We start from the raw sequence: 50530 nt of genomic DNA, 5'->3' as shown, positions 1-50530 counted from the left end.
CCCCCCCCCGGCCCCCCCCCCCCCCCCCCCCCGCCCGGCCGGGCGGCGCCGCCCGGCCGGGGCGCCGGGCGGACGCCGGCCGCCCGGGCCTCGGCGACGAAGCGGGCGACGAGCGGGTTGCGGTCGCCTCGCCGGTGGACGAGTCCGACGACGGTCCGGGCGCCGTCGGGGGTGATCGGCCGGAAGGCCACACCCCGCATCCGTACCCGGCGCACGCCCGCCGGGGCGAGGGACACCCCCAGCCCCGCGCCCACCAGCGCGGCGACCGTCTGCCACTCCACCGCCCGCTGGGCGACCCGCGGCTCGAACCCGGCCGCCCGGCACACCCCGACGATCCGGTCGTGCACCGTCGGCCCGCACTCGCGCGGAAGCAGGACGAACGGCTCCTCCGCCAGCCCGGCCACCGGGACGGCCCGCCGGCCCGCCAGCCGGTGCCCGGCCGGGAGGACGGCGACGAACCCCTCCGACCAGAGCGGCTCCACCACCAGGTCCGGGTCCTGCGGGGGCTCGCGCATCAGCCCCACGTCGAGGGTGTGCTCGTGCAGTGCCGCGACCTGCGGAGCCGTCGTCATCTCGCGGATCTCCAGCTCCACACCGGGCCGGTGCTCGCGGAAGGTGCGCAGCAGGTCCGGCAGCACGGTCGGTGCCAGCGAGGCCGCGAACCCGATCCGCAGCCGGCCCGCCCCGCCCGTGGCGACCCGCCGGGCCGCCGCCAGCCCGGACGCGACCTCGTCGAGGGCCCGGCGCGCCGCCGGCAGCAGCTCCTCGCCCGCCGCGGTCAGCGACACCCGCCCCGGCCGGCGCTCGAACAGCGGATGGCCGACCCGCTCCTCCAACCGCCGGATCTGCTGACTCAGCGGCGGCTGCGCCACGCCCAACCGCTCGGCGGCACGGCCGAAGTGCAGTTCCTCGGCCAGCACGGCGAAGGCGTGCAGCTGGTGCAGGGCGAGCTCGGGACGGTCCTCCATATCTCCCGGGATATCACAGCCGCACTCGCAAGGTATTGGACGTATCACGGTGGCCGCGCCTACCGTCCCTGCCATGGGAGAACGCCGGACGATCCTCAGCGGATCGCTCTTCGAGGAACGGATCGGGTACGCCCGGGCGGTGGTGGACGGGGACCGGGTACACGTCTCCGGCACGACCGGCTTCGACTACGCCGCCATGACCATCGCCGAGGACGTGGTGGCACAGGCCGAACAGTGCCTGCGCAACATCACCGCCGCACTCGCCGAGGCCGGCTGCACCCTCGCCGACGTCGTCCGGGTGCGCTACCTGCTGCCCGACCGCGAGGACTTCGAGCCCTGCTGGCCCGTGCTGCGCCGCGCGTTCGGCGAGGTCCGCCCGGCCGCCACCATGATGGTCTGCGGCCTCGCCGACCCGCGGATGAGGATCGAGATCGAGGTGGACGCACGACGGCCCGTCACCGGCTGACCGGTGACGGGCCGTCGGGAGCAGTCTGCCGGGAGCAGTCCGCCGGGACCGCGGGAGCGCCGCGGCCGCCGTCCGCCGCGGCGGCTCACACCGAGAAGCGGAGACGGCCGGCGGTGCGGCGGCGCAGCAGCCGCAGCAGTGGAGCCGGCCGGCCGGCGGGCGGTTCACCCCCGCCCCGGGCCAGGCTGGCGAGCCGGTCGGCCTCGTGACCGCGCACCGCGACGGGCGCGCCGATACCGAGGTCGCGCTCGCCGGACAGCTCGACGAGGGCGGCAACGAGTACGGAGTAGTCGCTCATTCTGAGTTCCTTTCGACTGATTACCTCTGACCTCAAGGATGACGGCCCGTCATGACAGCAGGTTTGCAGGCGGGTCTCGCTCTCATGGCGGATCGGGGACCGGAGGTTACGTCCCGGTGACCCGCCACCGGACGGTGGTGCGGACCGCTTCCCCCGGCCGCCCCTGGTCGGCCGTCGTGACCGCCCCCGGTCCGTCGGGAATCACCGGACACCCCGGCACGTTCTGCCGGGCATGACGCTTCCACCCGGTACCGAGGTCCTGCGCTACGCCGCCTTCACCGCCGACCCGGCCGGCGGCAACCCGGCCGGAGTGGTGCCCGACGCCACCGGGCTCGACGACGACACGCAACTCGCCGTCGCCGCCGAACTCGGCTACTCCGAGACGGCCTTCCTCACCGCCCGGGGCCCGCGGACCTTCGCGGCGCGGTACTTCAGCCCGCTCGCCGAGGTGCCGTTCTGCGGCCACGCCACCATCGCCTCCGCCGTCGCCCTCGCCGAGCGGATCGGCCCCGGCCCGCTGCTCTTCGAGACCAAGGCCGGCCCGGTGCCGGTCGAGGTCGCCGCCGACGCCGAGGGCCGGCCGGTCGCCACCCTGACCAGCGTCGAGCCCGCCGTCGAACCCGTCTCCGACGCGGACGTCGCCGAGGCACTGGCCGCCCTCGACTGGAGTGCCGACGACCTCGACGAGACCCTGCCGCCGCGGATCGCCTACGCCGGCGCCCGCCACCTGGTGCTGGCCGCCGCCACCCGCAAGCGGCTCTCCGAGCTCGCCTACGACTTCGACCGGCTGGCCCGGCTGATGACCCGGCTCGACCTGACCACCCTGCAGCTGGTCCACCGGATCTCCGACACCGTCTTCCACGTCCGCGACCCCTTCCCGGTCGGCGGGGTCGTCGAGGACCCGGCCACCGGCGCCGCCGCGGCCGCCTTCGGCGCCTACCTGAGTGAGCTGGAGGGCCTCGGGCAGGCCGTCCTCACCCTCCACCAGGGGGAGGACATGGGCCGGCCCGGCGTCCTCCGCGTGGAGCTGCGGGAGGGGGAGCGGCGGGTGCGGGTGAGCGGCGCCGCCGTCCGCATCCCCGACCCGCAGGGCTGACCGGATCCCCGACCGGATGCCTGATCGGCAGGGCTGACCGGATCCCCGACCGGATGCCTGATCGGCAGGGCTGACCGGATCCCCGACCGGATGCCCGATCGGCAGGGCTGACCGGATGCCTGACCGGACGCCTGATCGGCAGGGCCGACCGGATACCCGATCGGCAGGGTCGGCCGGGTGCCGGGGGCGCCCTGCCGGGCCGGCGCCACGCGGCGGGGACGGGTGGGCGCGCGTACTCCAGGGGGAGTAGGCGCGCCCACCCCGGCAGGCTGACGCCGCGGTGGCCGGACGGCGACTAGCCTTCCCGGCATGACCGACGAACCGCCGCCCTGGCAGCCGCCGTGGGTCCGTGCCGCGAAGGCGGGCTGGCCGGTCGCCTCCTCGGTGCTGGTCGCGGTCGCGCAGCTGGCCGGGACGGGCGCGGCCGCCCGCCACCAGGGCGGACGCCTCCCGCTGGACGCCCTCGGCTACCTGCTGCTCCTGCTCGGCCCTGTGCTGCTCCTGTTCCGGCAGCGCCGCCCGGTCGCCGTGGTGGTCGGCACGACGGTCGTCACCGTGGCCTACCTGCTGGCCGGCTACCCGTACGGACCGGTGTTCCTCAGCCTGGTGGTGGCCTTCTGCGCGGCCGTGAAACGCGGCCACCGCCGCGCCGCCTGGGCCTGCGCGGGCGCCTTCTACGCCGCCCACCTGCTGATCTCCTTCGCGGTGCCGCAGGACTGGCTGCGCGGTCCGGCCGCACGGCCCAACGGCTGGCAGGAGCTCGGCATCGCCGCCTGGCTGCTGCTGGTGATGGCCGTCGCCGAGATCCTGCGGTTCCGCGCGGAACGGATGGAGGCCGTCCGGGCCGCCGCCGAGCAGGCCCGGCGGCGCAGGGCCGACGAGGAACGGCTGCGGATGGCCCGCGAGTTGCACGACATCCTCGCCCACAGCATCTCGCTGATCCACGTCCAGGCCGGCGTCGCCCTCGAACTCCTCGACACCCGGCCCGAGCAGGCCAGGACGGCCCTCACCACGATCAAGGCCGCCAGCAAGGAGGCGCTCGGCGAGGTGCGGCAGGTGCTGGGCACGCTGCGCGGCCCGGACGCCGCGGCCCCGCGCAGCCCCGCCCCCGGCCTCGACCGGCTGGACGAGCTCGCCGAGCAGGCCCGCCAGGCCGGGCTCGCGGTCTCGGTGCAGAGCCGCGGTCGGGCCCGCAGCCTGCCGGCCGGGCTCGACCTGACCGCCTTCCGGATCGTCCAGGAGGCCCTGACCAACGTCATCCGGCACTCGGCGGCCCGCAGTGCCGACGTCCTGCTCGACTGGTCGGGGGAGGGGCTGGCCGTCCGGATCGACGACCCGGGTCCGGCCGGGGCGGGCGAGCCGGGCGGCTCCGGCAGCGGTCTCATCGGCATGCGGGAGCGGGTCGCGGCGGCCGGCGGCACGCTGGAGGCGGGGCCGCGGCCCGGCGGCGGATTCCGGGTCCTCGCCCGGTTGCCGACCCACGGCGGCGGCCCGCAGGATTCGACGGGAGGCGGACCCAGGTGATCAGGGTGCTGCTCGCGGACGACCAGGTGCTCGTCCGGGCGGGCTTCCGTGCACTGCTCGACGCGCAGCCCGACCTCGAGGTGGTCGGCGAGGCCGACGACGGCGAGCAGGCCGTCGCCCTCGCCGCCGAACTGCGGCCCGACGTCGTCCTGATGGACATCCGGATGCCCCGGCTGGACGGACTCGCCGCGACCCGCAGGATCGGCGAGGACCCGGCGCTCGACGGCGTCCGGGTGGTCGTCCTCACCACCTTCGAACTCGACGAGTACGTCTTCGAGGCGCTGCGGGCCGGCGCGGCCGGCTTCCTCGTCAAGGACACCGAACCGGCCGAACTGCTGCGCGCCGTCCGGGTGGCCGCCGCGGGCGACGCCCTGCTCTCGCCCGGTGTGACCCGGCGGCTGATCGGCGAGTTCGCCGCCCGCTCCAAGGCGCCGGCGGCGGGAGGCCCGACCGTGCTCGCCGCACTCACCGACCGCGAGCGCGAGGTCCTGGCGCTGGTCGGCCTCGGCCTCTCCAACGAGGACATCGCCCGCCGACTGGTGGTCAGCCCGCTCACCGCCAAGACCCACGTCAGCCGGGCCATGGTGAAGCTCGGCGCCCGCGACCGCGCCCAACTGGTCGTCCTCGCCTACGAGTCGGGGCTCGTCCGGCCCGGCTGGCTGGGCTAGCGCCGGGCCGTCGGACCGGTGCACCGGCGCCGGGGGTGGTGCTGGTTTCAGGATCCGACCTGCACCGGGGTGCAGGTCGGATCGGGATACCAGGGGGATGGTGGCGGCTGCGGCGGCGGAGAAGACTTCACCGCATGCGAACCCTGATGCGCACCGTGGTGCATACCCTCGTCCCCTTCCTCCTCCTGGCGGCCGCCGCGACCACCGCCCGTGCCGCCGGCCCGCCCTGGGTCCGCCACCTCCGCGCGGGCCGCGACGGCGCCCCGCCCGGCCCCGGTACTACGCCGGGAGTACCGCAGGTGCCGCTGGTGGGACGACGCGCGGCCGGGGCCCGTAGCGAGAGGCTCGGTGCAGTCCCCACAACAGGCATGCACCGAGGAGATGGACACCATGGACACCCTGCTCGCCCACGCGGACGGCCACTGGCCCGGCCCGTGGATCCTGCTGATCCCGTTCTTCTGGGCAGCCGTGATCCTCCTCGTCGTGCTGATCCTGCGGCGCACCGTCCGGCGCCGCGGCTACGGCCCCGGCGGCTGGCACCACGGCGGCGGCCCGCTCGCCACGCTCGGCGACCGCTACGCCCGCGGTGAGATCGACGAGGACGAGTACCGCGCCAAGCGCGCCGTGCTCACCGAGCGCACCGACCGGACCGACCGTCCCGGCGGTGCGAAATGACCGTCGTCCAGCTGCACCCCGCCGCCGCGGTCGCCGACGCGGTCAAGGTGTACGGAATCGGCGCCACCCAGGTCCGGGCACTCGACCACGTCACGGTCGAGTTCCCGGCCAGGCGGTTCACCGCGATCATGGGTCCGTCCGGCTCCGGCAAGTCCACGCTGATGCACTGCGCCGCCGGCCTCGACACGCTCACCGCGGGCAGCGCCCACATCGGCGGCACCGAGCTCGGCACCCTGAACGACCGCCGGCTCACCGAACTCCGCCGCGAGCGCATCGGCTTCGTCTTCCAGGCCTTCAACCTGGTGCCCACGCTCACCGTCCGGGAGAACATCACCCTGCCGCTCGACCTCGCCGGGAAGGCACCCGACGCGGCCTGGGTGGACGCCCTCGTCGACGTGGTGGGACTCGGCGACCGGCTGCACCACCGGCCCGCCGAGCTCTCCGGCGGCCAGCAGCAGCGGGTCGCCGTGGCCCGCGCCCTCGCCGGCCGCCCCCAGGTCGTCTTCGCGGACGAGCCGACGGGCAACCTCGACTCCCGCTCCGGCGCCGAGGTGCTCGGCCTGCTCCGGCAGGCCGTCGACACCATGGGCCAGGCGGTGGTGATGGTCACCCACGACCCCACCGCCGCGGGCTACGCCGACCGGGCCCTGTTCCTGGCGGACGGCCGACTGGTCGACAGCATGGACGCGCCCACCGCCGACCTCGTCCTCGACCGGATGAAGGCCTTCGACACCCCGGCCGGCTCCACCCGCGCCACCGCCCTCACCGCCGCCGTCAGCGCCGCCCACACCGCCGCTGACCCGGCCACCACCGAGCCGACCGCCGCGGCCCCGACCGCTGCCACCCCGACCATCAGCGCCCCGACCACCGTCCCGACCGCGGCCACCGGCCCACGGGGGAGTGACCGACGATGAACACCGCCCTGCGGATCGGACTCCGCTCGGCCCGCGCCCACCAACGCCGCCTGGTCGGCACCGTCCTCGCCGTCCTGCTCGGCGTCGCGTTCCTGACCGGCACGATGGTGCTGGGCGACACCCTGCGGGCCAACTTCGACACCCTGTTCGCCGACGCCAACGCGGGCACCGGCGCCGTCGTCCGAAGCGCCGACGTCCTGCCCGCGCAGAACGTCCCCGGCGGCGTCCGGGCACCGGTCGACACCGCACTCGCCGACCGGCTGCGCACCGTCCCCGGGGTGAGCGCGGCCGAGCCGTCCGTCCAGGGCGCCGGCCAGCTGGTCGGCCGGAACGGCGAGCCGATCGGCGGCAAGGGCCCGCCGACCCTCGCCGGGAACTGGCTCACCGACGGCACGCTCAACCCCTACCGGCTCGCCGAGGGCCGGGCACCCGCCGCGCCCGGCGAGGCCGTCATCAACCGCGGCGCGGCCGAGGCCGGCGACCTCCGGATCGGCGACACCACCGTGCTGCGCACCCCCGACCCGGTGCGGATCACCGTCGTCGGCATCGCCACCTTCGGTGCCGACGCGGACGGCATGGGCCCCTCCACCTTCACCGGGCTGAGCCTCGCCGACGCCGAGCGCCACCTCACCCCCAAGGGCGAGGGCCAGGCCAGTGCGATCCGGCTCCGCTCCGACACCCTGACGCAGCAGCAGCTCGTCGACCGGGTCAAGCCGTTGCTGCCCACCGGCGTGGAGGCGCTGACCGGGCACGCCGCGACCGCCGAGTCCACCGCCGACGTCTCCGGCCGGTTCCTGACCATGTTCACCACCCTGCTGCTGGTCTTCGCCGGGATCGCGCTGCTCGTCGCCACCTTCACCATCCACAACACCTTCGCCATCGTGGTCGCCCAGCGCACCCGGGAGAACGCGCTGCTCCGCGCGCTCGGCGCGCACCGGCGGCAAGTCCTCGGCTCCACCCTCGCCGAGGCGGCCGTCGTGGCCGTGGTCGCCTCCGCGGCCGGCCTGGTCGGCGGCATCGGGGTGGCGGCCGGGCTCAGCGCGCTCTTCTCCGCGCTCGGCTTCTCGCTGCCGACCGGCGGGATGGTCGTCGCGACCGCCTCCGTGGTGCTGCCGCTGGCCGTCGGCATCCTGGTCACCCTGGGCTCGGCCCTGCTGCCCGCCGTCCGGGCCGGTCGCACCGCACCGCTCGCCGCACTGCGCGAGAGCGCGGTGGACGACGCGGCGACCGGCCGCACCGGCCGGGTCCGGGCCGCCCTCGGCGCGGCCCTGCTGGCCGGCGGGGCGGTGCTCACGGTGCGCGGTGCGACCGACGGGCCCTCGGTGGTGCTGACCACCGCGGGCGCGGTCACGGCGCTGGCCGGCACCGTGGTGCTCGGCCCGGTCGCCGCGGCGCTGGCCGTCCGGGTGCTTGGCGCCCCGCTGCCGCGGCTGCGCGGCGTCAGCGGTGCGCTGGCCCGCCGCAACGCCGCCCGCAACCCGTCCCGGACGGCGGCCACCGCCACCGCGCTGATGGTGGGTGTCGCCGTGGTGACCCTGTTCACCGTGTTCGCCGCGTCGATCAGGGCCACCCTGGACGACACCGTCGACCGCTCGTTCGCCGGCGACCTCGCCGTCACCGCACCCGCGTTCGGCGCGGGTGGCAGCGGGGTCAGCCCGAAGCTCGCCGAGGCCGTCCGGCAGTTGCCGCAGGTCGAGCAGGCCGTTGGCCTCGGCCGCGGGGTCGCCCGGATCGACGGGCACGGCCGCGAGCTGGACATCACCGACCCGGCCCGGCTGCCCGGCGTGGTCGATCTCGGACGGGTCGACGGCAGTCTCACCGCCCTCGGCACCGACGGCCTCGCCGTCTCCCGCAGCGAGGCGGCCGCCCGCGGCTGGCACATCGGTTCCACGGTCTCCGTCGCCTTCACCGACGGCGCGGAGCCGTTCACCGTCCGGGCGCTGTACGAAGGCGGCGGCGTGGCGGGCGACTACCTGATGACCCGTGAGGCCTGGGCCCCGCACCGTGTCCAGGACAGCGACAGCATGGTGGCGGTCGCGCTGCGGCCGGGCGTCTCCCTCACCGAGGGCAAGACCGCCGTTCAGCACGTCGCGGACGGCTACGGCAATCCGCAGGTGCAGGACCGCGACGAGTACGCGGCGAGCGCCGCCGGCGGTGTGGACACCATGCTCTCCGTGGTCTACGCCCTGCTCGCGCTGGCGGTGCTGATCGCCCTGCTCGGCATCGCCAACACGCTGACGCTGGCCGTGCACGAGCGCACCCGTGAACTCGGCCTGCTGCGGGCGGTCGGACAGACCAGGGGCCAGCTGCGGTCGATGGTCCGCTGGGAGTCGGTGCTCGTCGCGGCCTTCGGCACGGTCGGCGGCCTGGGGCTCGGCGCCTTCCTCGGATGGGCGCTGGTCCGGGCCTCCGACAGCGCCGGCACCGGGTCCTTCGCCCTGCCGACCGCGCGGCTCGCGGTGGTGCTGCTGGCCGGGCTGGTCGCCGGCGCCGTCGCGGGCCTCCGCCCGGCCGGCCGCGCGGCCAGGCTGGACGTCCTGCGGGCGATCGCCGCGGAGTGAGTGCCGTCCCGCCGGGTGCCCGGGGCCGCCCGCCCGGGCACCCGGCGGGCGACGTTCGACGGGCGTTCGGCGGGCCGTCCGCCCAGGTCGGCGGCTCGCTGCGGGGCTGCACGGGGGCTGCACGGGGGCTGCGCGACGTGGCGCCCGGTCTCACCGCTCTGCTGCCCGATAAGGGTTCGCTGGAGATGCCGTAACAGTCACTTATCGTAGTCGCCTGTTACGCTTGGTGGAGGTGACGTCGTCAGGACAACGCCAGGACAAGGAGGCTCGCGATGGCGCTGCACACCGTGGACGTGGATCGCTCCGACCCGGAGTACCGGGCCTGGCTGAAGGAGGCGGTGCGCAAGGTCCAGGCGGACGCCAACCGGTCCGCCGACACGCACCTGCTGCGCTTCCCGCTCCCGGAGGAGTGGGGCATCGACCTCTACCTGAAGGACGAGTCCACCCACCCGACCGGCAGCCTCAAGCACCGGCTGGCCCGCTCGCTCTTCCTCTACGGCCTCTGCAACGGCTGGATCAGACCCGGCAAGCCGGTCATCGAGGCGTCCAGCGGTTCGACCGCCGTCTCGGAGGCGTACTTCGCCAAGCTGATCGGCGTGCCCTTCATCGCCGTGATGTCCCGCACGACCAGCCGGGCCAAGATCGAGCTGATCGAGTTCCACGGCGGCCGATGTCACCTCGTCGACGACCCCTGCGAGGTCTACGACGTGTCCGCGCGGCTCGCCGAGGAGACCGGCGGCCACTACATGGACCAGTTCACCTACGCGGAGCGCGCCACCGACTGGCGCGGCAACAACAACATCGCCGAGTCCGTGTTCGCCCAGCTGGAGCTGGAGCCGCACCCCGAGCCGGCCTGGATCGTCGCCACCGCCGGCACCGGCGGCACCTCCGCGACCATCGCCCGCTACGTGCACTACATGCAGTTCGACACCCGGATATGCGTGGCCGACCCGGAGAACTCCTGCTTCTTCGACGGCTGGGTCAACAGCGACCCCGACGCCACCTGCCCCAGCGGCTCCCGGATCGAGGGCATCGGCCGTCCCCGGATGGAGCCCAGCTTCGTCCCGGGCGCCCTCGACCGGATGATGAAGGTGCCCGACGCCGCGTCCATCGCGGCCGTCCGCATCCTGGAGGACGCGCTCGGCAAGAAGGCCGGCGCCTCCACCGGCACCGGACTGTGGGGCGCCCTGCGGATCGTCGCCGAGATGCGCGCGGCCGGGCAGGCCGGCAGCGTCGTGACCCTCATCTGCGACCCGGGCGACCGCTACCTCGACAAGTACTACTCCGACGCCTGGCTCGCCGAGCACGGCATCGACATCGACCCGTACGTCGCCGAGCTCGAGGAGTTCCTCGCCGGGACGTCCATCGGCCTGGGCTGAGCCCTTGCCGCGGGGCGGCGTCCGCCGCCCCGCCCGGTCGGCCCATCCGGTCGACCGCCATGACGACCCACCCTGATGAACCACCCTGATGACCCACCATGACGGCCCGGGGAGTGCGCCACGTACTCCCCGGGCCGACGTGTGCGGTGACCCTCGCACCGCAGCCGCGCCGCGGCCACTCCCACACCGGGCCGAAGCGCCCACCGGCCGGACGCCAGTCACGGACCCGCCGGGCGGCAGAATCGTAAACCAGGGCGAGAGTTTCGGCCAGACCCCACGGATGGATTGGCGGGCAATGGCTGGGGTCGCCACCCCGGCAGTGGGCCGGCCGCTCCGATGGCACTCCATGAGTGGACGTCAACCCGGCGGAAATACCTCCGTGCACGGGGATTGACCGTCCAAAATTCGGGCCGCTAGCGTGCCTGAAACTTGCGTAGTCAACTACGAAAAGTTTCGAGAATCGTCACCGTGTGATCGTGAAAGGGACCTCCGTGATCCGAGCGACCCGCACCGCCCTCGTGGCGGCCACCACCGCAGCCCTGGCCGTCACCGCGCTCGTCCTCCCCACCGCCTCCGCCGCCACCGGCAGCACCGCCACCGCGGGCGGCACCGGCGCGTCCGGCGACGCCCGGGCGGCCGCCGCCCCGGCGAAGGACCCGGCGAAGGACCCGGCCGCCCGCACCCTCGGCGAGCTCGGCCGCCGCGCCGGCGTGCGCATCGGCACGGCCGTGGACATGTCCGCCCTCGCCGCCGACGCCCCGTACCGGGAGAAGGCCGCGACCGAGTTCAGCTCCGTCACCCCGGAGAACGTGATGAAGTGGGAGGCCGTCGAAGCCGTCCGCGGCACCTACACCTGGGGCCCCGCCGACGACCTCGTCGACTTCGCGCGGGACAACCACCAGCTGGTCCGCGGCCACACCCTGGTCTGGCACAGCCAGCTGCCCGGATGGCTCACCTCCGGCAGCTTCACCGCGGACGAGCTCCGCGACATCCTGCACCGTCACATCACCGACGAGGTCAAGCACTTCAAGGGCCACATCTGGCAGTGGGACGTCGTCAACGAGGCCTTCAACGACGACGGCACCCTGCGCGACTCCGTCTGGCTGCGCAACCTCGGCCCGGGCTACATCGCCGACGCCTTCCGCTGGGCCCACGAGGCCGACCCCAAGGCCGAGCTGTACATCAACGACTACAACATCGAGGGCGTCAACCCCAAGAGCACCGCACTGCTCGCCCTGGTCACCGAGCTGAAGGCGCAGCACGTCCCGATCGACGGCGTCGGTGTCCAGGGCCACCTCGCCGTCCAGTACCCCGCCCCGCACGACATCGCCGACAACCTGGCGCGCTTCGACGCCCTCGGACTGGACACCGCGATCACCGAGGCCGACGTCCGGATGGTGATGCCCGCGGACGCCACCAAGACCGAGGCGCAGGCCGAGGGGTACAGCGTGCTGCTGCAGGGCTGCCTGCTCACCGAGCACTGCACCGACTTCACGGTCTGGGGCTTCACCGACAAGTACTCCTGGGTCCCGAACACCTTCTCCGGCCAGGGCTCGGCCAACCTGCTCACCGAGGACTACCGCCCGAAGCCGGCGTACACCGCGCTGCGCCAGGACCTCACCCTCGCCGGCCGGCACTGACCGACACCTCCGGCGGACCGGCCGCTCGGATGGTCGGTTCAGGGGCGCGGGGGAGGTGCCCCCCGTGAGCCCCTGCACCGACCACCCGACCCGCCGGGCACCCTTCGCGGCCGGTCCGTACGAGCCCGCTGCGCCCGCCGGGTGACCGTCGGCGCGCCGCCCACCACCGCACCGCCCGCGGGGACAGGCTGGCCGCACGGGCCGGCCCGCCGCCCGTCCCCGCAGGAGGCGACGATGCACGACGGCCCGCTGTTCTTCCCGGTGACCCCGTTCGGCCCGGACGGCGAGATCGACACCGCGGTGTACGCCGCGCACCTGGAGGCCGGGATCGCCGCCGGTCCCGGCGCGGTCTTCGCCGCCTGCGGCACCGGCGAGTTCCACGCCCTGGACCCCGCCGAGCACGCCCGGCTGGTCCGGACGGCCGGCCGGGTCGCCGCCGGCCGGCTGCCGGTCTACGCCGGTGCCGGCGGACCGCTGCCCACCGCCCGCGCCCTCGCCCGGTCCGCCGCGGAGGCCGGCGCGGACGGCCTGCTGCTCATGCCGCCCTACCTCGTCCGGCCCCCGCGGTCCGGCCTGGTGGCCTACACCCGCCAGGTCGCCGAGGCCGGCGGGCTGCCGCTCATCGCGTACCACCGCGACACCGCCCGGCTCGACGTCGGCACGGCCGTCGAGATCGCCCGGCTCCCGCAGGTGGTCGGCATCAAGGACGGCTGCGGCGACCTCGAACTCCTCGCCCGGATGATCACGGCCGTCGAGACGGCACTGCGCCCCTCCGGGAAGCGGTTCCGGTTCTTCAACGGCCTGCCCACCGCCGAGGTGACCGCGCCCGCCTACCGCGGCCTCGGCGTCCGGCGGTACTCCTCCGCCTCGTTCGCCTTCGTCCCGGAGATCGCCCTCGCCTTCCACCGCGCCCTCGCCACCGGGGACGAGTCCTCCGTCGGCCGCCTGCTGGCCGCCTTCTACCTGCCCCTGGTGGAACTGCGCGCCGAAGTGCCCGGCTACGCCGTCTCCCTGGTGAAGGCGGGGGTGCGGCAGCGCGGCCTGGCCGTGGGCGGCGTCCGGCCCCCGCTGACCGACCCCGCACCCGAGCACCTCGACCGGCTGCGCGCCCTCACCGACGCCGGACTGGCCGCCCTCGCCGGCCTCCCGGAAAGCACCGACCGTTGACCGCCGCACGGCCCGACCCCGCGCACCCGTCCGAGTCGCGGCACCCGTCCGAGTCGCCGAACCCGCCCGGCCCGCCGGAGCTGCGGATCACCGCGGTCACCGTCACCCCCGTCGCCTTCCACGAGCCGCCGCTGCTCAACGCGGTGGGCGTGCACGAGCCGTACGCCCTGCGGGCTGTCGTCGAGGTCGCCACCGACCAGGGACTGACCGGCCTCGGCGAGACCACCGCCGACGAGGGCCACCTCGACCGGCTGCACACCGCCGCCGCGGCGGTGACCGGCCTGCCGGTGCACGCCCTCGGCCGGCTGCGCGCCCGGGTCGCCGCCGCGCTCGGCGGCCGGACGGGCTCCGACCGGCACGGCCTGACCGGGCCGATCACCGCGGCCTCCATGGTGGACCGGGTCTTCTCGCCGCTGGAGGTGGCCTGCCTCGACATCCAGGGCCGCGCCGCCGGACGGCCCGTCAGCGACCTGCTCGGCGGCCGGGTCCGCGACGCCGTCCCGTACAGCGCCTACCTCTTCCACAAGTGGGCCGGCCACCCCGGCGGGCCGCCGGACGACTGGGGCGAGGCGGTGGACACCGCCGGCATCCTCGCCCAGGCCCGGCGCCTGGTCGACACGTACGGCTTCACCGCGCTGAAGCTCAAGGGCGGGGTCCGTCCGCCGCACGAGGAGGTCGAGACCGTCCTCGCCCTGCACGAGGCCTTCCCCGGACTGCCGCTGCGCCTGGACCCGAACGCGGCCTGGACGGTGGACACCGCGCTCGACACCGCACGCCGGCTGGAGGGCGTCCTCGAGTACCTGGAGGACCCGACCCCGGGCCTGGACGGCATGGCGGAGGTGGCCGGGGGGACGGCGATCCCGCTCGCCACCAACATGTGTGTCACGGCCTTCGAGCACCTGCCGCTAGCGGTCGCCCGCAGGTCGGCGCGGATCGTGCTCGCCGACCACCACTACTGGGGCGGCCTGCACCGCTCCCGGCTGCTCGCCGGGATCTGCGACACCTTCGGGCTCGGGCTGTCCATGCACTCCAACGCGCACCTCGGCATCAGCCTCGCCGCGATGACCCACCTCGCCGCCGCCTCGCCCGAGCTCACCCACGCCTGCGACACCCACTGGCCGTGGCGGAGCGAGGACGTGATCGAGCCCGGTGCGCTCACCCTCGCCGACGGCGCCGTCCGGGTGCCCACCGGGCCGGGCCTCGGCGTCGAGCTCGACCGCGACGCCCTGGCCCGGCTGCACGAGCAGTATCTCACCTGCGGTCTGCGCACCCGCGACGACACCGGCTACCGGCGCCGGACCGACCCCTCCTACCGGCGGCGCATCCCGCGCTGGTGACGGCTCCGGCTACCGCTCCACGGCACCACCACGGACGGGAGTTCGGCGGCCACCGCCTCCGTCCGGGCCGCCTTCGTCCGCAAGGGGGATCCCGAGCCGGCCCGCACCGACGCCGCCGCGCTGCTGATGGCGGCGGAGTCCGGGTTCCCCCGCTGGGTGTGGGTGCTGCAGAACGTCCGCCCCGTCGTCGTCTTCGGCGCGGCTGCGCTCGCCCTCACCACCCTCGCCCTCGCCTGACGGGACGAGCCCCCGCCTTGCGCCCCCGCGGGCCGGCTCAGGCGAGGACGACCTCGTCGATCAGCTCGCGGGCCGTCTCCACTGCCTCGGAAGGCAGCCCGGCGTCCGTCACCCAGGTGTCGACCTCGGACAGCTCCGCGAAGGTGGACAGGCCGACCGTGCCCCACTTGGTGTGGTCGGCCACCAGCACCGTCCGCCGCGCCGAGGCGACCAGCGTCCGGTTGGTCTCCGCCTCCGCCAGGTTGGGCGTGGTGAGGCCGGCCTCCGGCGAGACCCCGTGGGTGCCGAGGAACAGCAGGTCGAAGCGGAGCGAGCGGATCGCCCGGTCCGCCACCGGGCCGACCAGCGCGTCCGAGGGCGTCCGCACCCCGCCGGTCAGCACCACGGTGGCGGCCGGGCCGCCCGCGCGGTGCGCCTGCTCGAAGACCTCGGACACCGGGACGGAGTTGGTGACCACCGTCAGCCGCTCGATCCCGGTCAGCTCACGGGCCAGCGCGTAGGTGGTGGTGCCGCCGGAGAGGGCGATCGCCGCGCCGGGCGAGACCAGCCGGGCGGCCGCCCGGGCGATCTGCTCCTTGGCTGACAGCTCCAGCGCGGACTTCGCCGCGAAGCCCGGCTCGTGGGTGCGGGCCGGACCGGCCGGCACCGCGCCGCCGTGCACCTTCTCCACCGCGCCGACGCGGGCCAGCGCGTCCAGGTCCCGACGGATCGTCATGTCGGAGACGTTCAACTGGCGGGTGAGTTCGTTGACCCGGACACCGCCGCGCCGCCGCACCTCGTCCAGGATCAGTGCCCGGCGCTGTTCGGCGAGCATCTGGGCGTTGTCGGTCACGGATCCTCCTGCGGTCGGCTCCGGGCCATCCTCGCACGCGGCCCGGCCGCCGAAGCCCTCGAGAAGCCCGGGACTCCGAGAACGCCGGCGGCCGACGGTAACGCCGCAACGCCGCAACGCCGCAACGCCGGGACCGACGGTAACGCCGGCGGCCGGCCGGCCCGGTCAGAGCGGGAGGTCCGCCGGGACGAGCAGCTGCAGCTCCTCGGTGGACGGGTCGGCGAGCTGGGCGACCCGCATCGCGTGCCGCTCCACCATCGTCTCGAACACCTGCCGGGCCGTCCGGCCGTTGCCGAAGGCCGGTCCGCGCTCCAGTCCGGCGAAGTGCTCGTGCAGCGCCTTCGCGGTCGCCTCGGCGAGCGCGTACTCGTGCTCGGCGCACTGGGCGCGGGCGATCTCCAGCAGCTCGTCGGCGCTGTAGTCGGGGAAGGTGACCGTCCGGGAGAACCGCGAGGACAGGCCGGGGTTGGCGACGAGGAAGCGTTCCATCTCGGCGGTGTAGCCGGCGACGATCACCACCACCTCGTCCCGGTGGTCCTCCATCAGCTTCACCAGGGTGTCGATCGCCTCCCGGCCGAAGTCCCGCCCGCCGTCCTCCGGCGCCAGCGCGTACGCCTCGTCGATGAACAGGACCCCGCCGCGGGCCCGGTCGAAGGCGGCGGCGGTGCGGATCGCGGTGGAGCCGATGTGCTCGCCGACCAGGTCGACCCGGGCCACCTCGACGAGGTGGCCGCGCTGCAGCACCCCGAGCGAGGCCAGGATCTCGCCGTACAGCCGGGCGACCGTGGTCTTGCCGGTGCCGGGGGCGCCGGTGAAGGCCAGGTGCCGGCGGAGCGAGGGGGCCTTCAGCCCGGCCTTGCGGCGGCGCCGGCCGACGGTGATCAGGTCGATCAGGGTGCGCACCTCCTGCTTGACGGTGGCCAGGCCGACCAGGGCGTCCAGTTCGGCGAGCGCCTCGTCGGCGGGGCGGCAGTCGGGGATCGGCGCGATCGCGGCCGCCCCGGCCGGGGCCGGACCGGCGCTGGTCAGCCGGGCCGTCGCCGGCAGCAGCGCGGGACCGGCAGCAGGCCCGGCCGCCGGTGCGAGCAGCGGCGGGTACGGCGGGGCGGGGGCGAGCGGCGGCGCCGCGGGCAGCGCGGCGCGCGGCACCGGCAGCGCGGGCGGCGGCGGGGGGACGTCGTCCGAGACGCAGCCCTCGGTGACCGGGCCCGCCTCGGAGAACTCGAAGCCGGCCCGGCCGTTCTGCTCGGCCCGGCAGCGGGTGAGCACCGTGCGGCAGCCGTCGATGACGTGGAAGCCGAAGCCGCGGCCGTGCGAGACCCGGCAGTCCTCGAAGGTGCCGCGGCCCTGGGCCGAGACGTACACCCCGGCGTCGCCCGCGCCGCGCACCGTGCACTCGCGCAGCACCGGGTCGGCGCCCTTGGCGACGATCACGCCGGTGGCGACGTCGGCGATCTCGCAGCCGGTGAGCAGGCCGCCGCTGCCGTGGTCGCGGAACCAGAGCCCGGTGCCGGCCTCCTGGATCCGGCAGTCCGTCAGGTCGGCGGTGGCGCCGCCGCTGACCGAGACGGCGGAGGAGCGGATCCGGCTGAACGAGCAGTCGGCGGCGCTCGCCCGGGAGTCGCGGTCGAGCACGAACAGGGCGTCGGGGAGGTCGTGCAGGGTGCAGTCGGCGAGGGCGAGGCGGGCGCCGTCGCTGACCCACAGCGCCGGGTAGTCGCCGCCGGCGGAGTGGATCTCGCTGCCCTCGGCCTCGACCTCGGTGCCGGCGTCCCAGACGGAGAGCGCGCCCCGGCCGAAGGTGTGCAGGGTGCAGCGCTCCAGCCGCAGCCGGGCCCGGCCGCGCAGGTCGGCGGCGTTCTCCGGCAGGTCGTGGATGCGGCAGCCGGCGAGCAGCAGTTCGGCATCGGTGTCCAGGGTGAGGCCGTTGCCGGTGACCCGGTGCACGGTGCAGTCGGTGAGCCGGCCGACCGCGCCGTCCTCGGCCTGCACGCCGCTGCCGCGGATCTCGTAGATCTCGCAGCCGGTCAGTTCGGCGCCGCTGCCGGCGCCGGTGAGCAGGAGTCCGGCGCCGCCGGTGTGGTGGACCTTGCAGCGGTCCAGGACGGCGGCGGCGCCGCCGAGCACGGCGATGCCGGCCTGGCCCGCGGCGGAGACCTCGCACTCCTGGAGGCCGGCCCGGGCACCGGGCCGCAGCCGCACCCCGAGGCCGGCTGGGTTGGCGACGGTGCAGGAGCGGAGCACGGCGGAGGCGCCGTCGCCGAGTTCGACGCCGGCGGAGGCCTGGGTGTCGATCCGGCAGCCGGTGAGGCGGGCGCCGTCCGCGGTGACCAGGACGGCGGGCAGCGAGCGGTCGGAGCCCTCGACGATCACGTCCTGGACGGTCGCGGCGGCGGCGACGGTCAGCGGCACCCCGCCGGGCGGGCTGATCCGGACGCTGCCCGGGCCCTCGGCGGCCAGCACGGTGACCGGTTTGTCGATCACCACCGCCTCCCGGAAGACGCCCGGCCGCACGGTCACGGTGTCGCCCGGTTCGGCGGCCGCCAGGGCCTCGTGGAGCGTGTCGTACTCGCCGGCGCGGCGCCGCCAGCGGGACCCGCTGTCCTGCGTGACCCGGACCCTCTGTTCTGCCATGCGGTCTGTCATCCCCACCTTCGTCGAAGCCCTGCGATGGTCGGCCGCCCGCGGGGTGCCCCCGGCCGTGGCGCGGGGGCGTCCGCGCACTACAACGAGTGGGCGACGGTGCGGTGCCGGTCAGCGCCGGGCGTCCGGCTGCGGCCGCGGGCCCTCCTCCAGCACGGTGACCTCGTCGCCGACCCGCAGGGTGCCGAGCAGGTCGCCGGTGACGCCCTCGGGACGCTCCGGGACGAGGTTCTGGCCGAAGACGAGCTTCTTGCCGAAGCGGCGGTGCCGGCCGAGCGCGAGCAGCGGCTCGGGGCCGCGGCGCTCGCCGGTCTCCTGGTCGGTGGTGGTCACCACGCAGCGGCCGCAGGGCTTGGCGACCCGGAAGACCACCTCGCCGACCCGGATCCGCCGCCAGCCGTCCTCGGCCCACGGGCCGGTGCCGGAGACGACCAGGTTGGGGCGGAAGCGCTCCATCGGCAGCGGCTCGGCCCGCCGGTCGCCGGCGGGGTGGTCGGCGGCGAGGTGCTCGTTGAGCGCGGCCAGCGAGGCGGTGGTGGCGAGCAGCAGCGGGAAGCCGTCGGCCATGCTGGTGGTCTCGCCGGGCCGGCTGTACTCGGGGTCGATCCGCCGGCTGCCGGCAGGGTCGTCGAGGTGCAGCAGGCGGACGTCGCCGAGGCGGTCGGAGAACCAGACCTGTGCCTCCTTCGCGGCCTCCACGGCGGGGAAGAAGGTGCCGAAGACGTCGGCCTGCGCGGCCGGGTCGCCGGCGGCGGCGCTCGGTGCGGGGATGCGGATGCTCGCGCCGTCGGGGTCGGTGACGGTCAGTGAGCCGTCGGCGTGCGGCAGGGTGCGGTACTGGCCGAGGGAGGGGTCGTCGCGCTGGGTGACGGCGCGGCCCGCGGGGTTGGCGAGCATCCAGCGGCGGTCGCCGGCGAGGCCCCACGGCTCCACCCCGGCGCTGTCCGGGCTCAGCCGGTAGGTCGACTTGACGGGATAGACGTGGAGGGCGGTCAGCTGCGGCATGCCCCCATCCTGCCAGTCGGCGGCGGTGCTCCGGTGCCGCGGCCGGGAATGCGCGGAGGCCGCCCGGTCCGCCTGGTACGGCGGGCCGGACGGCCCCGGAGAGGAAGACCTCGTGCCCTTGCTCCGCCCGGCGCCCTCGTTCGCCGGGGTGGTGCGGCTTCGGTCAGCCGGCCTGCGGGTAGTACGCGGGGCCGGGGTACTGCTGCTGGACGGGACGGACCGGGGCGACCGGTGCGGCCGGGCGCAGCTGGTTGCCGCCGAAGCTCTGGTCGGCGAAACCCTGCTGCGGGCCCTGGCCGAAGCCCTGCGCACCGAACTGCTGGCCGGACATGCCCGAGGGCGCCGACGCGAAGCCGTTCTGGCCGCCGAAGCTCTGCCCGGTCTGGTACCCGGCCTGGGGGGCGGGGGAGACCGGCGCCTGCGGGCGCTGCGGGGGGAGGTACGGCTGCGGGCTGCCGTACCCGGGGACGGCCGGCTGCGGGGCCGCCGCGTACATCGACGGCGCGGTCTGCGCCGGGATGTACGAGGTGGCGGGGCCGCTGCTGGGGCCGGGGCCCAGGGCGAGGCGGGCCGGCGGGAGCGCGGGCAGGTTGCTCACCGGGCTGTCGAAGCCGGTGCTGTAGCCGCTGCCGTAGCTGCTGCCGTAGCCGGAGCCGTAGGTGGCCGGGGGCAGGGCCGCCGGCACGTTGATGGGCGCGATCTGCGGGACACCGCGTTCTGCGACGAGGCTGTCGTAGATGGGCGTGCCGGAGGAGAAGGACGGAGAGGGGTAGCCGACTCCGTCGTAGGAGCGGGGCGAGGTCATGGGGCATACCGTAAGCCCACAACGTGCCTGCTGAGGAGAGTGGAAGAGGTGGGATTTCGACCGTTCACACAGTCTTCGCTCGATCGAAACGCTCGAAAGTGTGCAAATCCGACATACTGTCGACCAGTTCAAGCCATCCGATCCCCCTGACTGCCGGTCGAACGCCGGGCGAACCGCCGACGTCGGCTCGTCGGACCCTCGGCCGTCCGAAACCGGAGGGCGTGCGGTGCGGACCGCGCGCCGGTGGGCCCGGCCGCCTCGCGGACGGACCGGACCCGCCGGAGAAGCCGCACGTCAGCCGACGTGTACGCTCTGCGCCGGGAAGCCGGGACGGCCCGCCAGCTCCGTCGTGCAGTGCGCGCAGCGGACGGCCGCGACCGGCACCGTGCTCAGGCAGTCCGGGCAGTCGGCCTTCGCCACCGGCACGTCCTTGCGCGGCTCGAAGCGGGCCTGCAGCCGCCCGACCGGCACCACCACGGCGAAGTAGATCACCGCGGCGATCAGCACGAAGCTGATCAGCGCGTTCAGGAACGCCCCGTACGGGAAGACGGTGCCCGCGACGCTGAAGGACTCCTTGCTGTAGTCGCCGACCGCGCCGCTGGCGATGCCGATCAGCGGGGTCAGGAACGCCGTCACGAAGCCCGTCACCACGGCCGTGAAGGCCGCGCCGATGACGATGCCGACCGCCAGGTCGACGACGTTGCCGCGCAGCAGGAAGCTGCGGAATCCCTTGAGCACCGGGTGACTCCTCGAAATGCGTGGGGCCGCGCCGGCCCGGCCCGGCCGGGCCTTTCGGCCCCGCCGGCCATCCTGCCGAGGCCGGACGGCGCGGTCCAACCGGCGTCACCCGTTCCGCCCAGTCGTCGTACCGGGTTGCGCTCCGGGTGGGCCGGGCCGTGCCCGCGGGCGGCCCCGCAGGCCCCGCCCGCGACACCCCACGGACCGTCAGATCCCGGCGGCCCGGAGCCGATCGGCGTGCGCCTGCACCTTCACCACCGCCCCGGCCACCCGCCGCACCGCCGCCGCGTCCATGTGCGACCAGAGCGGCACCGTCAGCACCGAGTCGGCCAGCCGGTCCGTCAGCGGCAGCGCCCCCGCCCGCCCGAGGTGCGCGTAGGCGCGCTGGCGGTGCACCGGCGGGAAGAAGTAGCGGCGGGTGTCCACCCCCTCCGCCTTCAGCGCCCGGCCGAGCTCCGCGGCACCGAGGCCGAAAGCGGCCGCGTCCACGATCAGCGTCAGGTCCTTGAAGGTCGAGGTGTCGCCCGGCTCCGGCAGGGCGAGCCGCAGCCCCGGCAGCCCCGCCACCGCGGCCGCGAACACCTCCACCAGCGCCCCGCGGTGCGCCACCCGCTCGGGCAGGCCGGTCAGCGAGGCCAGGCCGACCGCCGCGTGCAGCTCGCTCATCCGGGCGTTCAGCCCGGGGAAGAGCGTGTCGTAGTCGCCCGGGTTGCCGTAGTCGCGGGCGGTGCGCAGGGTCGCCGCGAGCGAGGCGTCCCGGGTGGCGACCAGGCCGCCCTCACCGGCCACCGCCACCTTCGTCGGGCTCATCGAGAACACCTCCGCCAGCCCGAAGCCGCCGATCGGCACCCCGCCGCGGGCGCTGCCGAAGCCGTGCGCGGCGTCGTAGACCAGCGGCACCCCGGCCGCGTCCGCGACCTGCTGCAGCCGTTCCACCTGGCAGGGGGTGCCGTACACGTGGGTGGCCATCAGCGCGGCCGGCCGGTCGGCGGCCTTCAGCCGCGCCTCGGCGTCCTCCGGGTCGAGGGTGATGTCCTGTTCGCGGGCCTCCGCGAACAGCGGGGTGCCGCCCGCCCAGTGCGCGGCGTGCGCGGTCGCCGAGAAGGTGAAGCCGGGCATCAGCACCGGCCGGCCGCCGCCCACCCCGGCGGCCTGCAGCACCAGCATCAGACCGGCCGTGCAGTTGGAGACCGCCACCACGTGCGGCACCCGCAGCAGCTCGGCGGCCCGCTCCTCCAGTTCGGCGACCGTCCGCCCGTTGGTGAGCTGGCCGCTCTCCAGCACGGCGGCGATCCGGGTCAGCGCCTCGTCGGCGTGCGGGACCTTCACCCGGGTCAGCGGCAGGCCGTCGGGGAAGGCCGGGGTGCCGCCGAGGGCGGCGGGCGTGTCGAGGTCGGTGGTCGTCATGGTCGGGTCGATCCCCCCTGGGTCGGTCGGTTGCCGGGTGTCCGCGCGGAGGCGGGTGCCGCCGCGGCGGGGTCGGGCGGTGCCGGCCCGGACGGTGCGGCACCACCGGGCGGCGGCTCGGGCCGGCCGCCCCACTGGCCGGGCTGCACCCGCCACAGCGGCGGCCGGGAGTGCGCCCGCACCCGCGGGCGGTCCCCGTCCGGCCGCGGCACGGCGAGCAGCACCAGCACCAGCGGCAGCACCTGCACGCGTTCGCGCGACAGGATGCCCATGTTGTTGATGGTCGAGAACGCCCAGCAGAACAGCAGGGTGTAGACGATCGTGAAGGCGACGTAGGAGCGCCGCAGGAACCACCGCGGCACCTGACTCAGCCGCGGCCAGCTGCGGATGAACAGCACCAGCAGCGCGAAGCACTCCACCGACTGCACCAGGTTCTGCACGTTCGACGCCTCGAACGGGAAGGGCCGGAACAGCACGCTGACCACCGCCACCGGCAGCCCCGCCGGATTCAGGCTGAACTGCGGCGACTCGTCGTCCGCCGCCTGGTTGATCACCGACCCGCCCTGCGAGGTGCGCCGCGAGGTCTCCGACAGCACCTGGTTGACGCTGTCGCCGCCGGTGCCGCTCGTCCCGAAGAACGTCGACACCTGCTGCAGCATCAGCATCACCATCACGCCCAGCACCACCACGGTGAGCACCGTGCGCAGCGGCCCCAGCGCGCTCACCTGCTGCGGCCGCCGGCGCAGCACGTACGCCACCGTCAGGCCCGCGCCGGCCAGCACGGTGACGTGCGGACGGACCATGCCGGTGCCCAGCGAGCCCAGCGCGATGCAGAGGAACGCGCCGAACCGGCGGTCCAGCAGCCGCGCCACGCCGTAGGTGGTCAGGCCCAGGCAGAACATCATCCAGGCGTCCTTGCCGATGCTGGACGGCCAGAACAGCAGCGACGGCAGGAAGAACACCAACTTCGCGTACCGCCGGGAGTCCGCCTCGGGGAAGGCGATCTGCAGCGCCCGCCAGAACAGCAGCAGACCCCAGAAGCCCAGCCAGGAGAACACCAGGAAGCCGCCGACCAGCGACGGACCGGTGATCGCGTACACCACGCCGGTCACGATGATGATGAAGCCCGTGCCGGCGACCTTCATCCCCAGGTCGTAGTGGAACGTCCCGGAGAGCGGGCTGTGGGTGTCCAGGAACAGCGCCAGCTCGCTGCCCCGCTGGTGGTACATCTTGGCGTCGGCCGCGCCGCCGTACAGCACGAAGGCCATCAGGTACCGCGGGAAGGCGCACAGCAGCTTGAGCGCCATCGCCAGCATCAGCAGCCGGAAGACGTCCTTCTCCGGGTTGGCGGCGGCGACCCGCGCCAGGACCGGCGTGCCGATCGCCATCAGCGCGGGCAGGACCAGCAGCGCCCCCCAGGTGTCGTACCCGGTGTGCACCATCGCCAGCACGAACAGCGTCACGTAGCCGACCACCAGCGCGGCCGCCACCGCCGACGGCCAGGGCACCCGCCGGGCCAGCGCGGCCACCGCCGTCACCGCCGGCCTCGCCGCGACCGCCGGAGCGGCCATCAGAAGACCTCCAGGTCGCCCAGGTTGAACCGCCAGTCGGCCGGGATCCGGCCCGCCGTGAGCGGACCGGACGGGGACCGGGCGGCCAGCACCATCCCGGTGCGCGGAGCCGTCAGGTAGCCGCTGCGCCGGGCGGCCGCGGCGGCCTCGGTGCCCGCCGCGAGGTGGCCCGCGACGTGGTCGCAGCCCGCCTTCGCGGCCTGCTTCAGCAGCCGCGCCGCGCTGCCCCGGTCGCCCGGCCGGACGATCACGTCGGCGAGTGTGAACTCGGCCAGCGGCCCGCGCCGCCGCGGCCGGCCGAACGCCACCCCGGTCAGCTCGCCGCCGCGGTGGCAGGTCAGCACCCGGTAGTCCAGGCCGGGCGCGTCGCCGTACCGCCAGCGCAGGAAGTCCGCGGTGCGCCGGACGGCCAGCCGGGTGTCGGTGACGTCCGCGGCCGCCCGCTCCCGCAGCAGCTCGTCCAGACCCTTCCGCGGGCCGGCGAACCAGTCCTCGGCGGTCGGCAGCGAGCACACCGGCGGGCCCGCCGTACCCGCCCCGCGGCGGGCCAGCGCCGCCCGCGCACCGCGCGCGAACGCCGCCGGCCGGGCCACCCGCACGGCGATCGGCACCCGGCCGAGCTCCCGCCAGCCCATCTTCAGGTAACCCGGCAGGCTGTTGCCGTTCGGCGTGTTGAAGACCAGCTCGGTGTCGCCGGAGACCTCCTCCAGCAGCCGCAGCGTCAGATCGCGGAAGATCCCCCGGCCCTGGAACTCCGGGTGGGTTGCGGTGTCCACCGGCCGGACGGCCGGCACGGGCCGCCCGCCCGCCTGCCACTGCCAGCGCAGGAACAGCCGCACCCCGGCCAGCCGCCCGCCCGCCTCCTCGGCGACCAGGCCCGGACTCGCACCGAACGGGTTCCGCCGGTGCTTCCACTCGAAGAACTCGGCACTGCGCGTGCCGGTCGGCCCGCCCGCCAGCGAGGCGGTCAGCAGGTCCAGCACGGCGGGCGTGTCGGCGTCCACGAGCGGACGGTACGTCAGCCCGGCGCTTGACTCGGTCATCTGGGTCTTCGGCTCCATGTCGTCTCGCTCGGCGGGTGCTGCCGGTCGGTGACCGCATCGGTCAACGGGCCAGCACCCGGGCGTACACCTGCTCGATCGCGCGCTGCGCCCCGGCCGTGTCGAAGGTCCGGGACCGCTCCCGGGCGGCCTTCCCGAACCGCTCGCGCAGCCCCTCGTCGGCGGCCAGCCGGCCGAGCGCGCCGGCCAGCGCGACCGGGTCGCCCGGCGGCACCAGCAGCCCCTCGACGCCGTCGTCCACCACCTCCGGCATCCCGCCGACCCGGGTCACCACCGACGGCAGGCCGCTGGTCATCGCCTCCATCAGGGCCACCGGCAGGCCCTCCTGGCGGGAGCTCAGGGTGAACACGTCCAGCGCGGGCAGCAGCGCCGGCACGTCCGGCCGGGAACCGGCGAACACCACGCCCCCGCCGGCCCGGGCACGCAGCTCGGCCTCCAGCGGCCCGGCGCCGATCAGCACCAGCGCCGCCGAGGGCTGCTCGCGGCGCAGCAGCTCGAAGGCGGCGAGCAGGGTGGCCTGGTCCTTCTTGGCGGTCAGGTTGCCGACCGTGCCGATCACCGGTGCGTCCGCCGGCAGACCGAGCACGGCGCGGGCGGCGGCCCGGGCGGCCGGCCCCTCGGGGGCGCCCGCCAGGTCCGGGCCGTGGTGCACCACGGTGACCCAGCCGTCGTCCGGACGCCGCCGGGCGATCGTCGCCGCCACCGCGTGCGAGACCGCCACCACCGCGTCGTTGCGCCGGTACGTCAGCGCGTTGGCCCAGCGGGTGGCCGTCCGGTAGCGCTCCCAGACGTTGTGCTCGGTGTGCACCAGCCGCGGCGCCCGCCGGCCGACCGCCACCAGCCGGGCCGCCACCGCCGGGATCGGCATGTGCGAGTGCACCAGGTCGTAGCGGCGCTCGGCGAGCAGCCGGCGCAGCCGCACCGGCCACAGCGCACCCGGCGCCCCGCCCAGGCAGTGCACCCGCACCCCGGCCGCCTCCAGCGCGGGCACCAGGGCGTCCTTGTACGGCAGCACGTAGGCCACCTCGATCTCGTACCGCCCGGTGTCGGCGTGCCGGGCGCAGTTGAGCAGCAACTGCTCGGCGCCGCCCCGGCCGAGGCCCTTGGCCAGCCAGAGCACCCGCCGTCGGCCGCTCACCGCTCCTCGATTTCGCGCAGCTGCAGCGTCGTCTCGACCACCGACTCGCCGCCGGGCCGGCGTGCCCAGCTCGGCGCCGCCCGGTGGTGCTCCTCGGCGACCGGTGCGACCGGTGCGACCGGCGCGGGCGGTGCCGGCCGCTCGGCGGGCTCCGGCCGGCCGGCAGCCTCCTCGCGCGCCGCGGCGGGGGAGCGGCGGCCCTCCTCGGACCGCGCGGAGGCGGTGGCCGTGCGGCCCACCAGCAGCGCACCGGTGCGCAGCCCGTCCCGCTTCAACCGGCGCCCGGAGGGGCCGATCGTGCCGAGCAGCGCCACCCCGGCGACCGGCACACCGGTACGGGCCAGCAGCTCGGAGACCCGGTCGGCCTGCTCCGGCGTCACGTTGCCGGCCATCGCCGTCACCAGCACCGCGTCGGCGTGCTGCACGAGGTCGTAGGCGTCGTTGGCGTGCAGCAGCGGCGAGGTGTCGATCAGGACCACGTCGGCGTGCTCGCGGGCCCGCCGCAGCACCTCGCCGGCCCGCAGCACCAGCGCCGCCGGGTACGCGGTGGTGTTGCCGCCGGTGATCAGCCGCACCCCCTCGGTGCCGGTCTCGCGGATCAGGTCGTCCAGCGTCGACAGCCGTTCGCCGCTGAGAAGTTCGGCCATGCCCGGACCGTCGCCGACGCCGAAGTGCAGATGGGTCTGCGGGTGCCGGAAGTCGCAGTCGAGCACCAGCACCCCGCGGCCGGTCTCGGCCAGTGCGGCCGCCAGGTTGGCGACGGTGGTGGTGCGGCCGTCCCCGCTGCGCCCGGACATCACCAGGATCACCGGCGCGGGACCGCCACGGCCCCGGGCGGCCGGCTCGGTGCCGGGCCGGCCCGACAGCGACTCCGGACCGGTGAGCAGCAGGGTCGAGCGCAGCGAGCGGTAGGCCTCGGCCGCCGGGTCGGACGGGCGGGCCACCACCAGCGGACCCCGCAGCCGGCGCAGCCGCCGGGAGAGCTGCGGGATCTCGCCGATCACCGGCAGGTTGAACGCCTCCTCGGTGGTGTTGCGGGTCCGCAGCCGGGTGTCCATCCGGCTGAGCATCACCGCGGCGACGACGCCGAGCGCGAGGCCGAGCACGACCGCCAGGGTGAGGCGCACGCCGCGGCTGGGCGAGCTGAGCAGGCTGCCGCCGGCCTCCTTGGCGTCGATGCTGCCCCACTGCTGGATCGCGTCGGTCTGGCTGTAGTTCTGCAGGGTGCTGATGTCGGTGAGCGTCTTGGTGAGCGCGTTGAGCGCGGCCGTCAGCTGCGGCTGGAGCTTCGGCTGGTCGGCGGAGCCCGCCTTGGTGAAGGCGTGCTGCAGGTTGTTGACCTGCTCCTGCTGGGTGTCGGCCTGTGCCTGGAGGCGCTTGATCGACTCGTCGGCGCTCTTCTTCGACTCCTGGCTGTAGCCCGTGATGGTGGCGTCGGACAGCGCCGCGGCCAGGTCGGTGCATGACTGCTGGGTGGGGCCGGTGGTGGTGAAGACCAGCATCTGGGTGGAGGCCGCGGCGACGGTGCGCCGGGCGGCGAGCGCGGCCACGTCCGTGACGTGGAGCTTCTTCGCCGCGGTGGTCGTCACGTCCGAGCCCTGCGCGTAGCTCAGCACCTGATCGGCCCGGACGGACTCGCCGGCACCGGCCACCGGGGTGATCGCCACCTTGCACTGCCACTTGCCGTCGTCCACGGCGTCGCCCGTCGGCGTCAGCAGGAAGCCGATGATCAGCGCGGCGAGGGTGCAGCCGACGAGCAGCCGCCAGTAACGCCGCAGGACGGTGAAGTGGTTTGCCGGTTCCACCGGTTGGTTCCCCTCGCGATCGTGGTGCGGGTACGCGGGACACCGGCCCGGCCCGCCTCGGCGGACCCCGGTGCCGCCGGGTGCGGCAGGGTCGGGTGCGGCGGCCCCCCGGCGCCGGGCCGGGGGAGGACGCGATCAGGTGGCGGCGGCCGGTAACGCGGTGGACCGGCGCGGACCGTCCGGCAGGACGGCGCATCGTGGCAGTCGTTGTGACATCAGGCCCCCTGACGGCGTCACCCACCCGGCCGCCCCGGCCCGGATGCCTCGCGCGGATCGCCGTACCCCCCGGCAGCCCGTTTCCCCCTGCGATGCTTGCCGTCCCGGACCTGGGGCGCAAGCGCTTTGGCGATTCTCGGAGGGGCACATTTCGGCCCTCCCGCGCGCCCTGCCATGGTTGTGGCGGCTTTGTCCGCTTTCCGTGGCATGTCAACTCCGGTGCGCGGGGCGGCACTTCGGCACGGATCCGGTGTGGTCCGGTGTGGCCCCGGCGCGGCCCGGTGTGGCCCGGCGCGGCCTCAGCGGCCGGCCGGCACCCGGCGCAGCGACCGCTCGTAGAAGCCGACCATCTGCCCGCAGACCTGCGCCAGCGTGAACGAGGTGAGGAACCGAGCCCGGGCCGCCTTCACCCGCACCCGCGCCGCCGCCCGATCGTCCAGCGCCGACACCAGCGCCGCCGCCAGCTCGGCCGGCCGCTCCGGCGGCACCAGCAGCGCGTAGTCCTCCGAACCGACGGTCTCCCGCAGCGCCGGGACGTCCGCGCACACCAGCGGGACCCCGACCCCCATCGCCTCCATCGCCGCACTGCCCAGCCCCTCCCACCGGGAGGGCACGGCGAACGCGTCCGAGGCCGCCATCAGGTCGTACACGTCGCCGCGCGGGCCCAGGAAACGCACCTGCCCGGCCCGCCCCGCCAACGCCTCCAACCGGGCGGTCTCCGCGCCCGGGCTGCCCGCCAGCAGCAGCACCGCCTCCGGCACCTGCCGGCGCACCCCCGCGAACGCCTCCACCAGCACGTCCAGCCCCTTCTGGTACTGCTGCCGGGCGGCCGCCAGCACCACCGGGGTGTCCTGCGCCAGCCCGAGCGCGGCCCGTACCGCCGCCCGCCGCTCCGGTGTCACCGACCCGAGCAGCTCCGGGTCGCGGCCGCGCGGCACCACGTCGATCCGGTCCGGCGAGACCCGCAGCCGCCGCGCCATCGACGAGGCGACGTGCCGGGTCAGGGCGTGGAAACGCCGGGTGCCCTGCGCGGTCGCCGCGTCCGCGGCCTGCGCCGCCCGCACCTTCCACGGCGACAACCCGCGCGCGTGCAGGTGCTCCGGCCCGTACGAGGAGTTGACCAGGCTCGACACCACCGGGGTGCCCGCGGCCAGCGCCGCCGCCCGGCCCAGCACGTCCGCCTCGTACAGCGTGGTGTGCACCAGGTCCGGCCGGTGCTCGCGGACCAGCCGACGCAGCGCCGCCGCCCGCCCTGCCCGACCCGACCCGTGCACCCCGAACACCCGCGCACCCGCCGCCACCAGCTCCGGCTGGAAGCCTCCCGGCGACTCCTTGAGGTACGCGACGTCCAGGCGCACGCCCGAACGCACCAGGTGCGGGGCCATCGCGGCCAGGCCCTGCTCGGCACCGCCGATCCGGTGCAGGCTGTCGATCACATAGAGCACATGCACAGCAGCGACCCCCCGGGAACACCGGCGCGGCAGGTCTCCCGTCCGTCCCGCGCCTGACAGGCGCTCAGCATCCCAGCCCCGGCCCGCCTCCGCCAGGAAAACCGCCACGACGCCGCACCGCACGCCCCGGGCGGGAGCGGGCAGCACCTCAGGGGCGCGGGGAACTGCGCAGTCCGAGGGTGGTTACGACAACAGAAGGGGCCGGCCCCGATTCGTACGGCGGGCCACATCCGAACTGCGCAGTTCTCCCCCGGCCTTCGGCCGGGAGGTGCCCCCACGCGTCCCTGGGGTGCCGCCCCTGAGGTGCACCTCCCCGAACGCCTGCGGGCGGTGGGCTGGCTGTGCCAGGGTCGGGGGATGCCAGCCGCCGAGTCCGCGCGTCCCGCCGTCCTGCACCTGGTCACCGACCCGCGGCGGCGCGGCGCCCAGAACCTCGCCCGCGACCTGCACGCCGAACTGCTCCGCCGCGGCCACCGCTCCGAGCTGCACTCGCTCCAACCGCACGCCGACGCCCCGGACGCCCCCGATGCCCCCGGAGCCCCCGCCGGCGGGGACGCCGAGCCGCTCGGTCCGGGCCGCTACCACCCGGCCACCCTGCGGGCGCTGCGCGCCGCCGCCCGCCGCGCCGACGTGGTCGTCGCCCACGGCTCCTCCACCCTGCCGGCCTGCGCCGCGGCGCTGTTCGGCAGCCGCACCCCGTTCGTCTACGTCAACATCGGAGACCCGCGGCACTGGGCGGCCTCCCCGGTCCGCCGGCTCCGCACCGGCCTGCTGCTGCGCCGTGCCGCCGCCGTGGCCGCGATCTCCGACGGGGCCCGCGAGGTCCTGCTCGACCACTACCGGCTGCCCGCCCGCAGCGTCCGCACCATTCCCAACGGCCGTACCGCCGACCGCTACCCGCCCGCGGCGGACGAGGCCGACCGGCAGACCGCCCGCGCCGCCCTCGGCCTGCCCGCCGAGGGCCCGCTGCTCGCCTGGGTCGGCGCGCTCGCCCGCGAGAAGCGCCCCGACCTCGCGCTGGACGCCCTCGCCCTGCTGCCCGGCGTCCACCTCGCGGTGGCGGGCGACGGCCCGCTGCGCGCCGAGGCGGCCGCCCGCGACACCACCGGCCGGGCGCACTTCCTGGGCGCGCTCACCGATCCCGCCCCGCTCTACCGGGCCGCCGACGCCCTGGTGCTCACGAGTGACAGCGAGGGCGTGCCCGGGGTGCTGGTGGAGGCCGCGCTCGCGGGGCTGCCCGCCGTCGCCACCGACGTCGGCTGGGTCCGTGACGTCGTCCGGGACGGCGTCACCGGCAGGCTCGTCCCGCCGGGTGACGCGGCCGCCCTGGCCGGCGCCGTCGAGAAGCTGCTCGCGGATGCGCACGGCGCGCTCGGCGCCGCCGCCCGCCGGCACGCGCTCGACCGCTTCGACCTCGCCGTGGTCGCCGACGCCTGGCAGGGCTTGCTCGCCGAGACCGCCCACCGCGGCTCCCGACGCACCGTCTGAGGGCGTCCCGCGCACCGGCCGGAAGCTTCCGGCGCACCGTCCGGAACGGGCGCGCCGCCGAATCCGCCCCCCGCCTGTGCGCCGCCGCAGGGTGCGCGCATACTGGCCTGCGCGGCTCGCACCGAGCGACAGGGCCACTCCGGACCCGGCACGGCTGCGCCGCGACGGGGGAAGGTGCGCGATGGCAGTACTCGCGATCATCGTCGGAGCCGGTCTGCTCTGGATGCTGACCGGTGTCCGGGTCGTCCAGCAGTACGAGCGCGGGGTGGTCTTCCGGCTCGGCCAGGTCCGCGGGCAGGTCCGCGGCCCCGGCCCGACGCTGCTGATCCCGCTGGTCGACCGGATGCGCAAGGTCAACGTCCAGGTGATCACCATGCCGGTGCCGGCCCAGGAGGGCATCACCCGGGACAACGTCTCCGTCCGGGTCGACGCCGTGGTCTACTTCCGCGTCGTGGAGCCGATCCGGGCCACCGTCGACGTGCAGAACTACATGTTCGCGATGTCCCAGGTCGCGCAGACCTCGCTGCGCTCGATCATCGGCAAGAGCGACCTCGACGACCTGCTCTCCGGCCGGGAGAACCTGCACCGCGGCCTCGAACTCATGCTGGAGAGCCCGGCCGTGGGCTGGGGCGTGCACATCGACCGGGTCGAGATCAAGGACGTCGCCCTGCCCGACTCGATGAAGCGCTCGATGGCCCGCCAGGCCGAGGCCGACCGCGAGCGCCGCGCCCGCATCATCACCGCCGACGGCGAGTTCCAGGCCGCCGCCAAGCTCGCCGAGGCCGCCACCGTCATGGACGCCACCCCGGCCGCCCTGCAGCTGCGCCTGCTGCAGACCGTCGTCGAGGTCGCCGCCGAGAAGAACTCCACCCTGGTGCTGCCGTTCCCGGTCGAGCTGCTGCGCTTCTTCGACGCCGGCGCCAAGGCCGCCTCCGGGGCCGCCCCGACGGCCGCTCCGGCGCCCGCCGCGGAGGTGCCCGCCGCCGAGGTGCCCGCGGCGGAGCAGGCCGGGACGCCGGCGCTGCCGCGGCCCGCCGAGGCGCCCGACCACACCGCCCTGACGAAGACCGAGCACACCCCCGAGGCCTGACCCCGCCGGTGAGCCCGGACCGCCCGATCGGCCGACTGCTCGGCCGATCGGGCGAATCCGCCCCCACCGGCCCGGCCTCGGCTGGAGACTGACGCACCGTCACTGCCAGGCTGGCGCCGTGAAGCTGCTGCGCACCGCCACCGCCCTGCTCGCCGCGACCGCCGCCACCGCCGCGATGGCCCCCGGTGCCACCGCCGCGGCCGCCGCCCCCGACACCCCGCGCGAGGGCGCCCACGCACTGCTCCCCGCCCACGCGCCGCACCCCGGCCACCCGCAGCGCGCCGCCGCCGAGCGGCAGGAGGCCGTCGAGTTCTTCTGGTACGGCTGCAAGCACTGCGCCCAGTTCGAGCAGCCGCTGGAGCGCTGGGCGGCCCGGCACCGCGACGACGTCGTGCTGCGCCGGGTGCCCGCCGTCTGGCAGGGCGGCCCCGACGAGCAGCGCCAACTCGGCCACGCCCGGCTCTACTACACGCTGGAGCGGCTCGGCGCCGTCGACCGGCTGCAGGCCGAGGTCTTCCGGGCCGTCCGCGAGCGCCACGAGGACCTCACCACCGAGTCCGGCGCCGCCGCCTGGGCGCTCGCCCAGGGCCTGGACTCCGCGGCCTTCCACGCCGCCTGGCGCTCCCCGGAGGTCGACCGGCTGGTCGCCGACGCCCCCGGGCAGATGGCCCGCAACCGCATCACCGAGATCCCCACCGTCCTGGTCGGCTCCGGCCGCACCTCTCCCACCGGCGCCGGCGGCGTCGAACGGATGCCGGACGCCATGGACACCCTCGTCGAACACCGCTGACCCGGACGGGCCGCGCAGCCGCCCGCCGACGGCCCGGGATCCGGCCCGCCCCTACCCGATCCACCTTCACCGAACCAGCCCCTGGCGCGCACACCTTGTGCCAGAGTGGGACGCCCGGGTCGCACCGCCTGAGCTGCGGCCCACCGGCAGCCACATGCGAGAGGGCGGGGGCCCGTGGGGGGACACAGCGCGCAGGTCGTCGACGGGCGCGGCACGGAGACGGCGGCCCGGGCCGCCGTGTCCGAAGGACCGCCGCCGGAGCTGCTCTTCAAACGGCGGCTGCGCCCGGCGCGGACCGCCCGCGAACTCTGGGCCGCCCGCGAGCTCGTCCGCGCCCTCGCCGAGCGCGACCTGCGCGCCCGCTACAAGCAGGCCGTGCTCGGCTTCGCCTGGGCGGTGCTCACCCCGCTCGCGCTGTGCGCCATCTTCACCCTGGTCTTCCACCGCGCCGTCAAGATCGACACCGGTGGGGTGTCCTACCCGCTGTTCGCCTACGTCGGCCTGATCGTCTGGCAGTTCTTCAGCAACACCATGAACCAGGGCGCGCTCAGCCTCGCCAACAACCTGAGCCTGCTCAACAAGGTGTACTGCCCGCGCGAGGTCTTCCCGCTGGCCACCATGCTGGTCGCCTCCGTCGACATGCTCATCGGCGTCGGCGTGCTCGCCGTGCTCTTCCTGGCCACCTGGACGGCCCCCGCCGCGACCGCCCTGTGGGTGCTGCCGCTGCTCGCGATCCAGTTCGCCTTCACCTACGGCGTCGCCCTGATCCTCTCCGTCGCCGTCGTCTACCTGCGCGACGTCCGCCACCTGCTGCCGATCATCACGCAGATGGGCGTCTTCGCGACCCCGGTCGCGTACCCGCTGGCCCGGATCCCCGTCCGGCTGCAGGAGGTCTACTGCGGCGTCAACCCGCTCGGCGCCGTCATCGAGGGCTACCGCCGCGCCCTGCTGTACGGCCAGGCCCCCGACGCCCGGCTCACCGTCATCGCCGCGGTCTCCTCGCTGGTCTTCCTGGTCGGCGGCTACCTGTTCTTCAAGAAGCTGGAAACGGGGATCGCCGATGTCGCGTGAGTACGAGCTGGGCACCATCCGCACCGAGCACGTCTGGAAGCGGTTCAAGGCCGACCAGCAGCGGATGCTGCTGCGCGACAAGGTCGAGTCGATGGCCCGCCGGCTGCGCGGCGGGCGCGGCGAGGACTGGCGCTGGGCCCTGCGCGACATCAACCTGCACATCGAACCCGGCGAGTCCGTCGGCCTGATCGGCTCCAACGGCTCCGGCAAGTCCACCCTGCTCAAGATGCTGACCCGGGTGATGTACCCGTACGGCGGCATCATCGACGTCCGCGGACGGATCGGCGCCCTGATCGAGATCCGGGCCGGCATCCACCCCGACCTCACCGGCCGGGAGAACGTCTACCTGTTCGGCGCGCTGCTCGGCCTCAAGCGCCGCGAGGTCGCCTCCCGCTTCGACGACATCGTCGAGTTCGCGCGGCTCGGCGGCGCCATCGACCGGCAGGTCAAGTTCTACTCCTCCGGCATGCAGATGCGCCTCGGCTTCGCCGTCGCCGCCTACCTGGAGCCGCACGTCCTGCTCGTCGACGAGGTGCTCGCCGTCGGCGACGCCGTCTTCCAGCAGCGCTGCCTCGACCGGATGCGCGAGGTCGCCGAACAGGGCACCACCATCGTCTTCGTCTCCCACGACCTGCCCGCCGTCCAGTCCATCTGCCGCCGCGGCGTCTGGCTGGAGCAGGGCACCGTCCGGGTCGACGCCGGGATCAAGGACGCGCTGGCCGGCTACCGGGACTCCATCGAGGCCCAGTCCGAGGCCTCCGCCCGCTCCGGCGAGCCGCTCCAGCTGCTCAAGTACGAACTCGCCGGCGAGGACCGGGAGAACCTCACCACCGACGAGCCGATGACCGTCGAACTCACCCTCGGCGGCGACTACCGCGGCGACGCCACCCTGCACCTCGGCGTCAGCGAGGGCACCTCCAGCCCGATCTTCCAGATCAGCCACGAGATCCGGCTCACCGGCGACGACCACCACGTCGCCTGCGTGATACCCCGCCTCCCGCTGCCCCGCGGCCGCTACACCCTCTGGGCGGGCGTCTACTCCATCGGCAAGACCGACGGCGGCACCCTGATGAGCTGGCACTCCGTCGGACAGTTCGACGTGTTCGGTCCCGTGCTGGACACCCCGCCGCGGGCCGTGGTGCTGGCCGCGCCGGTCTTCGTCCCGCACCACTGGGAGGAGTGACCGCGGTGAGACCCGTCAGAGTGCTGGTGCACCTGAACAACCTGACCCTCGGCGGGGCACAGCTGAACGCCGTCGACATCGCCCGCACCCTGCGCGACCGCGGCCACCACCCGGTGCTCTTCGCCCAGGGCGTGGCCGGCGACGCCCCCCTCGTCGGCGTCGCCGCCGGGCACGGCCTCGACGTCGTGGTCGCCGGCGGCCCGGACACCCCGCACGCCGAAGTCCGCCGCAGGATGCAGGAGCTGGCGGACGAGCACGGCAGCGAACTGATCCACGCCTGGGAGGTCCGCGCCGCCCGCAACGGCTTCTTCGGGCCCGGCAGGCTCGGCCGGATCCCCGTCGTCACCACCTTCTACGGCATCCGGATGCTGCGCGGCATGCCCCGGCACCAGCCGCTCGTCCTCGGCCTCGGCGCCCTCATGGGCGACGGCCGGGCCTTCGGCCACCGCGACGTCCGACTCGTCGAACCGCCCGTCAACACGGCCACCGACGCCCCCGGCCAGGCCGACGGCGCCGCCTGGCGCCGCGAACACGGCATCGACGAGGAGGAGTTGCTGCTCGCCATCGTCACCCGCCTGGTACCCGACCTGGAGAAGGACGCCGGCGCCGAACTCACCGTCGCCGCCGTCCGCGCCCTCGAAGACCCCCGGGTCCGCCTCGCGATCGTCGGCGCAGGCCCCAGCCTGGACCGGCTGCGCGCCCGCGCCGCCGAGGCCAACGCCGCCCTCGGCCGCGAAGCCGTCCTCGTCCCGGGCCAGTTGGCCGACCCGCGGCCCGCCTACGCCGCCGCCGACATCGTCCTCGGCATGGGCGGCTCCGCCCTGCGCGGACTCGCCTTCGCCAAACCGGTCGTCGTGCACGGCGCAGCCGGCTACACCGCCGTCCACGAACCCGGCCCGCTCGTCGAACCGCACGCCTCCCGCTGCATGTACGGCTGGGGCGACGGCAGCCGCGACCCCGGCCCGCTCGCCGACCAGCTCCGCGGCCTCCTCGACGACCCCGGCCGCCGCACCGAACTCGGCCGCTGGGGACGGGACTGGGTGGTCGGCCGCTTCTCGCTGGAGAGCGTCTCCTCCGCCTTCGAGCAGCTCTACCTCGAAGTGCTGGCCGCCCCGCCGGGCCCCGCCCGCTGGCTCCGCGACCTCGAACAGATGGCCAGGTACGAGTTCGCCAAGCCCACCGCGCTCCGCCTGCTCGGGCGGTGAGCCACCGGGCCTGCCGGGAACGGTGAGCACCCGGCCGGTCATTCCCTGTGATCGAACCCGTCGATCCGGCGTTGTGACGGCGTTGCCGCAGCTGGCAGCCTTACGGCGTCGGGTCGTTCGCGGGCGCAGCGCGCGGCGACCGCTCTGCCCTCCTTCTATCCAAGGGATCTGACAGCATGTCACGCGAGATCAGCGTCGCCATCGCCTACCACAGCGGCTACGGCCACACCGCCCGGCAGGCCGAGTTCGTCCGCCAGGGCGCGGAGGAGGTCGCCGGCACCACCGTCCACCTGATCGCCGTCGACCAGATCACCGACGAGCAGTGGGCGCAGCTCGACGCCGCCGACGCCATCATCTTCGGCTCGCCGACCTACCTCGGCGACGTCTCCGCCGCCTTCCGCACCTTCGTCGAGAAGACCAGCGGCCGCTGGATGCAGCAGCAGTGGAAGGACAAGCTGGCCGCCGGCTTCGTCAACTCCGGTGCCAAGAGCGGCGACAAGCTGCACGCCCTGCAGTCGCTCTCCGTCTTCGCCGCCCAGCACAGCATGATGTGGGTCAGCCTCGGCCTGCTGCCCGGCTGGAACAAGTCGACCGCCTCCGAGTTCGACCTGAACCGCCTCGGCGTCTGGCTGGGCGCCGCCGCCCAGTCCAACGGGGACCAGGGCGCCGACGCCATGCACAAGTCCGACCTGGCCACCGCCGAGCACCTCGGCCGCCGCGTCGCCGAGCAGGCCCAGCGCATCGGCGCCTGACGCCTGGGTGACCCCAGGGGCGCGGGGAACTGCGCGCAGTGGAAAGGCACCTGGTCAGTGTCTTTCCCCTGCGCGCAGCTCTCCCCCGGCCTTCGGCCGGGAGGTGCCCCCACGCGCCCCTCTTTCGGGTTCGCCGTACCTGACGGGTGCGCCGCTCCTCAATTGCGCAGTTCCCCGCGCCCCTGTCCGTCGCCGCCCTGACTGTCGTAGGTGCGCCCCTTCCAGGCCGCGCCTCGGCCGCGCCAGTGCTGGACCGCCGAGTCCACCGTCATCAGCAGGTAGAGGCCCGCGGTGAACGGCAGCAGCAGCGCCTCCCCCCACGGCCGCCCGTAGTACCGCTCCATCGGGACGAAGGTCCCCGTCATCACCGCCCAGGCGGCCCCGCCGAGCGCCGCGACCGCCGCGGATCCCGCCGCCGCCCCGGCGACCACCGCGGCGACCGGCACCAGGTAGACCAGGGCCAGACCGAGGACCGTCCCGGCGAGCAGCAGCGGCGAGTGCCGCAGCTGGGCGTAGGCACTGCGGGACACCATCCGCCACAGTTCCGCCAGCCGCGGGTAGGGCCGCACGCTGTCGACCTGCTCGGCCAGCCCGAGCCAGGTCCGGCCGCCGGTCCGCTTGACGGCGCGGGCGAGGTTGACGTCGTCGATGACGGCCCCGCGGATCGCCGCCACTCCGCCCGCCCGTTCCAGTGCCTCCCGCCGGACGAGCGTGCAGCCGCCGGCCGCGGCCGCGGTCCGGGAGCCGGGCCGGTTGCTCCACCGGAACGGGTACAGCTGGGCGAAGAAGTACACGAACGCGGGCACGATCAGCCGCTCCCAGCGGGTCTCGACCCGCAGCCGGGCCATCTGCGACACCAGGTCGAGGCCGTTCGCCCCGGCGGCGGCGACGAGGTCGGCGAGCAGGGTCGGGCCGTGGGCGATGTCGGCGTCGGTGAGCAGCAGGTAGTCGGTGTCGCCGGCGAGTTCGACGCCGTGCCGCAGGGCCCACAGCTTGCCCGTCCAGCCGGTCGGCAGCGGGGGAGGGACGGTCACCTCCAGCGGCAGTCCGCCGCCCTCGCCGAGGCGGGCGGCGAGCGCCCCGGTGCCGTCCGAACTGTGGTCGTCGACCAGGATCACCCGGGCGGCGCCGGGGTACTTCTGGGCGAGCAGGCCGGGCAGCGAGTCCGGCAGTACGGCGGCCTCGTCCCGGGCGGGGACGACCACGGCCACCGACGGCCAGCGGCGGGGTGCGGACCGGGGCGGCAGCCGCTGGTCGGTGCGCCAGAACATGCCGTGGCAGCAGGCGAGCCACAGCCAGATCGCCAGGGACAGCGCGGACACCCACAGCAGCACGGTCACTCCGGCAGTCTGCCGCACGGGGTCCGTCCGCAGCGGTACCGGTGCGGAGCCGTTCGGTAGAGTCGTGCCCTGTGAAGATCGCACTGGTGGACTCCGGAATCGGACTGCTCGCGGCCGCCGCCGCCCTGCGCGCGCTGCGCCCCGACGTGGACCTGGTGCTGTCCTCCGATCCCGACGGCATGCCGTGGGGCCCGCGCACCCCGGAGGACATCGCCGAGCACGCCCTGGCCTGTGCCCTGGCCGCCGCGGCCTTCGAACCGCACGCGCTGATCGTCGCCTGCAACACCGCCTCGGTGCACGCGCTCGCCCGGCTGCGGGCCGAGCTGGAGCCGGGGCTCCCGGTGATCGGCACCGTCCCGGCGATCAAGCCGGCCGCGGCGGCGGGCGGCCGGGTCGCGATCTGGGCCACCCCGGCCACCACCGGCAGTGCCTACCAGCGTGGGCTGATCGCCGAGTTCGGCGGCGGCGCCGAGGTCACCGAGGTGGCCTGCCCGGGGCTGGCGGACGCCGTGGAGCGCGGCGACCGGGCCGCCGTGCCGGCCGCCGTCGCGGACGCCGCGGGCCGCACCCCCGCCGGCACCACCGAGGTCGTCCTCGGCTGCACCCACTACGAACTGGTCAGGGACGAGATCACCGCGGCCCTCGCCGGCATCGCCGCCCCCGGTATGCGGTTCCACGGTTCCGCGGACGCGGTGGCCGCCCAGGCGCTGCGCCGCCTCGACGGCCGGGAGCCCGCCCCGGGCTCGGGCACCCTGACGGTGCTGCACAGCGGCCGCCCGTCCGCGCTCGCCGAGGCCGCGGCCCGCTACCCCGAGGGCCGGCTGATCTCCGGCGGCGTGCCCGCCCGCTGACCACCGGATCCGGCCGTTCCGGCCCGCCGTGACGGGCCGGTTCGTAGGGTGACGGCATGACCGACACGATCGTGTTCGACCGGCTGTGCAACTTCCGCGACCTCGGCGGCCACCGGACGGCCGACGGCCGCACCCTCCGGCCGGGCCTGCTCTTCCGCTCCGACTCGCTCGGCAAGCTGGACGGCCCGGACCTGGCCCGCCTGGAGGCCCTGGGCGTCCGTACGGTGATCGACCTGCGCTACCCGTGGGAGATCGCCCAGACCGCCCGCGTCCCGGAACTCCCCGGGCTGGCCTTCCACAACCTGTCGATCGAGCACCGCCCGTACGACCAGGCCGCACTCGGCCCCGAGGTCGACCCGGCCGTCTACCTGGCCGAGCGCTACGCCGAGGTCGCCGAGGACGGTGCGGACGAGCTGGCGCAGGTGCTCCGGGTGATCGCGGAGGCCGACGCGCCGCTGGTCTTCCACTGCTACTCGGGCAAGGACCGGACGGGCATCGTCGCGGCCCTGGTGCTGACCCTGCTGGGGGTGCCGGAGGAGGACGTCCTCGCCGACTTCGCCCGGACCGAGGACGCCACGGCCCGGCTGGTCGCCGAGTGGCACACCCGCCACCCGGACCTCACCCTCGTCTGGCCCGGCTACGGCCGCGCCCCCGCCGAGATCATGCGCCGCTTCCTGGCCGGCCTCGCCGACCGCTACGGCTCCGTCCCCGACTACGCCGCCACCCGCCTGAACGCCGACCCCGCCCTCGTCACCGCCCTCCGCACCCGCCTGCTCACGGATTGACGGGTGTGGAACCGGGGGCGCGGGGCACTGGCGATTCAAGGTCGGCGCACCCGGCACATGCGGCCCGCCCCGAAGTGCGCATCCCCCCGCGCCCCCGGCCGCTCCTCACACAGCCGCGCCGCGCAGCCGCTGCACCGCCGGCTCCAGCCCCGACAGGATGGTGTCGAAGCGGCGCGTCCCGGTCGTGGAGTCCACCTGCAGCCGGCTGATCCGCAGCGGGTGGGCGGGCAGCCGGGGCCCGAGCCGGTGGTCGGAGAGGAAGCCGAGCCGGTAGCCCAGCCGCCGCAGGACCGCGTCGGCGCGCGGGTCGTACCCGCCGTCGGGGTAGGCGAAGGCCGTGGGCGCCTCGCCGAGCCACTGGCTGAGCGCCAGGTGGGCGCCGGTGATCTCGGTGTGCACGGTGGAGTCGTCGCAGCGGCCGAGCGAGGGGTGTCCGAGGGTGTGGTTGCCGATCGCGACGTCGGCGTCCCGCAGGGCCCGCAGGTCCTCGGGCCGGAGCTGCTCCTGCCGGGGCGGCCGCCGGTCGGCGCTGACCCGCAGCTCCTGCAGGCAGCGGCGGCGGTCCGGGTCGGGCAGCTCGCGCAGGCGGGCGAGGAGCCGCCCGGGCGGGCCGCCGGGCAGCAGGCGGGCCCGGCCGCCGTGCCGGGCGAGGTAGGCGGCCTCGTGCCACCAGAAGGGCCGGTCGGTGCCGATCAGCTCGGCGATCACGAAGGCGGCGGCCGGGATGCCGCGGGCGGCGAGCATCGGCAGGGCGTGGGTGAACACGGAGCGGTCGGCGTCGTCGAAGGTGATCAGTACGGACCGGGGCGGCAGCGGCCGGCCCTCGGTGACGGCCCGCTCGACGTCGGCGAGCGAGACGGGGTTGGCGAGGCGCCGCATCCGGTCGAGCTGGGCGCCGAAGGACCGGGGGTCGGTGACCCCGTGGTAGGCGAGGACGGCGAGCCGCTGGGCGGCCCGGGCCCGGAAGAGCGCCTGGGCGGGGGTGAGCCGCAGCCAGCTGCCGCGGTCGCGCAGCGGTGCCTTGCCGCGGGCGTGCACCGCCTCGCGCAGGGCGGTGGTGGTCGGCGGGGTGGTGACGGTCGTGGAATCGCTGACGGTCGTGGACTCGGAGTACGGCACGCGGTTCCCCCCTCGGTCGCCGCAGCGCGGCGTGGCGGTACCGTCGGCAGGCGGAGCCCGGCCTCCGACCCCGGGTGCGGCGGCTCCGCCCCCGGTGTGATCCGGTCCGTTGCCGGGGACTCCCTGCCCGGCCGCGGACGGCTCCTGGATCGCTCAATGTAATGGAGACCATCGGGCCCGACGGATGGTTGTACGGCGCTCGGCGAAATTTCGTCCGGCGTGCGCGGGCGCCTTTCCGGGCCTCTCGTGGACACTGGCGGTAGGCCCGTCGCGGGGCGCCCGAGTAGCGTGGAGGACATGGTGCACACGGATCGTCACGATGCGGTGACCCGCTGGGCGCGGATGTGGAGCGGATGCGCGATCGAGCGCCACAAGCTGCTGCTCACGGCGGTCGGTGGGGCCTGCATCGCGGTGGGCATCCTGGTGGCGGTGCTGGTGCCGGACACCGGCGGCCCGGCCTGGGTGATGTCCGTCGCCGGCTGCCTCGCCGCGGGCGTGGTGCTCCTGGCGCGGGTCGCGGTGGCCGTGCTGCGCGGGCCGGCCAGGGTCGGCTGACGCCCCGGTCGGAGCAGCCCGACCGAATTCCGGACGCCGATGTCCGGCGCCCGCGGTGCTTTCCGCGGTATCCCGCCGATTTCCGGCCGAGAACGCCACCGGAATGACCGGACAGGCCGGTTTTCGGCCCACCTGCGCGCTTCTTTCACAATTCTCGGGCAGCAGCCCCACACTTCCCCCTACTGTGGTTCCCGCCCGGGCCTCGACCACCGCCGGGCAGGGGCCGGTCGGACGGCGCCGGGGAGGGCGCCGCGGAGGGGAGAACGATGGGGACGACCGCCGCGCCCGCGGCCGCCGGAGGATTCCGCACCACGCTGAAGCGCGGCCTGGCCCGCGCCGCCGGCTCCGTGCCGGGCGAGGGCGCCACCTACCTCATCTACCACCGGATCGGCGGCGGCACCGCCGACGAGCTGGACGTCGCCACCGCCGACTTCACCGCCCAGCTGGACCTGCTCGCCGACCTGCCGCCCGGCCGGGTGGTCTCCATCGACGAGGCCACCGACCGGCTGGCCGCCGGCCGCCGCACCCCCAGCACCGTGCTCACCTTCGACGACGGCTTCGCCGACGTGTACGAGCGGGCCTGGCCGCTGCTCAAGGAACGCGGCCTGCCCTTCACCGTCTACCTGGCCAGCGGCCACGTCGGCGGGGAGATGCGCTGGGAGGGCTCCACCGCGAAGGGCCCGGCCGCACCCGGCCTCAGCTGGGCGCAGCTGCGCGAGATGGCCGACTCCGGCCTGTGCACCGTCGCCAACCACACCCGCAGCCACGCCCGGCCGGTGCTGCTCACCACGGCCGAACTGGACGGCTGCAACGACGACGTCGAGGAGCGGCTCGGCACCCGGCCGCGGCACTTCGCCTACACCTGGGGCGTGCCCGTGCCGCACATGGCGGTCGCGCTGCGCGCCCGGTTCCGGACGGCCGCCACCGGCGAGGTCGGCCGCAACCTGCCCGGCTCCGACCCGGCCCGGTTCTGCCGGGTGCCCGTCCGCCGCACCGACCCGATCGACTTCTTCCGCGCCAAGCTCTACGGCCGGCTGGTCCCCGAGCGCGCCTACGCCCGGATCGTGGCCGCCGCCAAGGCGGTGGGCGCCCGTGCCTGAGTCCGCCGCCGGCGCCCCGCGTCCCGCACCCCGGCTGCGCGGCCCCGACGGCCGCCCGCTGCGGGTCGCCCACCTGACCACCGTCGACATGAGCCTGCAGCTGCTGCTCGCCACCGAGCTCAAGGTCGACCTGGAGGCCGGCTTCGAGACGTACGGCATCAGCGCACCCGGCCCGTACGTTCCCCAGCTGGAGGCGATCGGCGTGCGGCACGAGCCGCTGCACGCACTGACCCGCGCCTGGCACCCGCGGGCGGACGCCGCCGCCGGGCGGGAGCTGCTGGCGGTGCTGCGCCGGATCGAGCCGGACGTGCTGCACACCCACAACCCGAAGACCGGCGTGCTCGGCCGGGTGCTCGGCAGGCTGGCCCGGGTGCCGGTGGTGGTGAACACCTGCCACGGGCTGTGGGCGCAGGCGCACGACCCGCTGGCGAAGCGCGCCTTCGTGCTCGGCGCGGAGGCCGTCGCGGGCCGCTTCTCGCACGCCGAGCTGTACCAGAACGCCGAGGACCGGCGGACCCTCGCCCGCGCGGTGCCCCGGTACCGCTCACGGGTGGTGGGCAACGGCGTCGACCTCACCCGCTTCACCGCGGACCGCTCGGCCGACCGCGCCCGGCTGCGCGCCGCACTCGGCGTCGCCGACGACGAGCCGCTGGTCGGCGGGGTCGGCCGGCAGGTCGCCGAGAAGGGCATCCGGGAGTTCGCGGAGGCGGCTCGGGCACTCGCCGGCAAGGCCCGCTTCGTCTGGATCGGCCCGCCCGACCCGGACAAGCCGGACGCGCTGGACGGCGCCGAGAGCGGCATCGACTTCCTCGGCGCCCGCTCCGACATGCCGGAGCTGTACGCGGCACTGGACGTCTTCGTCCTGCCGTCCCACCGCGAGGGCTTCTCGCGCTCCGCCATGGAGGCCGCGGCCGGCGGCCTGCCGATGGTGCTGAGCGACATCCGCGGCTGCCGGGAGATCGGCACCGACGGCGAGCACCTGCTGCTCGCACCGCCCGGGGACGCCCGGGCGCTCACCACCGCGCTGGACCGGCTCCTCACCGGGCCGGACCTGCGCGCGCGGCTCGGAGCGGCGGCCCGCGCGCGGGCGCTCGCCGAGTTCGACCAGCGTGCGGTGGCCCGGGTCTCGCTGGAGACCTACGCGGCCGTGGCCAGGGTCAGGGGTCTGCCCTGGACGGTCGGCTGAGGGCCCGTCCACACCACCACACCCGTTGGGGGGAGAGCATGCAGCCCGTTGGGGGAGGTATCAGGCGCGGCGGCGATCTGCTGATCGCCGCGGCTGCGGGGATCGTCGCGGTCCCGCTCGGCCTGCTGATCGTCGTGCTGATCCGCTGCACCATGGGGGGCCCGGTGCTGTTCCGGCAGACCCGCACCGGACGGCACGGCAAGGAGTTCGACATCCTGAAGTTCCGCACCATGCGGGAGAAACGTTACGCCGACGAGCCGGACGCTCCACGGATCACCCGGCTCGGCACCTTCCTGCGCACCACCAGCCTCGACGAACTGCCCCAGTTGTGGAACGTCGCCCGTGGGGAGATGGGCGTCATCGGCCCCCGGCCGACCCTGCCGGAACAGGTCGTCCACTACACCGACCGCCAGCGCGGCCGACTCGCCGTCCGCCCCGGCCTCACCGGCTGGGCCCAGGTCCGGGGCCGCAACTCGATCACCTGGCCGGAGCGGATCGAACTCGACCTCTGGTACGTCGAGCACCGCTCGCTCCTGCTCGACCTGCGCATCCTGCTGCTGACGGTCAAGGTGCTGCTCCGGCCCGCCGGCATCACCGCGGCGGGCGGCGTCAACCCCGGCTTCCCCGTCCCGGCCGAGCCGCCGGTGCGGGTGGTCGTCCCGCTGATCGCCCCGCGGGAGGCCGAGGAGGCCGCCCCGTCCGCCGTCTCACCCGCCGCCGCAGGCCGATGATGGAGCCATGACCGAAGCCCAGCTGTGGATCGCCGGCGCCGGGGGCGTCGGCCGCGAGGCACTCGACACCGCACTCGCGGCCGGCGTCCCGGTGGCCGGCTTCCTCGACGACCGGGCCCGCGGCACCGAGGTCCGCGGACTCAAGGTGCTCGCCCCCGAGGACCTGCCGCCCGGCAGCCACTACCTGGTCGGCATCGCCGACCCGCACGTCCGGCTGCGCCTCGCCGCCCTGCTGGACGCGGCCGGCGGCGAGCCCACCGTGCTCGTCCACCCGCGGGCGCTGATCGCCCTGGAGACCGAACTCGCCCCCGGCTGCCTGGTGATGGGCGGCGCGTACGTCTCCAGCGGCGTCCGGCTCGGCGCGCACAGTCAGGTGCACTACAACGCCACCGTCGGCCACGACGCGGTGCTGGGGGAGCGGGTCACCGTCTACCCCGGCGGCAACGTCTCCGGGTCCGTCCGGCTCGCCGACGGCGCCACCGTCGGCTCCAACGCCGTGGTGCTGCAGGGCCGGACGGTCGGCGAGGACGCCTTCGTCGGCGCGGCCGCCGTGGTCACCCGGGACGTCCCGCCCGGCACCGTCGTGGTCGGCTCCCCGGCCCGGCCGCTGCCGCGCCCCGCCGGGGGCTGACTCCGGCAGGCGAAGGCCCGGCCGGGCCCGGCGGGTTAGGGTCGGGCCATGGCCATTCCGAGCTTCCTCGCCGATCTCCGTGCCCTCGTCGGCACCCGCCCGCTCTGGCTCTCCGGCGTCGCCGCCGTGATCGTCGACGGGCAGGGCCGCGTCCTGCTCAACCGCCGCAGCGACAACGGCCGGTGGGCACTGATCGGCGGCATCCTCGACCCGGGCGAGCAGCCCGCCGAGGGCCTCGCCCGGGAGGTGCTGGAGGAGACCGGGGTGAGCGTCGAGCCCGAGCGGCTCACCTCGGTGACCGTCTCCCCGCTGCTGGAGTACCCCAACGGCGACCGGGCCCAGTACCTCGACCTCACCTTCCGCTGCCGGCTGCTGGCCGGCGAGGCGCGGGTGAACGACGACGAGTCGCTGGAGGTCGGCTGGTTCGCCCCGGACGCGCTGCCGCCGCTCGACGACTACGCCCGGCACCGGCTGGCGCTCGCCCTGGCCGGCGCCGAGCACACCGTCTTCTCCTTCGAGCCGCAGGTCAGCGGGAGCTGAACCACTCCGCGGTGCGCTCCAGGCCCTCCCGCAGCGGCACCGCCCGGACGTCCGGGAACAGCTCGCGCAGCCGCCCGTTGTCGGCCTGCGAGTCCCGGACGTCCCCGGCCCGCGGCTCGGTGTGCTCGGTCTCCAGCGGCCGGCCGAGCACCGAGCCCAGCTCGCCGACCAGCTCCATCAGCGTCGTCCGGGTGCCGAACGCCAGGTTCACCGGGTCCGGGTGGACGACCCGGCGCAGCACCGCCTCGGTGAGCACCTGGGCGACCGTCCCGACGTAGGTGAAGTCCCGGCTCTGCCCGCCGTCCCCGTGCACCGTCAGCGGACGGCCGGCCAGCGCCGCGTCCAGGAAGGCCGGCACCACCGCGGCGTACGCGTGCCCGGCGGGCTGCAGCGGGCCGAAGACGTTGAAGAAGCGCAGCGGCAGCACACCCAGCCCGTAGCAGTGGTGGTAGGCCGCCAGGTACGCCTCGGTGGCCAGCTTGCTCACCGCGTACGGGCTCATCGGTGCGGTGCGCATGGTCTCGCGCTTGGGCAGCTCCCGGTTGGCCCCGTACACCGAGGAGGAGGACGCCGCCGCCACGTACAGCCCGCCGGCGCGGCGGGCGGCCTCCAGCACCTCCAGGGTGCCGGTGGCGTTGGCGTGGTGGCTGGCCAGCGGGTCCTTCACCGAGCGGGGCACCGAGGGCAGCGCGGCCAGGTGCACCACGGCGTCGGCGCCCGCGAAGGCCTCGTCCAGCAGCGCCGCGTCCAGGACCGTGCCCTGGTGCAGCGTCACGCCGAGGCCGTCCAGGTTCGCCTTGTCGCCGGTGGACAGGTCGTCCACCACCCGGACCTCCGCGACCTCCGGGCGGGCCAGCAGCTCCCGGACGAGGTTGGCGCCGATGAAGCCGGCTCCGCCGGTGACGACCACGCGCATGCTGGGACTCCCCCCGTTCGGCCGGAGCCTCTCCCCGCCCCGCGCTCCCGGCCGATGCTAGCGGCGCGCCGAGCCGCCGGGAGGGCGTTCCGTCACAAATGGGGCCGACCGGTCTTGTGCTGCCGGTACGTCTCCTCGGCCGCGTCCAGCACGGCCGCCAGGTCGCCCCCGGCCGTCGCGGTGACCACGGCCGCCACCGCGCCCTCCACGAACGGTGCGTCGGCGAACCGCACCGGGAAGGGCAGCCCGTGCTCGTCCGCGTCGGCCAGCAGCGCCAGCACCGTGGTGACCGCGCTGCCCAGGTCGGAGAGGACGGCCACCCCGTGCCCCTGGTCGACCCGCCGGGCGGCGGCCACCACCAGGACGGCGCTGGTGCCGAGGCCGTCGTCCGGGGTGCCGCCGGTCGCCGACACCGGCGCCGGGTCGTCGCTGCCGGACAGCGTCAGCGCGAGCCGGCGCACCGCCAGCGCCAGCTCCTGGCTGTGCGAGACCAGCACCACCCCCACCCGGCCGTGCCCCGACGGCCGGGTCGGCCGGGGCACCGGCGCCGGCCGGGTCGGGCTCGCCGACCCGGCGCCCGGGGCTGACGGGGCGTCGGAGATCGGGATCACATCGGCGCGCGTGCCGGCCCGGCGGTCCATCGGCTGCTCCCTGGAGGCTGAACGATCGTGCGGGCACCACTCTCGCAGCCCCGTGCCGCCGGACGGGCCAATGGCGGCCGTGTCTACCACAGCCGGCCGCCGCCCGGCGGACGATCCGCCGCATCGCCCGCCCGCGGACCGAAGTCGCCCCGCCGCCGACCGGCCGCTGGCTACATTGGAGCCCGGACGACAGCGGAAGGAGCAGGGGATGGCGACCGACACGGTGACCGGCGCGGGGCGCATGCCGAAGCCGAGACTCGACCTCGGCGGGGCGGAGTGGCTCTCCAGCAGCCAGGGCGTCGGAGACGTCCAGATCGCCTTCGTCGACGGCTTCATCGCGATGCGGGACGGACGCAACCCGGACGGGCCCGCCCTGGTCTTCACCCCGGCCGAGTGGCGGGCCTTCGTGCTCGGCGCCCGGGACGGCGAGTTCGACCTCACCTGACGGCGGCGCCCGGCGGACCTCCGGCTGAACCCCCGGTGACGGCACGGAGGTCACAAATGAATTCTGATGGTCCGAAACTCGTTGACTGCTGGACAAGCGGCAGCCCACAGTATGGAGCAGGCAGACGCCGTGCCGACCGCCCCCACGCGGTCGAGCACGGCGCCCGCTGTGCTGCCCGTCACCGGCGCCGGCGACGAGCTCCTCCCGAGGTGTCCCCGCACGCACCGGAGTGCGTTCGGCCACCCGGGCCCGTGAAGGGCCGGTCGTCGCCGGGAGGAAGGCACCGTGCCGAGAGCTACTCAGCGCGGTACCGAAGTGTCCGGGTCATCCGCACGCCCCCACGCGGCGGTGTCCCGGACAGGTCCGCGAGTGCGACGGGCCGGGGCCCCGCGAACCTGGCTTGTGGAGTTGTCGTTCGTCGTTCTCCGCCGTCCGGCCCGCCACCCTGGCGGGCAGCGGGACGGCGACGGTGGATCAGGTCTGTTCGCACGACGACGTGCTGAGCGAGGGAAGCGCGACACGGCACGCCTGAACACGCCGCCCCCCGGTGGGACGAACCCACAGCGGCTGTCGTGCTGAACCGAACGTAGCCCGGACGGTTGCTCAGAGTCAACATTGGTCTCTGAGCGTCGATGCCCGGCCGGTCACCGCCGTGCGCCCGCGTGCGCCGGGGCACCCGTGCGCGGGCCGCGCGGCCCCCGACCCGTACGATGGTGTCATGTCATTCCTCCGCCGTCGCTCCGGCTCGCCCGCAGGTCCGGACTTCGACGTGCTCGCGATGGATCCGGGCGACTGGCCCGGCCACTTCGGGGCCATGACGATGAACGCCCAGGACGGCTCGTGCCAGGGGATCTTCCTGCGCTACGACCTCTTCGGCGGCCGGGGGCCGGCCATGTTCATCGGCAACCTGCCGGACGGCTCGCCCGCCCGCGAGCCCGAGGACGGCGTGCCCTTCGAGGTCCGCCAGCTGCTCGCCGCCCTCGAGAACGACGAGCCGGTGGACTTCGTCTCCGCCGAGGACTTCCCGGTGATGCTCGGCGACGACCTGCTGATCGTGAAGAAGGTCAAGGTCTCCGAGGAGCGGGTGTTCTGCTCCCAGTTCGGCCGCAGCGACGGCGTGCTGGTCACCATCGCCTCCTGGGACCGCCCGATCGCCGACGACCTCTACCAGCTGCTCAAGCCGCTGCCGGCGGAGATGTTCCAGCAGGGCTGATACCGACCGGTACGGACGCGCTTGACGGTGGCGATCAACGCTTCGTACAGTCGCCGGCATGTCGTGCCGCCCTCCGCTGCTCACCCGCCGCAGGCACCTCGACCTCCGGCGCGACGCGGGCGGGAGCTGTCCGGGCAGATGACCGGGGCCCAGGCCCCCGTCCCCGCGGCACCGGGCCGCCGCCAGGCGCCCGCACCCACCGGACCGCCGGCCCAGCGCCCGCGGACGGCCCGGACGGTGCCGCCCCGCAGCCCGCGTCCCGCCGCAGCCCGGAGGCCCCCGACATGACCCCCGCCACCGCCCCGCCCCACGAGCGCACCGCCGTCACCGACGCCCTCGCCCGCCTGCCCCGCGTCGCCGACCTGCTCGCCGCCCGCGCGGAGGAGCACGACCGCGACGGCACCTTCCCCTACCAGGGCGTCGAAGCCGTCCACGAGGCCGGACTGCTCACCCTCACCGTGGCCCACCGGCACGGCGGCGCCGGCGCCGGACTCGCCGACACCGTCCGCGCGCTCGCCGGACTCGGCCGCGGCGACGCCTCCGTCGCCGTCCTCGCCGCCCACACCCTGCTGCTCCACGCCGAACAGGCCCGCGCCGGGCTGTGGCCGGCCGCCGCCTACCGCAGGGTGCTCACCGAGTCCCGCCGCGGACCGGCCCTGCTCGGCACGCTCCGCGGCGAGCCCGGCGCACCCGCCACGGTGGCCCACTGGGACGGCGAGGCCTGGGAGTTGACGGGCCGGAAGCACGACTGCAGCGGCGCCGAGGCGCTCGCCTGGATGGCCGTGCCCGCCCGCACCGACGAGGCCGTGCCCCGGACGGGCCTGTTCCTCGTCCGCGGCGACAGCCCCGGCCTGGAGATCGACCCGGTCTGGGACCAGCTCGGCCTGCGCGCCAGCGCCGGCCACGACATCGTCCTCGACCGGGTGCGGGTCGCCCCCGAACTCGCCGTCCGGCTCACCGCCCCCGGCCGCGACACCCCGGAGCAGCAGGCCGCCGCCGGCACCGCCCGGGCCTGGCACGACCTCGCGCTGTCCGCCGTCCACCTCGGCACCGCCCGCGCCGCCCAGGACTGGCTGGTCCGCTTCCTGCGCCAGCGCACCCCGGCCAACCTCACCGAACCGCTCGCCACCCTGCCGCGCTACCGCTCCGCACTCGGCGAGATCGAGGCCGCCCTGATCGGCGCCGAGGAGGCCCTCGACGCGGTCGCCGCCGCCGTGGACTTCGCCAAGGGCGGGGCGGCCGCCCGCCGCGCCGCCGCCCCACTGCTCGCCCCCCGGGCCGCCGACACCGCCGGCC

General features: G+C 75.4%; 45 protein-coding genes and 1 pseudogene. 29 read left to right on the top strand and 17 right to left on the bottom strand.

The window, feature by feature from the left end:
* Nucleotides 1-968 (bottom strand): LysR family transcriptional regulator (locus ABD353_RS20345; RefSeq protein WP_344625079.1); only part of this gene is annotated, 968 nt, incomplete at its 3' end.
* A 73-nt stretch (nucleotides 969-1041) separates the two neighbouring features.
* On the opposite strand from ABD353_RS20345, the gene ABD353_RS20340 reads away from it, so the two are divergent.
* Nucleotides 1042-1434 carry a RidA family protein gene (locus ABD353_RS20340; protein ID WP_344625078.1) on the top strand — a complete coding sequence of 131 codons (393 nt, stop codon included), beginning with the start codon at nucleotides 1042-1044 and terminating at the stop codon, nucleotides 1432-1434.
* Nucleotides 1435-1519: 85 nt separating this feature from the next.
* On the opposite strand, the gene ABD353_RS20335 is transcribed toward ABD353_RS20340, so the two are convergent.
* Nucleotides 1520-1732, bottom strand: a complete 213-nt coding sequence (locus tag ABD353_RS20335) for a hypothetical protein (RefSeq protein WP_344625077.1) — start codon at nucleotides 1730-1732, stop codon at nucleotides 1520-1522.
* Between the two features lie 232 nt (nucleotides 1733-1964).
* Between ABD353_RS20335 and ABD353_RS20330 the strand changes: the two genes are divergently transcribed.
* The 10 genes and pseudogenes from ABD353_RS20330 to ABD353_RS20285 all read left to right on the top strand — a co-directional run bounded on the left by ABD353_RS20330 (nucleotide 1965) and on the right by ABD353_RS20285 (nucleotide 14693).
* Entirely contained in the window at nucleotides 1965-2828 is an 864-nt protein-coding gene (locus ABD353_RS20330) for a PhzF family phenazine biosynthesis protein (RefSeq protein WP_344625076.1), read from the top strand.
* A gap of 309 nt (nucleotides 2829-3137) precedes the next feature.
* On the top strand, nucleotides 3138-4352 hold the full coding sequence (locus ABD353_RS20325) for a sensor histidine kinase (RefSeq protein WP_344625075.1): 1215 nt from the start codon (nucleotides 3138-3140) through the stop codon (nucleotides 4350-4352).
* Entirely contained in the window at nucleotides 4349-5020 is a 672-nt protein-coding gene (locus tag ABD353_RS20320; RefSeq protein WP_344625074.1) for a response regulator, read from the top strand. Before ABD353_RS20325 ends, ABD353_RS20320 begins: the two co-directional genes overlap by 4 nt.
* A gap of 381 nt (nucleotides 5021-5401) precedes the next feature.
* On the top strand, nucleotides 5402-5695 hold the full coding sequence (locus ABD353_RS20315; protein ID WP_425555205.1) for an SHOCT domain-containing protein: 294 nt from the start codon (nucleotides 5402-5404) through the stop codon (nucleotides 5693-5695).
* Nucleotides 5692-6435 (top strand): annotated as a pseudogene (locus ABD353_RS20310) (ABC transporter ATP-binding protein); the annotation flags it as partial. The gene ABD353_RS20315 and the pseudogene ABD353_RS20310, both read left to right, overlap by 4 nt.
* A gap of 170 nt (nucleotides 6436-6605) precedes the next feature.
* Nucleotides 6606-9170, top strand: coding sequence for an ABC transporter permease (locus ABD353_RS20305; protein ID WP_344625072.1), 2565 nt, complete (start codon nucleotides 6606-6608; stop codon nucleotides 9168-9170).
* Nucleotides 9171-9442: 272 nt separating this feature from the next.
* Nucleotides 9443-10549 carry a PLP-dependent cysteine synthase family protein gene (locus ABD353_RS20300; RefSeq protein ID WP_344625071.1) on the top strand — a complete coding sequence of 369 codons (1107 nt, stop codon included), beginning with the start codon at nucleotides 9443-9445 and terminating at the stop codon, nucleotides 10547-10549.
* Between the two features lie 494 nt (nucleotides 10550-11043).
* Entirely contained in the window at nucleotides 11044-12189 is a 1146-nt protein-coding gene (locus ABD353_RS20295; RefSeq protein WP_425555209.1) for an endo-1,4-beta-xylanase, read from the top strand.
* A gap of 234 nt (nucleotides 12190-12423) precedes the next feature.
* Nucleotides 12424-13356, top strand: coding sequence for a 5-dehydro-4-deoxyglucarate dehydratase (locus tag ABD353_RS20290; RefSeq protein WP_344625069.1), 933 nt, complete (start codon nucleotides 12424-12426; stop codon nucleotides 13354-13356).
* 80 nt (nucleotides 13357-13436) lie between these two features.
* Entirely contained in the window at nucleotides 13437-14693 is a 1257-nt protein-coding gene (locus ABD353_RS20285; protein WP_344625092.1) for a glucarate dehydratase family protein, read from the top strand.
* 274 nt (nucleotides 14694-14967) lie between these two features.
* Here the strand turns inward: ABD353_RS20285 and ABD353_RS20280 are convergent, their stop codons facing one another.
* The 11 genes from ABD353_RS20280 to ABD353_RS20230 all read right to left on the bottom strand — a co-directional run bounded on the left by ABD353_RS20280 (nucleotide 14968) and on the right by ABD353_RS20230 (nucleotide 29587).
* The gene (locus ABD353_RS20280; RefSeq protein WP_344625068.1) at nucleotides 14968-15762 is read right to left on the bottom strand and encodes a DeoR/GlpR family DNA-binding transcription regulator; all 795 of its coding nucleotides are present in this window, start codon (nucleotides 15760-15762) and stop codon (nucleotides 14968-14970) included.
* 165 nt (nucleotides 15763-15927) lie between these two features.
* On the bottom strand, nucleotides 15928-18396 hold the full coding sequence (locus ABD353_RS20275; protein WP_344625067.1) for a right-handed parallel beta-helix repeat-containing protein: 2469 nt from the start codon (nucleotides 18394-18396) through the stop codon (nucleotides 15928-15930).
* 120 nt (nucleotides 18397-18516) lie between these two features.
* A complete protein-coding gene (locus tag ABD353_RS20270) occupies nucleotides 18517-19410 on the bottom strand; it encodes an MOSC domain-containing protein (RefSeq protein ID WP_344625066.1) in 894 nt (297 codons plus the stop codon).
* 163 nt (nucleotides 19411-19573) lie between these two features.
* Nucleotides 19574-20215, bottom strand: a complete 642-nt coding sequence (locus tag ABD353_RS20265; protein ID WP_344625065.1) for a DUF6643 family protein — start codon at nucleotides 20213-20215, stop codon at nucleotides 19574-19576.
* Between the two features lie 294 nt (nucleotides 20216-20509).
* Nucleotides 20510-20953, bottom strand: coding sequence for a large conductance mechanosensitive channel protein MscL (gene mscL, locus ABD353_RS20260; protein WP_344625064.1), 444 nt, complete (start codon nucleotides 20951-20953; stop codon nucleotides 20510-20512).
* Nucleotides 20954-21160: 207 nt separating this feature from the next.
* Complete coding sequence (locus ABD353_RS20255; protein WP_344625063.1) at nucleotides 21161-22360, bottom strand: DegT/DnrJ/EryC1/StrS family aminotransferase; 1200 nt, start codon at nucleotides 22358-22360, stop codon at nucleotides 21161-21163.
* Nucleotides 22357-23931: a hypothetical protein gene (locus ABD353_RS20250; protein ID WP_344625062.1), complete on the bottom strand. Its 1575-nt coding sequence runs from the start codon at nucleotides 23929-23931 to the stop codon at nucleotides 22357-22359. The genes ABD353_RS20255 and ABD353_RS20250 overlap by 4 nt, the downstream gene beginning before the upstream one ends.
* Entirely contained in the window at nucleotides 23931-24974 is a 1044-nt protein-coding gene (locus tag ABD353_RS20245) for a GNAT family N-acetyltransferase (RefSeq protein WP_344625061.1), read from the bottom strand. The genes ABD353_RS20250 and ABD353_RS20245 overlap by 1 nt, the downstream gene beginning before the upstream one ends.
* A 61-nt stretch (nucleotides 24975-25035) precedes the next feature.
* Nucleotides 25036-26130, bottom strand: a complete 1095-nt coding sequence (locus ABD353_RS20240) for a glycosyltransferase (RefSeq protein ID WP_344625060.1) — start codon at nucleotides 26128-26130, stop codon at nucleotides 25036-25038.
* Nucleotides 26127-27935 (bottom strand): nucleotide-binding protein, encoded by a 1809-nt coding sequence (locus ABD353_RS20235; RefSeq protein ID WP_344625059.1) that lies wholly within the window; start codon nucleotides 27933-27935, stop codon nucleotides 26127-26129. The genes ABD353_RS20240 and ABD353_RS20235 overlap by 4 nt, the downstream gene beginning before the upstream one ends.
* Nucleotides 27936-28450: 515 nt before the next feature.
* On the bottom strand, nucleotides 28451-29587 hold the full coding sequence (locus ABD353_RS20230; protein WP_344625058.1) for a glycosyltransferase family 4 protein: 1137 nt from the start codon (nucleotides 29585-29587) through the stop codon (nucleotides 28451-28453).
* Between the two features lie 372 nt (nucleotides 29588-29959).
* Here ABD353_RS20230 and ABD353_RS20225 point away from each other — a divergent pair, with 372 nt between their 5' ends.
* The 7 genes from ABD353_RS20225 to ABD353_RS20195 all read left to right on the top strand — a co-directional run bounded on the left by ABD353_RS20225 (nucleotide 29960) and on the right by ABD353_RS20195 (nucleotide 37181).
* Nucleotides 29960-31090, top strand: coding sequence for a glycosyltransferase family 4 protein (locus ABD353_RS20225; RefSeq protein ID WP_344625057.1), 1131 nt, complete (start codon nucleotides 29960-29962; stop codon nucleotides 31088-31090).
* A 181-nt stretch (nucleotides 31091-31271) separates the two neighbouring features.
* Nucleotides 31272-32180, top strand: a complete 909-nt coding sequence (locus tag ABD353_RS20220; RefSeq protein WP_344625056.1) for a slipin family protein — start codon at nucleotides 31272-31274, stop codon at nucleotides 32178-32180.
* A gap of 118 nt (nucleotides 32181-32298) precedes the next feature.
* Nucleotides 32299-32970: a thiol:disulfide interchange protein DsbA/DsbL gene (locus ABD353_RS20215; RefSeq protein WP_344625055.1), complete on the top strand. Its 672-nt coding sequence runs from the start codon at nucleotides 32299-32301 to the stop codon at nucleotides 32968-32970.
* Between the two features lie 174 nt (nucleotides 32971-33144).
* On the top strand, nucleotides 33145-34041 hold the full coding sequence (locus ABD353_RS20210; protein WP_344625054.1) for an ABC transporter permease: 897 nt from the start codon (nucleotides 33145-33147) through the stop codon (nucleotides 34039-34041).
* Nucleotides 34031-35224: an ABC transporter ATP-binding protein gene (locus ABD353_RS20205; RefSeq protein ID WP_344625053.1), complete on the top strand. Its 1194-nt coding sequence runs from the start codon at nucleotides 34031-34033 to the stop codon at nucleotides 35222-35224. The genes ABD353_RS20210 and ABD353_RS20205 overlap by 11 nt, the downstream gene beginning before the upstream one ends.
* A 5-nt stretch (nucleotides 35225-35229) precedes the next feature.
* Nucleotides 35230-36429, top strand: coding sequence for a glycosyltransferase family 4 protein (locus ABD353_RS20200; RefSeq protein WP_344625052.1), 1200 nt, complete (start codon nucleotides 35230-35232; stop codon nucleotides 36427-36429).
* A gap of 176 nt (nucleotides 36430-36605) precedes the next feature.
* The gene (locus ABD353_RS20195) at nucleotides 36606-37181 is read left to right on the top strand and encodes a flavodoxin family protein (protein WP_344625051.1); all 576 of its coding nucleotides are present in this window, start codon (nucleotides 36606-36608) and stop codon (nucleotides 37179-37181) included.
* Between the two features lie 158 nt (nucleotides 37182-37339).
* Here ABD353_RS20195 and ABD353_RS20190 read toward each other — a convergent pair whose 3' ends face one another.
* Complete coding sequence (locus ABD353_RS20190) at nucleotides 37340-38521, bottom strand: glycosyltransferase (protein WP_344625050.1); 1182 nt, start codon at nucleotides 38519-38521, stop codon at nucleotides 37340-37342.
* A gap of 71 nt (nucleotides 38522-38592) precedes the next feature.
* Between ABD353_RS20190 and ABD353_RS20185 the strand changes: the two genes are divergently transcribed.
* Nucleotides 38593-39372: a glutamate racemase gene (locus ABD353_RS20185; protein WP_344625049.1), complete on the top strand. Its 780-nt coding sequence runs from the start codon at nucleotides 38593-38595 to the stop codon at nucleotides 39370-39372.
* Between the two features lie 56 nt (nucleotides 39373-39428).
* Nucleotides 39429-40157 (top strand): tyrosine-protein phosphatase, encoded by a 729-nt coding sequence (locus ABD353_RS20180; RefSeq protein WP_344625048.1) that lies wholly within the window; start codon nucleotides 39429-39431, stop codon nucleotides 40155-40157.
* Between the two features lie 105 nt (nucleotides 40158-40262).
* Here the strand turns inward: ABD353_RS20180 and ABD353_RS20175 are convergent, their stop codons facing one another.
* Complete coding sequence (locus ABD353_RS20175) at nucleotides 40263-41276, bottom strand: polysaccharide deacetylase family protein (protein ID WP_344625047.1); 1014 nt, start codon at nucleotides 41274-41276, stop codon at nucleotides 40263-40265.
* Nucleotides 41277-41573: 297 nt separating this feature from the next.
* Between ABD353_RS20175 and ABD353_RS20170 the strand changes: the two genes are divergently transcribed.
* The 6 genes from ABD353_RS20170 to ABD353_RS20145 all read left to right on the top strand — a co-directional run bounded on the left by ABD353_RS20170 (nucleotide 41574) and on the right by ABD353_RS20145 (nucleotide 46019).
* Nucleotides 41574-41831, top strand: a complete 258-nt coding sequence (locus ABD353_RS20170) for a hypothetical protein (protein ID WP_344625046.1) — start codon at nucleotides 41574-41576, stop codon at nucleotides 41829-41831.
* Between the two features lie 266 nt (nucleotides 41832-42097).
* A complete protein-coding gene (locus ABD353_RS20165) occupies nucleotides 42098-42931 on the top strand; it encodes a polysaccharide deacetylase family protein (protein ID WP_344625045.1) in 834 nt (277 codons plus the stop codon).
* Nucleotides 42924-44117 (top strand): glycosyltransferase, encoded by a 1194-nt coding sequence (locus ABD353_RS20160; RefSeq protein WP_344625044.1) that lies wholly within the window; start codon nucleotides 42924-42926, stop codon nucleotides 44115-44117. The genes ABD353_RS20165 and ABD353_RS20160 overlap by 8 nt, the downstream gene beginning before the upstream one ends.
* A gap of 38 nt (nucleotides 44118-44155) precedes the next feature.
* On the top strand, nucleotides 44156-44848 hold the full coding sequence (locus ABD353_RS20155; RefSeq protein ID WP_344625043.1) for a sugar transferase: 693 nt from the start codon (nucleotides 44156-44158) through the stop codon (nucleotides 44846-44848).
* 7 nt (nucleotides 44849-44855) lie between these two features.
* On the top strand, nucleotides 44856-45479 hold the full coding sequence (locus tag ABD353_RS20150; RefSeq protein WP_344625042.1) for a NeuD/PglB/VioB family sugar acetyltransferase: 624 nt from the start codon (nucleotides 44856-44858) through the stop codon (nucleotides 45477-45479).
* 48 nt (nucleotides 45480-45527) lie between these two features.
* Nucleotides 45528-46019: an NUDIX hydrolase gene (locus tag ABD353_RS20145; RefSeq protein ID WP_344625041.1), complete on the top strand. Its 492-nt coding sequence runs from the start codon at nucleotides 45528-45530 to the stop codon at nucleotides 46017-46019.
* Here the strand turns inward: ABD353_RS20145 and ABD353_RS20140 are convergent.
* Entirely contained in the window at nucleotides 46006-46935 is a 930-nt protein-coding gene (locus tag ABD353_RS20140) for an NAD-dependent epimerase/dehydratase family protein (protein WP_344625040.1), read from the bottom strand. The two genes, ABD353_RS20145 and ABD353_RS20140, sit on opposite strands and share 14 nt — an antisense overlap.
* A 92-nt stretch (nucleotides 46936-47027) precedes the next feature.
* Nucleotides 47028-47576 (bottom strand): PTS-dependent dihydroxyacetone kinase phosphotransferase subunit DhaM, encoded by a 549-nt coding sequence (locus ABD353_RS20135; protein WP_344625039.1) that lies wholly within the window; start codon nucleotides 47574-47576, stop codon nucleotides 47028-47030.
* Between the two features lie 208 nt (nucleotides 47577-47784).
* Here ABD353_RS20135 and ABD353_RS20130 point away from each other — a divergent pair, with 208 nt between their 5' ends.
* The 3 genes from ABD353_RS20130 to ABD353_RS20120 all read left to right on the top strand — a co-directional run.
* Entirely contained in the window at nucleotides 47785-48021 is a 237-nt protein-coding gene (locus ABD353_RS20130) for a DUF397 domain-containing protein (protein ID WP_344625038.1), read from the top strand.
* Nucleotides 48022-48739: 718 nt separating this feature from the next.
* Nucleotides 48740-49234, top strand: coding sequence for a hypothetical protein (locus ABD353_RS20125; protein ID WP_344625037.1), 495 nt, complete (start codon nucleotides 48740-48742; stop codon nucleotides 49232-49234).
* Between the two features lie 284 nt (nucleotides 49235-49518).
* A partial coding sequence (locus ABD353_RS20120; protein WP_344625036.1) for an acyl-CoA dehydrogenase family protein occupies nucleotides 49519-50530 on the top strand: 1012 nt, incomplete at its 3' end.

The sequence above is a fragment of the Kitasatospora arboriphila genome (assembly GCF_039528095.1).
GTDB classification, from domain to species: domain Bacteria; phylum Actinomycetota; class Actinomycetes; order Streptomycetales; family Streptomycetaceae; genus Kitasatospora; species Kitasatospora arboriphila.
Note: the sequence above shows the minus strand (reverse complement) of the source record. Positions and strands in the feature narration are given on the sequence as shown.

Excerpts from the sequence above, each read along its gene's own strand:
- ABD353_RS20330 (WP_344625076.1), top strand. The coding sequence starts at position 1,965 with ATGACGCTTCCACCCGGTACCGAGGTCCTGCGCTACGCCGCCTTCACC.
- ABD353_RS20130 (WP_344625038.1), top strand. The coding sequence starts at position 47,785 with ATGGCGACCGACACGGTGACCGGCGCGGGGCGCATGCCGAAGCCGAGA.
- ABD353_RS20290 (WP_344625069.1), top strand. The coding sequence starts at position 12,424 with ATGCACGACGGCCCGCTGTTCTTCCCGGTGACCCCGTTCGGCCCGGAC.
- ABD353_RS20245 (WP_344625061.1), bottom strand. The coding sequence starts at position 24,974 with ATGACCGAGTCAAGCGCCGGGCTGACGTACCGTCCGCTCGTGGACGCC.
- ABD353_RS20165 (WP_344625045.1), top strand. The coding sequence starts at position 42,098 with ATGGGGACGACCGCCGCGCCCGCGGCCGCCGGAGGATTCCGCACCACG.
- ABD353_RS20335 (WP_344625077.1), bottom strand. The coding sequence starts at position 1,732 with ATGAGCGACTACTCCGTACTCGTTGCCGCCCTCGTCGAGCTGTCCGGC.
- ABD353_RS20205 (WP_344625053.1), top strand. The coding sequence starts at position 34,031 with ATGTCGCGTGAGTACGAGCTGGGCACCATCCGCACCGAGCACGTCTGG.
- ABD353_RS20325 (WP_344625075.1), top strand. The coding sequence starts at position 3,138 with ATGACCGACGAACCGCCGCCCTGGCAGCCGCCGTGGGTCCGTGCCGCG.
- ABD353_RS20265 (WP_344625065.1), bottom strand. The coding sequence starts at position 20,215 with ATGACCTCGCCCCGCTCCTACGACGGAGTCGGCTACCCCTCTCCGTCC.
- ABD353_RS20195 (WP_344625051.1), top strand. The coding sequence starts at position 36,606 with ATGTCACGCGAGATCAGCGTCGCCATCGCCTACCACAGCGGCTACGGC.
- ABD353_RS20170 (WP_344625046.1), top strand. The coding sequence starts at position 41,574 with ATGGTGCACACGGATCGTCACGATGCGGTGACCCGCTGGGCGCGGATG.
- ABD353_RS20340 (WP_344625078.1), top strand. The coding sequence starts at position 1,042 with ATGGGAGAACGCCGGACGATCCTCAGCGGATCGCTCTTCGAGGAACGG.
- ABD353_RS20255 (WP_344625063.1), bottom strand. The coding sequence starts at position 22,360 with ATGACGACCACCGACCTCGACACGCCCGCCGCCCTCGGCGGCACCCCG.
- ABD353_RS20225 (WP_344625057.1), top strand. The coding sequence starts at position 29,960 with ATGCCAGCCGCCGAGTCCGCGCGTCCCGCCGTCCTGCACCTGGTCACC.
- ABD353_RS20155 (WP_344625043.1), top strand. The coding sequence starts at position 44,156 with ATGCAGCCCGTTGGGGGAGGTATCAGGCGCGGCGGCGATCTGCTGATC.
- ABD353_RS20300 (WP_344625071.1), top strand. The coding sequence starts at position 9,443 with ATGGCGCTGCACACCGTGGACGTGGATCGCTCCGACCCGGAGTACCGG.
- ABD353_RS20315 (WP_425555205.1), top strand. The coding sequence starts at position 5,402 with ATGGACACCATGGACACCCTGCTCGCCCACGCGGACGGCCACTGGCCC.
- ABD353_RS20180 (WP_344625048.1), top strand. The coding sequence starts at position 39,429 with ATGACCGACACGATCGTGTTCGACCGGCTGTGCAACTTCCGCGACCTC.
- ABD353_RS20275 (WP_344625067.1), bottom strand. The coding sequence starts at position 18,396 with ATGGCAGAACAGAGGGTCCGGGTCACGCAGGACAGCGGGTCCCGCTGG.
- ABD353_RS20135 (WP_344625039.1), bottom strand. The coding sequence starts at position 47,576 with ATGGACCGCCGGGCCGGCACGCGCGCCGATGTGATCCCGATCTCCGAC.
- ABD353_RS20125 (WP_344625037.1), top strand. The coding sequence starts at position 48,740 with ATGTCATTCCTCCGCCGTCGCTCCGGCTCGCCCGCAGGTCCGGACTTC.
- ABD353_RS20305 (WP_344625072.1), top strand. The coding sequence starts at position 6,606 with ATGAACACCGCCCTGCGGATCGGACTCCGCTCGGCCCGCGCCCACCAA.
- ABD353_RS20145 (WP_344625041.1), top strand. The coding sequence starts at position 45,528 with ATGGCCATTCCGAGCTTCCTCGCCGATCTCCGTGCCCTCGTCGGCACC.
- ABD353_RS20250 (WP_344625062.1), bottom strand. The coding sequence starts at position 23,931 with ATGGCCGCTCCGGCGGTCGCGGCGAGGCCGGCGGTGACGGCGGTGGCC.
- ABD353_RS20270 (WP_344625066.1), bottom strand. The coding sequence starts at position 19,410 with ATGCCGCAGCTGACCGCCCTCCACGTCTATCCCGTCAAGTCGACCTAC.
- ABD353_RS20150 (WP_344625042.1), top strand. The coding sequence starts at position 44,856 with ATGACCGAAGCCCAGCTGTGGATCGCCGGCGCCGGGGGCGTCGGCCGC.
- ABD353_RS20220 (WP_344625056.1), top strand. The coding sequence starts at position 31,272 with ATGGCAGTACTCGCGATCATCGTCGGAGCCGGTCTGCTCTGGATGCTG.
- ABD353_RS20140 (WP_344625040.1), bottom strand. The coding sequence starts at position 46,935 with ATGCGCGTGGTCGTCACCGGCGGAGCCGGCTTCATCGGCGCCAACCTC.